The sequence below is a fragment of the Pseudomonas sp. QTF5 genome, from assembly GCF_000512695.2.
Classification (GTDB): domain Bacteria; phylum Pseudomonadota; class Gammaproteobacteria; order Pseudomonadales; family Pseudomonadaceae; genus Aquipseudomonas.
On sequence record NZ_AZRW02000009.1, the window covers coordinates 1 to 56,474 of the forward strand.

Here is a 56,474-nt window from a genome sequence, read left to right on the forward strand (position 1 = left end):
TGAAGGCTGCCCAAGGCAGCCTTCAGCTATGAAACATGTTTACCGGACACTAGTGACGCAGAGTGTGGGAACGATCAGTCATCGGTGAAGGACGTACTGTCCGGTAAACTTCACTGCATCCTCTTCACTCCCGGTATTGATGATCCTTGAATGCAGCGTCAACCGGGCCCGTCCATATCGCTCATACATTGCCAGAAACTTCTTCCAGACCGCCGCACTCGGTGCCTGGCAAATCGCCGTTGCATCCATGGTGACCGGCAGCGGGTAGCTGATCTGCCCTTCCTGAATCACGATGTGCCCGTCTTCGATGCCTTCTTCGCGCAAACGCAAATGCAACCAGCCCCAGCCGGCCAGCACCGCGCCGCAATACAGGCTGCCGCCGAACATGGTGCTCTTGTGATTGACGTTGGCTTCCAGTGGCAGATGCAGGCGCAGTTGTTGGTCGTGCCAGTCGAGCACTTTGAGGCCCATGTCCCGCGTGAGGGGAATGTCGGAATGGAGGATCGATTCCAGGTGACGACTGTCGTGGTTCATTCACGGGCCTTTTGTTTGAAGAGGATGATTTTACGGTAGCTCAATCGAGGTCGTCGGTGGGGTTGCTGGCGCCACTGTCGCCGAAGTTCAGGCCATGCTTGCGCAGTTTGTCGTGCAAGGTTTTGCGCGGAATGCCGAGCGCTTCGGCGAGGCTGCGCACGGAGCTGTGCGAGCGCGCCAGTTCGGCGGCAATCAGGCTCTTCTCGAAGTTCTCCACTTGTTCGCTCAGTCCGCCGCTGACCACTTCAATCGTGCTGCCGACACCGCCATCCGGCGTGTTGTTGTCCAGCGCCAGTTCCAGGCCCAGTGCAAAGCGTTCGGCGGCGTTCTGCAGTTCCCGCACATTACCTGGCCAGGTGTGGCGCAGTAGCAGCGCCCGGTGCCCCGGCTGCAATTCGTGGGGCGGTAAACCGTGGCGGGCGCTGGCTTCATCGGCGAAATGCTGAAACAGCACCAGCGCATCTTCGCCCCGCTCGCGCAACGGCGGAATGCGCAGCGGCGCGACGTTCAGGCGGTAATACAAGTCGGCACGGAAACGCCCCTGATCGGCGGATTGACGCAGGTCTTCCTTGGTCGCGGCGATGATGCGGATGTCCAGCGGGATCAACTGATTGCCGCCCAAGCGCTCGACGACCCGCTCTTGCAGCAAACGCAGCAGTTTCACCTGCACATCCAGACTCATGCTTTCGATTTCATCGAGGAACAACGTGCCGCCATTGGCGAATTCGAACTTGCCGATACGACGTTTCTGCGCTCCGGTAAACGCACCGGGTTCGTGACCGAACAGCTCGCTTTCCACCACCGACTCGGCCAGGGCCCCGGCGTTGATCGCCACGAACGGGCCGTTACGCCGACTCGACAGATCGTGCAGTGCGCGGGCCACCACTTCCTTACCCGCACCGGTTTCGCCGAGGATCAGCACGTCGGCCTTGGTCGCCGCCAGTGCACCGATCTGTTCGCGCAGGCGCAGCATCGACGCCGATTGCCCGACCAGTCGAGCGCTCAGTTCGTTGCGATCGCTCAGGGCCAGACGCAGACTGCGGTTGTCCAGCACCAATCGGCGCAGGTCCAGGGCACGACGCACGCTGTCGAGCAGGGCATCGCTGGCGAAAGGTTTTTCCAGAAAGTCATAGGCCCCGGCGCGCATGGCTTGTACTGCCAGCGGCACATCGCCGTGGCCGGTGATCAGCAACACCGGCAGCTCAGGGTCCTGGGCGTGGAGTTCGGTCAGCAGTTCGAGACCGTCCATGCCCGGCATGCGGATGTCGCTGACCACCACCCCCGGCCAGTCGCGTTCCAGTTGCCCGGCCAGGCCTTTGGCTTCAGCCAGCGGCAGGATCTTCAGGCCGGCCAGGTCCAGGGTCTGGCTCAGGGCCTGACGCAGGTGGGGATCGTCGTCGATCAACACGACCTGGATGCGGTTGTCGATGGTCATGCACTTCGGTCCTCGGACGGTTGCAGGCTCACGCCCGGTGCGCCTGCGCGCAGTTTCAGGGTAATCAGGGCGCCACCTTCCTTGTGGTTGGAGAACGACAGTTCACCACCGAAGGCGCGCATCAGGGTGTCGCAGATCGCCAGCCCCAACCCAAGCCCCTGAGTGCGGGTCTTGGTGGTGTAGAAGGGCTCGCCGGCACGACCCAGCGCTTCCAGGCAGAACCCGGGACCATTGTCGCGAATGTACAGATTGACGCCGTCGGCTGTGGACTCGGCACTCAACCAGAGTTTACGTGGCGGGCCTTTTTCCGTCAGGGCATCAAGGGCATTGGCCAGCAGATTACCGAGTACCTGGCGCAGACGGGTTTCACCGGCCTCGACCCACAGGGTGGCGGCCGGCAGGTCACGGATCAGCTCGACTTCCATGCTGCGTCGGCGCTTGGCCAGTAACGCCAGCGCATCGTCCAGTGCCGGTTGCAGGGCCACGCTTTCGGGGGCGTGGCGATCACGCCGGGCGAAGGCGCGCAGGTGGGCGATGATCGAGGCCATGCGCCCGGTCAATTCGCTGATCAGCTTGAGGTTGCCGCGAGCATCCTCGGTGCGCTGATGATCAAGCAGCACTTCGGCGTTTTCCGCATAGCTGCGAATCGCCGCCAGCGGTTGGTTGAGTTCATGGCTGATGCTTGCCGACATCGTCCCCAGCGCCGAGAGCTTGCCGGCCTGCACCAAGTCATCCTGCGCGCGCACCAGTTCCTGCTGGGCGTGTTCGCGCTCTAACACTTCCTGCTTCAGTCGACGGTTGAGGCCTTCGAGGTCGCTGGTCCGTTCGGCGACCCGGCCTTCCAGTTCCTGGCGGGCCTTGCCTTCGAAGGCGATCCGCTCCAGGTAATGGCGTCGGCGCTGCATCATCAGGCCGAGCAGCAGCATCAATACCAGCAGCGTTGCGCCGCCGATGGCCACGACCGTGCGTACCGGGCGGTCGATCAGGGTACGCGGTGCAAGGATACTGACGCTCCAACCGGTTTCTTCGATCTGCTGCGTTTGGGTCAGCCAGGCGTTGGCGTCGAGATTCAATGGCTTTGGATCACGGGTAGGGTAGGGTTGGATTGCGGTGATGGCCTCGCGCTCTGCGTCGCTCAATGGGCGCGTCGAGCGGAAACGCCACTCGGGCCGCGACGTGAGGATGACCACGCCATTATGGTCGGTCACCAGCAGTTGTTCAGGGGTTTTGCCCCAGAGGCTTTCGGTGTGGTCGAGGTCGACCTTGATCACCAGTACGCCGATGATTTTTTCGCGATCCCGTATCGCTGCCGCAAAGAAGTAACCGCGCTTGGCCGAGGTGGTGCCCAGGCCAAAGAAGCGCCCCAGACGCCCGGCCATGGCTTCACTGAAATAAGGACGGAAAGCGAAATTACGGCCGACGAAGCTATCGTGTTTGTCCCAATTGGAGGCCGCCAGGGTCTTGCCTGTAGTGTCCATCAGGTACATGACTTCGGCACCGGTCTGGGCGCTGATGTTTTTCAGCAGACGATTGGCATTGCCTTGAACCACGCCCTCGTCGGGTGCGGCTAATGTCATACGCAGGGCGGGCAGCTCGCCGAGAATCTGCGGCAACACTTCATACCGGTGCAGGGTGCCCAACAAGTTGGCGACGTAGAGATCGAGGGTCTGACGGTTCTGCCCGGCCAGTTCGCTGCGGTAGTAACGCTCGGCCAGATGCTCCAGCGGCCACAGCAAGGGCGCCAGGCACAGCGCTAAAAGCGCCAGGCTGCGCCAGCGGGGTCTGCGAGGGAGAGTCGGTGTCATGAGCATCAAGCGCCTGGGGATACAGACGCATTATGCCTAGGCTTGCGGGCGCAGTCTGCGCACCTGGGATCAAGTGCGCGCTGGCGGTGAAAATTCACACAGGAATTCAGGAAAAGACGTCAGCGTCCTTGAAGAACGCGGCGGCCTGATCCTTGGCCGACAGTTTCGGTGCTTCGTCCAGCTGCCAGTCAATGCCCAGGTCCGGATCGTCCCAGCGAATGCTGCGCTCGGCCGACGGCGTGTAGTAGTCGGTGGTTTTGTAGAGGAACTCGGCGAAATCACTCAACACCACAAAACCATGGGCGAAACCTTCCGGTACCCAGAGTTGGCGATGATTGTCAGCGGACAGGCGCACCGCCACCCATTTGCCGAAATGCGGTGAGCTGCGGCGAATGTCCACCGCCACGTCCAGCACTTCACCGACGGTGACGCGGACCAGTTTGCCCTGAGTGTTTTCCAGCTGGTAATGCAAACCGCGCAGTACGCCTTTTTGCGAGCGGGAATGGTTGTCCTGAACGAATTGGGTATTCAGACCGGTCGCTTCTTCGAAAGCCTTGGCGTTGAAGCTCTCATAGAAGAAGCCGCGCTCGTCACCAAATACCTTGGGTTCGATGATCAGAACACCGGGCAGGTCGGTGGTGACTACATTCATGGTGCTTCTCCAGCAATGGATAGTGATGGCCGACATTCTTGCGCAAAGTGGCGGGCGGTGCGAGTGGGGTGATGAAGAGAGTTGCGCGGGCATTTGATTCGCGCCAATCAGGAAGAGGGTTGCGTATCGCCCCAAGCAGTGGCGATATAAGCGCCTAATAAAATTTCAGGGGTCGTTGTATGCCGCTCGCCACGTTGATTCACCGCGCCAGTCTGCCCAGCCCGCAGGTGTCTGCGGCGCAAGCGCTTGAGCTGTTGAAAGGGCATTACGGGCTGAGCGGGCAGTTGCAGGCGCTTGGGAGCCAGCAGGATCTCAATTTTCGCGTCGACAGCGAGCAGGGGCGTTTTGTCCTGAAAGTCTGCCGTGGTGATTACTCGGCGCTGGAGCTGCAAGCCCAGCACGCAGGGCTCAAGCATCTGGCTGAACATTCCGGCGTGCCGGTGCCTGGAGTGATTGCTGCCAAAAACGGCGCAGACCTGCTCTCCCTTGAAGTTGGGGGCCAAGCGGTGCACGTGCGTCTGCTTGATTACATCGACGGCCAATCCCTGACGCACCTCGATCACCTAAGCCATTCAGTGGTTGCCGGTTTCGGTCGGCTCTGCGGCGAAATGGACTTGGCGCTAGCCGGTTTCGATCATCCGGGCCTTGAGCGCACCCTTCAATGGGACGCCCGCCACGCCAACGCGTTGATCGCGCATTTGCTGCCGGTGATCAAGGATGAGCGGCAACGAGCGTTGATCGCTGAAGCGGCCGAACAGGCCGAGCGCCATTTGCAGCCGTTGGTGGATAAGTTGCCGGTGCAGGCGATTCACATGGACATCACTGACGACAACGTGGTCTGGCAGCGGGATTCGCAGCGCCAATGGCAGTTGCAGGGCGTGATCGATTTCGGCGATCTGGTCCGAACCTGGCGGATCACTGATCTGTCGGTGACCTGCGCCGCGCTGCTGCATCATGCCGATGGCGATCCGTTCTACATTTTGCCGGCGGTTCGGGCTTATCACGCGGTCAATCCGTTGCAGCATGAAGAGTTGCTGGCGCTATGGCCGCTGATCGTTGCGCGCTCGGCTGTGTTGGTGCTGAGTGGCGAACAGCAGGTCAGCATCGATCCGGGCAATGAGTACAGTCGCGACAACCTGACCCATGAGTGGGAAATTTTCCGCGTTGCCACATCGGTGCCGTTGGAGTTGATGGAGGCGGCGATTCTTACCGCAGTCGGTCAAAGCCTGCCGAGCATCGGCAGTGAAAGCTTCGCGCCATTGTTGCCGAGTCTGGTTGGGCGTGAATTTGCGTTGATCGATCTGGGCGTGCTCAGTCCGCATTTCGAGGCGGGTAACTGGGAACAGCAAGGGATCGATCTGCATTTGTTGACGGAAGCCGCCGCGGCTCACGGTCTGGCGGCCAGTCGATATGGCCAGTATCGTCTGTCCCGCACTCGGCCGGACAGCGCCAGCGAACCGGATACTTTCCCGTTACACGTTGCATTGCAAGTGCCCGATGGCACGGCGGTCGAAGCACCGTTTGCCGGTGTTATCCATATCGAAGGGGAGAACCTGCTGCAACTGGACGGCCCAGAGCTCAGCGTCCGATTGTGGGGTGTGGTCCCATCGGTACGCAGTAGCGCGGCGCTGGTCAAAGGCCAAGTGCTGGGCTCAGTCAGTGGGCCGTTGATCGTGCAGTTGTGTCGAAGCGCTCAGCTCGACGCGCCGTTGTTTTGCACGCCATCGCGCGCGGCAGCCTGGCAGGCGTTGTGTCCGTCACCTGCCGTATTGTTGGGCCTGGCCTGCGATGCGGAAGAAGAACTCGACCCGCAGACATTGCTCGCCCGCCGTGACGCGAGTTTCGCTCGCTCCCAAAAACACTATTACGTCGACCCGCCGCGCATCGAGCGAGGCTGGCGCAATCACCTGATCGACATGCAGGGCCGCTCCTACCTCGACATGCTCAACAACGTCGCGGTGCTCGGTCATGGTCATCCGCGCATGGCCGCCGTCGCCAGCCGGCAGTGGTCGTTGCTCAACACCAACTCGCGTTTTCACTACGCGGCGATTGCCGAGTTTTCCGAGCGCTTGCTGAAGCTGGCACCGGACAACATGGACCGCGTATTCCTGGTCAACAGCGGCACCGAGGCCAATGACCTGGCGATTCGCCTGGCTTGGGCTTATAGCGGCGGTCGCGACATGCTCAGTGTGCTGGAGGCGTATCACGGCTGGTCGGTGGCAGCGGATGCGGTCTCGACCTCGATTGCCGACAACCCCAAAGCCTTGAGCAGCCGACCGGACTGGGTACATCCGGTGACTGCGCCGAACACCTATCGCGGTGAATTCCGCGGCATCGACAGCGCACCGGACTATGTGCGCAGCGTCGAACACAACCTGGCGAAAATTGCCGAGCAAAAGCGTCAATTGGCCGGTTTCATCTGCGAACCGGTATACGGCAATGCCGGCGGTATCTCGCTGCCGCCGGGCTATTTGCAGCAGGTCTATGCGCTGGTCCGCGCTCAAGGCGGAGTATGCATCGCCGATGAGGTGCAGGTCGGTTACGGCCGCATGGGCAAATTCTTCTGGGGTTTCGAAGAACAGGGTGTGGTGCCAGACATCATCACCATGGCCAAAGGCATGGGTAACGGCCAGCCGTTGGGCGCCGTCATTACCCGCCGGGAAATTGCTGAAGCGCTGGAGGCCGAGGGTTACTTTTTCTCGTCGGCCGGCGGCAGCCCGGTCAGTTGCCGGATCGGCATGGCAGTTCTGGATGTGATGGAAGAAGAAAAACTCTGGGAGAACGCCCAGGTCGTGGGCGGGTATTTCAATACGCGCCTTGAGGCGTTGATTGACCAGCATCCGTTGGTGGGGGCGGTGCATGGTTCCGGTTTTTATCTGGGCGTGGAGTTGATCCGCGATCGAGAAACCCTGGAGCCCGCAACCGAAGAAACCACCGCGTTGTGCGATCGCCTTCGTGAGTTGGGGATCTTCATGCAGCCGACAGGCGATTACCTGAACATCCTCAAGATCAAGCCGCCGATGGTCACCTCGCGCCAGAGCGTGGATTTCTTTGTCGACATGCTGTCGAAGGTGTTGGACGAAGGGTTGTAAATCGATCCAGCTGTAAACGCGGGCTAATGTGGGAGCGGGCTTGCTCGCGAAGAGGCCGGTACATTCAATAGATATTTGGCGACTGGCATACCGCTTTCGCGAGCAAGCCCGCTCCCACAGAAAGCTGAGGCTTAATTCGATTGTTATCGGGTTTAAGTGAGTTATTTTCGACAGAGAGAATATTTATTGCTTCAAAAGCCGATTTTTATCGGCTATAAAGTCGCCACTGCCCACGGTGTGGACGAACCACGCCCGGGGCTGCCTCTTTCTGTCATCGGTCGATGCCATCCTCGACCCTCAGCACTTGCCCAGGAGATGATTCATGAGCCGTATCGTTACCGTCGCCGCTACCCAGATGGCCTGTTCCTGGGACCTTGAAGCCAACATCGAGACCGCTGAAAAGCTGGTCCGTGAGGCTGCGGCGAAAGGCGCGCAAATCATCTTGATCCAGGAGCTGTTCGAGGCGCCGTACTTCTGCCAGAAGCCGAACCCGGACTACCTGCAACTGGCTACGACCGTTGAAGACAACGTAGCCATCAAGCACTTCCAGAAAATCGCCAAAGAACTGCAGGTCGTTCTGCCGATCAGCTTCTACGAACTGGCGGGCCGCGCACGTTTCAACAGCATCGCGATCATCGATGCCGACGGCAGCAACCTCGGGATTTATCGTAAAAGCCACATCCCGGACGGCCCTGGCTATCACGAAAAGTACTACTTCAACCCGGGCGATACCGGCTTCAAAGTCTGGAGCACCCGTTACGCGAAAATCGGCGTGGGCATCTGCTGGGATCAGTGGTTCCCCGAGTGCGCCCGCAGCATGGCGCTGCAAGGTGCGGAAATCCTCTTCTACCCGACCGCCATCGGCAGCGAGCCACACGACAAGACCATTTCGTCCCGCGACCACTGGCAGCGCGTGCAACAAGGCCATGCCGGCGCCAACCTGATGCCGCTGATCGCCAGCAACCGCATTGGCAATGAAGAGCAGGACGGCTACGACATTACCTTCTACGGCTCGTCGTTCATTGCCAACCAGTTTGGCGAGAAAGTCCAAGAGCTGAACGAAACAGAAGAAGGCATTCTGGTTCACAGTTTCGACCTCGATGAGCTGGAACATATCCGCAGCGCATGGGGCTCGTTCCGTGACCGTCGCCCGAACCTGTACGGCGCGATCAAAACCCTCGACGGTTCCCTGGAGTCCTGAACCATGACCACTTTGAACAGCACCCCTCGCACCGACGGCTTTTACATGCCAGCCGAATGGGCGCCACAGACCCAGACCTGGATGGTCTGGCCCGAGCGCCCGGACAACTGGCGCCTGGGCGGCAAACCGGCGCAAGCCGCGCATGTGGCGGTGGCCAAGGCCATCGCGCGTTTCGAACCGGTGACCGTGGCGGTTTCCGCCGGCCAGTACGAAAATGCTCGTGCCCGTCTCGATGTGCCGAATATTCGTTTGGTGGAGATGTCCAGCGATGACGCCTGGGTTCGGGATACTGGCCCGACGTTCGTCATCAACAACCGCGGCGAAGTCCGGGGTGTGGATTGGGACTTCAATGCCTGGGGCGGTTTCGACGGTGGTCTGTATTCGCCGTGGAACCGTGACTCGCAGGTGGCGGGCAAGATCCTCGAAATCGAGCGCAGCCCGCGCTATCGCACCGAAGGTTTCGTGCTCGAAGGCGGCTCGATTCATGTCGATGGCGAAGGCACCCTGATCACCACCGAAGAATGCTTGCTCAACCGCAATCGCAACCCGCACATGGACCGCGCGCAGATCGAAGCGCTGCTCAGCGCCAATCTGGCTGTGGATAAGATCATTTGGCTGCCGGACGGTTTGTTCAACGACGAAACCGACGGCCATGTGGATAACTTCTGCTGCTACGTGCGTCCGGGCGAAGTACTGCTGGCCTGGACCGACAATCCACAGGACCCGAACTACCCGCGCTGCCAGGCGGCAATGAACGTGCTGCAAAACAGCACCGATGCCAAGGGTCGCCCGTTCACAGTGCACAAGATGCCGATTCCGGGGCCGCTGTATGCGACCGAAGACGAATGCGCAGGTGTCGATCCGGTGGATGGCACTCAGGAACGCAATCCGACTGTTCGTCTGGCCGGCTCTTATGTGAACTTCCTGATCGTCAACGGCGGCATCATCGCGCCGAGCTTCGACGACCCGTTGGACGGTCCGGCCAAAGAGATTTTGCAAGCTTTGTTCCCGCAGCACGAAGTGGTCATGGTGCCAGGTCGCGAACTGTTACTGGGCGGCGGTAACATCCACTGCCTTACCCAACAACAGCCCGCACCGCACAAGGAGTGAGTGAGGACGTAACAGCTTGAGTTGATTGAAGAATCGATTGAGCAACGATTTAACCTCGTCGTTTCACAGAAAGCCCGCAGCCCATCAGGACTGCGGGCTTTTTTGTATCCACTTGTCGACACTTCGAAAATATTGGCACAGCTCTTGTATCTCCGATGGCGCAACATGGGGAGGGAGAGAACTTCGATGTTCTGTCATAAACCTTGGATAAGTTAGCCGCTCACAAACCAGGAGAGAGCGCTGAGATGAACGCCGAAATGAACGTCGTGAGCGAGCGGGCACTGCATCCCCTGGCAGTTAACAGCGAATCGCTCCAGGTCTTGGCGCAGTGGTTGAAGTCCAATGGAACGCGTCAGATCAGGGAACCTGATCCGCGCCGGATGATGATCGAGCGCTACCCCGCTGGTTTATTCAGCGAGGCGGAACTGGAAGCACTGTGGGATGTGATGGAAGGATAAGAAGAAAAACAAAGGATTGATAAAAGCGCTGCCGGAAGGCGGCGCTTTTTTATGGGCGAAGGTTTTTTATGATCACTGGAGATCAAATGTGGGAGCGGGCTTGCTCGCGAAAGCGGTATGCCAGTCAACGAAGATGTTGAACATGATGGCCCCTTCGCGAGCAAGCCCGCTCCCACAAGGTTTTGCATTGTTTAGAAGATATAGGTTCCGGTCATGTCGGCCATAACCTGGAGGAAAACGAAAGTATTCGACCGATTCATGAAACAGACTGAAAGCCATTCCAGCGTTTTTCCGAAACTGTCTGGGGATTAACCTGCTGGCATTGAGTTTTCCTACTTTGTTGCCGGAGTCTTCCCATGATCCTTCACTACATTTACGACCCTTTGTGCGGCTGGTGTTACGGCGCTAAACCATTGGTCCAGGCTGCCCAAGCCGTATTGCCAGTGATCGCCCACGGTGGCGGCATGATGACCGGTGCCAATCGCCAGACCGTCTCGCCACAACTGCGCAATTACGTGATGCCCCACGACCGACGCATCGCCGAGTACACCGGCCAGCCGTTTGGCGAGGCGTATTTTGAGGGTCTGCTGCGCGATGAGACCGCGGTGTTCGATTCCGCGCCGCCGATTGCCGCTGTGCTGGCAGCGGAGCAGATCGCAGAACGCGGTCTTGAATTGCTGGGGCGTTTGCAGACGGCTCATTACGTGGAAGGTCGACGCATTGCTGATAACACCGTGCTGCTGGAACTCGCCACACAAATAGGCCTTGAATCTGAGGCGTTCCAACAGGCATTTAATGACGCCGACACCGATCGCCATATCAAAGACAGCCGCGCACTCTTGCCCAAGGTCGGTGGTCAGGGTTTCCCGACTTTCGCACTGGAACAGGATGGCCAATTCACCTTGGTCGACATCGGCCCATGGCTCGGCAAACCGCAAGCTTTCGCCCAATGGCTGGGTCAGTCGTTTGCGGCTAAAGAGTCTTCATCCGCGTTTCAAGCCTGTGGCCTCAACGGCTGCGCCCATTGAATTCAACTGGAGTCACCATGGATAACCTGAGCCTGATCAAAAGCACCGCAATTGGCTATCGCTGACAAGTGATTTCTTAGACGATTTTCGCCTATTTACAGACGATTCCTGAAATTGACACCTTATTAAGGGCGCGGATAGGATGCGCCCAACGCCTGTGGCTAACCGCCATGACTCACAAAACAATAAAAGGCCCGCCGCGAATTTTCGTGGGCGGGCCTTTTTGTTTGGGGTGAAAAAAGAGCGCGATAGCGCCGTTTCAGTGGTTCGACACAGCGCGTATCAACCCGTAATAGGAAAATAACATGTTGAACAAGCGAATCAGCCTGATCGCACTGGGGATGTTGAGCGCCACTCAGGCCATGGCTAACGACCAGGCCGAGTCCAAGGGTTTTGTTCAAGACAGCAGCCTCAAAGTGCTGCTGCGTAACGCCTACATCAATCGTGACTATAAAGACGGCAACCCGGATAAAGCCGAATGGGGCCAAGCGGCCATCGGTACTTTCTCGTCCGGTTTCACCCAAGGCACCGTGGGTGTGGGTGTGGATGCCTTCGGTCTGTACGCACTGCGTCTGGATGGCGGCAAGGGCCGCAGCGGCGCCGGTGGTATCGACTTCTTCAAACAGGGCGACAGCGGCAGTGCAGCTAACGATCTGTCGAAGGGTGGCGCGGCAGTCAAGTTCCGCCTCTCCAGCACCACGCTGACCTATGGCGACCAGATGCCGGCCTTGCCGGTGCTTAACTACGACAACTCGCGCCTGCTGCCGGAAAGCTACACCGGCACCCTGATCACCTCCAAGGAGATCAAGGGTCTGGAGCTGAACGCAGGTCGCTTCCACCGCCGAGTCGCGCAAAAGCGCTGAAGGTCGTGACAGTGGTGGCTTGAAGTCGATCAACGTGTTGGGTGGTAGCTACCAGTTCACCGAACAGTTCAAGGCTGCGCTGTACGCATCTGACGTTGAAGACGTGCTGAAGAAGCAATACGTGAACGCCAACTACGTGTTCCCGTTCGACAAGGATCAGTCCCTGAGCCTGGACTTCAACGGCTACCGTACCAAGCTGGACGATTCCTACGTCCGCGAAAGCGGTGCTACCGGCGACGACAACAAGATCTGGAGCCTGGCAGCGACCTTCGTCACCGGCCCGCACTCGTTCACCCTCGCCCACCAACGCAGCACCGGCGACAGCAACCTGGGCTACGCCTACGGCGGCTATCAGAAAGATCAAGGTCGCGTCGGCGACGGCGGCAACACTATCTATCTGGCCAACTCCTACTGGTCCGACTTCAACGCCGAAGACGAACGCAGCTGGCAGTTGGGCTACGGTCTGGACTTCCGCGCTTTCGGCATTCCTGGCCTGAGCTACAACGTTGCCTATGTGCGCGGTGACAACATCACCACGTCCACCAGCGAAGGCGGTACCGAGCGCGAAATCTTCAACCAGTTCAAGTACGTCGTGCAAAGTGGCCCGGCCAAAGACCTGAGCGTGAAGGTACGCAGCTCGATCCTGCGTGTGTCCCAGAAATCCAGCGAGTACAACGTCAGCGGCAACGAACTGCGCGTGTTCGTGGATTATCCGATCAACATCTTCTGATGATCGGCTGAGTTGTTCGCAATACTGTTCACTTAAGTGCGGCTCTTCAGGTCATGCCTACTTTTGTGGCGAGCGAGCTTGCTCGCGTTGGGCTGCGTAGCGGCCCTAAAAATCTGACAACCATTGCCGATTTTTGTGAGTGCTACGCACTCAAGCGGGAGCAAGCTCTTATAGAACAAAATTTATCTCATTGATTTTAAAGATAAATTTATTTGCAGATTTATCGGCATGTTCTCTGCGCGACAGCGCAGCCTCATCGCAGGCTGGGCGGACTCCCTCGCCACAGGTTTTTCACTGACTCAAGACTCTCTTAAATGAAGGGTATTGCGACTGGTTCGGGTTTTTTTCGCCTCGTGACCGTAAGAAAATACGAAAAATGGCTGTTTTCGATCGTAAAAAGTCGAATTGAAGCAACTTCATACCGCGTTTCAAGCAACGCTTGATATGCCTGAAATTCTTTCTCATGGGCCGCAAATCCTGCACCTACTAGATTAAGCCGCTAAATGCAGCGGAGACCTGGTAATGATCGTTTTGAATAAAGAAGTTGGCGAATCGCTACGGCGCGACAAATATGTCAACGTCAAGGGCGCTGACTTCAATCTGTTCGGTCATTTTTCCGACTTTGTCAGATTGACCAAAAGTTGGGAAAGCATGGAGCCGGACAGTTATTACGGCCAGGCCGATGCGGGCATGCGTTTCCGTCGTTACAGCGATTTCGAATACAACCCGGTCACCCGTGACTTGACGCAGCTGGAACACCGCGCCTACGTGCAATCGAAGGCCAACAATAGCTACGTCGGCGGACTGGAGCGGCACTTCCAGGACTTCTCTAATGAAGTCATCAATTCGCCGGTGATGCGCAGCCTCATCGATGCGGATTTCGAGGTGTACAAAAACGTATTGCCGCCGGAGTTGCACGACGAAATCTGGCAATGCCAGATCCATCAGATCCGCATCGAGATCAAGCCGGGCAAGCAACTGGAAATCACCCCGGAAGGTATTCACTGCGACGGTTATCCGTTCAGCGGTGTGCATTTCTGGGGCCGCAACAACGTGGATGGGGCGGAGAGCCGTTTGTATTCGGCCCAAGAGGAACAATTGGCGGTGACGACCTATCTGGAAATCCTCGACACCACCTACTTCCTCGATCGCGACATGCGTCACTACGTGACACCGGCACGCAACACCCACGCTCACGAAATGGCCTATCGGCAGATTCTGGCCATTTCCTTCTCGCGGCCCGGGACCGCTTTCGACATTGTTCGCTGAACAGCTAGACCCCATGATGCACATCGCCGAGTGCCCTGCACCGGTGATGTTGCAGCGCGCGGCGGCAAAGGATGCCCAGCGCCTGGAGCGCTTCTTTCGGCAATTCGAAGAAGTGTCGTTCTGTGAATGGCAGGACGCCAAATGCCTGCGCGGTGTGTTGGTGCAAAAAACCACCACTGCGTTCCTCGCGCTCGATGTCTGTGGCGAAGTGGTCGGCGCAGTATTGGGCGGAATGCTCGGCAGCCGTGGCACCATCAATCACTTGGCTGTGAGCCCGCAGTACCGCGCCCAAGGCGTCGGTCAGCGCCTGGTGGAAGCGGCCTCGGCGGACATGAAACGGGTGGGCGTGCTGCGGATGTTCCTGTTTGTCGACGATGCTAACCTTGCCGGCAAACGTTTTTGGAGTGCCCAGGGCTTTTGCGAGCCACGCGGCGAAACGACTTTTGAGAGGGACCTATGAATGAGACGTCCAGCAGCCAGCCGCTGATGGTCGAGCCCCAGCCCTCGCGCACCTTCGCTGAAGCCAGCCCGGTAGTGGCGGGTTACTTCACGGTGGCGTTCGTGTTTGGTTTGATGGCCGTCAATGCCGGTTTGCCCGTGTGGCTGCCGGTCGCGATGTGCTTGTTCGTCTACGCCGGTGCCTCGCAGTTCGCTGCTCTGGCGCTGATCTCCAGCGGCGCGTCGCTGACCACCATCATCCTCACCACGTTTCTGATCAATGCACGGCACATGCTGATGTCGGTCTACATGGCCAAGGCCTTGCAGGCAATGGGGCTCAGTCGTCTCGAGCGCTGGTGTTATGCGGGCGGGCTGACCGATGAATCGTTCGCCTTCCACAGCGTCAAACTGGGCAAGGGCTTACCGGTCAATGTGCGTTACCTGATCGGCTTCAATCTGTATTGCCACACGTCGTGGGTGCTGGGCGGTTTGCTGGGAGCAATCTGCGCGCAGTACGCGGCGCACCTGATCAAGTACCAGCTCGACTATGCGCTGACCGCGATGATGCTCTACGTGCTGGTATCGCTGTGCAACACCCGCAACAAACTGATCGCCGCACTGGCCGCGGTCGCTTGCATGGGTGTCTTGAGCCTGGTCGGCAATTCACCCTTCAACGTATTCATCGCCACATTTGTGGGCTGCGGGGTTGGTGTATGCCTGACCAAACGTTCCTGATCCTGGTCGTCGTGCTAATGATGGCCGTGACGTTCCTGCCGCGCGCGTTGCCGCTGCAGGTGAGCACTGACCATTGGCCCCCCCTGGTCGCCCGCGCGCTGGAATACCTGCCGGTGGCGATCGTCGCTGCCATCAGCCTTACGCCACTGTTGATCAAGGATCAGCAGCTGCAGCTCGATCGCCCGGAATTTTATGCCGCCATTCCGACGTTGTTATGTGCGTATTTCAGCAAAAACCTCTTTCTCAGCGTAGCGGTGGGAACGGCTGCGTACATCGCGCTCGGATCGTTCATGTAGCGACAGCGCGACCACGTCGTTCAGAGCCTGGCCCGACAAATCGGGATTATTGACCGCCAGCCGCACTTCGAGGGAATCCTCGAAACCCGGGAAAATGGTCAGGCCGTTACGCAGGGCTGCCTCACGGGAAACCATGCCGAGACCGTCCATTTGCGTGATCAACGACAGGGTCAGGGTCTCGCTGCAGGAGTAGATCATCCGCTTGCCTGACTCGTAATTGCCAAGGCCGGCGTCGATAAAGCGCAAGAAGCTGTGGGAATACGGACAATCGTCGGCCGGTCGAACCTGAACCTTATTGCCCAGCAGCATCAGCGGATCGTTCTCCTGACCGCAATGAGCACCGACCACCTGCACCTGCACATCGGGCAGGGCAATGCTGGGTAGACCCGGTTGCTGCGGGCCAATCAGCACGGCGAGGTCGAAGTCCTCATTCTTCAACTTGCTGAGGTTTTCCATCGACTCTGCGTAGCTGAATTCCAGCTGATAATCAGGAAACACCTCAAAGAGGCGTCCGATCATTCGCCGGTTGAAGTCGGCCGAGAGCGTAGTGTTAAGTGCAACCTTGAGCGTGCGCTGCCCGGGCACCTTGAGCGCGGCGACTTTTTCTTCCAGTTGCCGTGTAGCGACCAACACCTTGTCCATGTAGGGCGTGAGCTCCATGCCCTGGGTTGTCAGGGTCAGCCCCTTGTTGGAGCGACGAAACAACCGAAAACCGAACTGCTCTTCGACCTTGTTCAACTGCGCGGCCAACGCCTGCACGGTCAAACAGGAGCGCTCTGCAGCCGCCGACAATGAGCCGGTCTGCACAATGCGCATGAGGTTACGTAAGGTTCTGCTATCCATTTGGGTAATGCCCTCTAAAGTGGGCTGGCTATTGTTATGTACCTTGCCGCCGGGTAGGCGTCGGTCGCGTGCTGGCTATGATCCTGCACCTGAGCATGCTTGTCCCGAGTTTAGTAGCGAAATGAGTCCGTGCCCGATGGTTGGAGGCTTGCACAGGATCGGGGATTTTGGTGGGGGGCGAGTGATCGGGTCAGAAAAATGCCTGGATGGGAAAAGTACGTTGATCGACGAAACCTTTTCCAAGGGCAAAAAAAAGCAGCCTGATCAGGCTGCTTTCATGAAAAGGTGCTTGATATTGTGCTCCCTCAAGCAGGGGAGGAGAGGTTACCCGAGCGCTGATTTTCAGGTCATCAACGGGGTTCCTAGCGTCGACTATCGCCACCTGAAGGCAGTCGGTTTCGCGCTCTCGATTAAATTTTCTGCCCGTGTGGGGCGGGTGTCAACGGGTGTATTTGACCGTGTGTCGGCCTCTGTTTGGGCGGTATTTGAAGTCAGCGTGAGCCGCATGCATTGGTAGCGGAGGCCTGCGCAAGGTTCGTTGGTCCCGTAGCGGAATGGGGAAACGAGGTGGTACACGTGTCATTTACTACAACACGCTTTCCGAAGGCTCTATCTGGTTGCTGATCGCCTACACCAAGACGAAATTCGACAATTTAGGCGTCTCTCAGAGCGCGTTCGCCAAGCTGATTGGAGTCAGTTTGCGTACGTTGCAGGACTGGGAGCAAGGGCGGCGGCAACCAACGGGAGCAGCGCAGACGCTACTTCGTGTTGCGAGCCAGCATCCTGAGGCATTGCGCGATCTACAGGCGGTTTAGGATCAGACGGGTACCCATTAGCTGGTTTCAAGCCAAGACTAATGGGTGTCCTTTATTTGGATTTCGATGATTTCTTTCCAGCGCTAACCGGCCAATCAACGCTCGCCAATCCTGCGACCCTCGTCCCTGCCGCTATCCGTCAGGGCGCTCTGATCAGCACTTTTCTGAACGTTCGGAGTGAGCGGGAATGTTCACTGACATGTCGTCGCCGATGACATATCAAGACGGGTCGCAAAAACTGCAAAATAGCGCCACGTCCGTGTAAAAGCATTAGTGGGTTAAGTATGACGTCCTACTTTGAACTCATTACACCACGTCACTAATGATGTTCCCGCCCCCACCTTTATCCCCCCAGACCAACCTCATACATTGATCTCCAACGCCTCCCCATCATTCCGATGAGAAGGTCACTGGAGATTTCTCATGCCTTTCGTCAGCGTACGCATCACCCGCGACGGTGTTACCTCAGAGCAGAAAGCTCAGGTGATCGCCGAAATCACTGAAACCCTGGAACGCGTCCTCAACAAGCGCCCGGACCTGACCCACATCGTGATCGAAGAAGTCGACACCGATAACTGGGGCTATGCCGGCATCACCACCACCCAGTACCGAAAGCAACTGGCTGAAGACGGGGGGCATTCATGACTGCGTCCGTCACCATCGATTTCGTCTCCGATGTGGTGTGGCGCCGCGGCGCTGGAGCAGGCGATTGAGAACGTGGCCGGTGAAGTCTCGGTCGAGCTGACTTACAAACCCTTCGAGCTGAACCGGTGAGCCATCGGGTATCGGTCGAGCACTACGAACAGATGTTGAGACAAATGGCGAAGGCCGTCGCCTGATTGATCACTTTTCAAACCATCATTTCTTAGTAGAGGTTCATCATGAGCAATTCGAAAAAAGTCATCGTTATTACAGGCGCCTCCCAAGGTCTCGGCGCAGGCATGGTCAAGGCATTCCGTGATCTCGATTACCAGATAGTTGCCACTTCGCGTTCGATCCAGCCGTCCACCGATCCGGACATTCTCGCCGTGGCCGGCGACATCGGCGACCCGGCGATCGCCCAGCGAGTCATCCGTGAAGCGATCGAACGTTTTGGCCGTATCGACACCCTGGTCAACAACGCCGGAATCTTCGTCGCCAAGCCGTTCACCGCCTACACCCCCGAAGACTACGCCGCGGTGCTGTCGGTCAACCTGAATGGTTTCTTCTACATCACCCAACTCGCGATCACCGAGATGGAAAAACAGGGCAGCGGCCACGTCGTCAACATCACCACCAGCCTGGTGGACCATGCCATCGACGGCGTGCCGTCCGTACTGGCCTCATTGACCAAGGGTGGCTTGAACGCTGCGACCAAGTCCCTGGCCATCGAGTACGCCAAGCGCGGGATTCGGGTGAATGCGGTTTCCCCAGGCATTATCAAAACGCCAATGCATGGTGAGGAAACTCACGAAGCGCTGGGGAATTTGCACCCGGTAGGGCACATGGGGGAGATCAGCGATATTGCTCAGGCTGTTGTTTATCTGGACAGCGCTGGTTTTGTTACTGGTGAAATCCTGCATGTTGATGGTGGGCAGAGTGCGGGTCACTGAGGCCTTTCCAAACCCCAGAAACAACAAGCCCTCGCATTTCTGCGAGGGTTTCGATTGTATGGTGCGGGCATCTGTATTTTTGTATCTTGTATTGAATAGAAACAATCGTGCTAAGCTGATTGGCGAATTATTGGAGAGCGTCTGACGAAGCTTCGATCAGTAATGGGGGGTTAGTGGTGCACTCGATATTCCATCATCATCTGGCATGACGCCTTGATGAGTCTTGAGTCGGCCCACTTCGTCCAGATGCCTCCAGAGAAATTGCGCGGCTTCTTCACGCCGATCAGACTCGATGAGGTCGAGCAAATGGATGTGTTCCTGGCATTGCGCCATAAGACGAGTGCGATCGACGTTGGCTTTGTAGCCCATGAAACGCCTGAGTTGATTTTGCTGGCGTATGGCATCGATGAAAAAAACATTTCCGGAGCACTGCACGATCAGTTCGTGAAACTGGGCGCCCACCTGGAACAGTTGGGCCCGAGACAAGGTGTGGATATCCCCATCGAGCATGGCCTGCTGTTGCTGCCTGGCTTTGGCAAACGCGGCGTGATTGATCTGATAACCGGGCTCAAGCAGGGCTGCCGGCTCGATGGCCATCCGGAAGCGGTAGCTTTGGATGTATGTCTGGGCGTTATGCACGAAATTTTTGAGGGCCCATCCTTGCCCCGGCTTGCGCTCCACCATGGCTTCGCTGGCCAGCCTGCTCAGTACCTTGAGCAATTGTCCGCGGGGCACTTCGTAACGGCGCAACAGCTGCGCTTCGAAAAAGTGGGCAGGTATTTCGCCGCCAAGAATGTCGTCGACCACGCGAAGGTAAAAGTCTTCGAAAGGATCACTGGCAAGAGGGAATGTTGCTTCCTGAATCTGCCCTGCGCCCTGTTTCAGAAAGTAACCACGATTGGGCTCCTGAATGGCCAGGTCCCACTCGGCGAGCAAGGCAAACACTCGCCGGATAGGCGAGCGCGAAACGCCAAGCGCTTGGGCGAACATCTGCTCGCGCAACGGCTCCCCAGCTTTCATCGACCGGGCGCGAACCATGTCGATGACGCGTGGGGCCAACTGCAAGGCGAGGTCTTTCTTGATCACAGGTTCTATCTCGAATGGTTAGCTTCAGTCCGTTCCCGCTGGGGCAGATGCCCCATCGGACCGGAGTTGGAAAATACCATACGAAGAGGCAGTGGATATCTGCACTAAGAACGCTACTCCCGATAGTGCAGTGCTGGAGCTGCGAAGGATGCTCCAGGCTGATGATTTCGTTTCTTCCCAGGATGGATGTTTACCCAATGCTCAAGTTCAATGCTCATCTCGGTTTCCAATTCAATGAATTGCCTTTTCTGCAACGCATCGAAGCCGCCGCCGCAGCCGGTTTTCGGGCGGTGGAGTTCCCGTCGCCCTATGAATTCGACGCAAGTCTCCTGGCCGACCATCTAGCCCAATACAGTTTGCCGTTGATTCAGTTCGCTGCGCCGGCTGGCGTTACCAAAGGCATCGCCGCCTTGCAGGGCAAAGAACAAGAGTTTCGCAACGGGTTGCTCCAGGCCGCCAGCTATGCAAAGGCGCTGGCGTGTCCGGATGTCCACATCATGTCGGGCGTTACGACGCAGGATGATGCAGAGCGTATCTTCGGGGGCAACCTGGAATATGCAGTCAAGTACTTCGAAGATCAGGGTTTGCGGCCGCTTATCGAAGTGATCAGTTCACAGGCGATGCCGGGCTACTACATGTCTGACTTCAGCAAGGCGCAACAGGTGCTGGAGACCTTCCCCAGTGTTGGGCTGATTCTCGATCTTTACCATGCCCAGCTTCTGACCGCAGATGCAGCAGATGTTCTGGCTCGGTTTTATGACAGAACCGTCCATGTACAAATTGCCGACTGCCCGGGTCGTCACGAACCGGGAACGGGGATCATCGATTTTGCTGCCTTGTTCGCGGCGCTGGAGCAGCGTGGCTACCCAGGATGGATCGGTTGTGAATATCACCCTTCCGGTTCTACCGTTGCGAGCCTTGACTGGATTAAGCAGCTAAGTGCTTAGTGCTTGCGACGAGCAAACGGGACTCGGATTTCACGTACGCCAGAAACAACAAAGCCCTCGCATTTCTGCGAGGGCTTTGTTTTGTATGGTGCCGGCACCAGACGAACGGTATGTCTCGGCGAGGCCAGATTTTCCGGGCGTCTGGATTTCGCTGGAAAATTCGGCGTGCCCCAACTGGTAACTATAAATAAATCAGCTAGTTATGGCGTTCGGTGGAATCGAACTCGGGATTTTTAGATGTCAGCACGTTGTCGGTCTGCAAGTAAAGCATTCAGAGTCGCATACGGAATGGTAAACCCCCTGAGTTCGAAAGTTGCCGATTATTCCCATGGATAATCGGCAGGAGTTGACCCAAAGCAACCAGTCAGGTGTGTCTAATCAATCAGGGCGATTCACTCAGCGGTACACCTGCCTGTCGTGCAATTTTATGGATAGCGAGTTGTAGTTCGAGCCTGCATTGATATAGATCTTTATTGCTTTCACGCCCATAGGCCTTAACACATGCGAAAGCAGTGTCTACAAAAAATATACTTGCGATTCTGGTCATCATAGTTGAGTAAGCCCAAGCTTCCTTTCCTGCTTTTATTTTGTGCTCGGGTGAGGCTTGCATAAACATAAGCCACATAAGCGTGTCCTCACCAGTTATATGGCTTGCTCCGCTGAGGCGATGATAGCTTTCATAGTAATCAGTCTCGCGCCCAAGTATTTCAAATCTTTTATAAAGCGACTTAGGCCAGTCAGTCTCCGGGTTGGATATATCTATAGAGCATTGAGTTTCGATTTCCTTAACGAATTCGTCTAATATGGTAATGACTTTTCTTCTTTCCTCTATCATGGTCGATATTTCTTCTGCGTCGGGTCCTTGTAGTATTTTCTGCTTCCATTCATTGAGTTTTCTATTGTGCTCATTCAGCCATGATTGAAAAAATTTGATCAATGTCGCTGAATCGCCTCTTTCGGCGAGGTACATAATGTTTATTGAGCCTTCTACAACAACCCTAGCTAATGCCTCCGCACTTGCTGGCGAACCTGTCGAAATAGCAACTAGCATTCCTTGGACGTGCTCGTATACACGACCAATCAGGTTTAAAAGCGAGTGAATCCGAAAGCCTTCATTGTTGTCTTTTGGCTCGTATTCTCCCAAGTAGTCATTAAGAATTTTATCTGCTTTGGCACACGACTCAATGGCTACTGCCGACTCAATAAGGTTTGCTTTTTTATCTATCTTAAAGGATTTTCTGAAGTTTGGTATGTAAGGCATTGTTGTGTGTAAATCCTGTAGGTTTAATTAATGCAGTTCTAAATGGAAGCGGTATTTAATTTTTGAGTGTAGCATTTTGTCGTCTGTCAGAAAATTTTGCACTAACTTTGAATCGTGTGCGTCTTAATTTTTAGCTAACTCAGCGTCGTTAAGATTGCTTGCACAACTTATTAGTATTGGGGGCTGAGGCTCAAGAAGAAAAAATGGGGACAGACCACGTGTTTCCTAAACAGGCATTGCCCTAGAAGGGGCAGATTTATTTTCGATCTCTCATTCAGCGAGGTCGGCGAACGCCGTAGGGGATCAAGAAAGGCCCCCTGGGGAGGCAGCGCGGCAAGCGCAATCACACCAAACCCCAGAAACAACAAAGGCCCGTATTTCTGCGAGTCTTTGTTTTGTATGGTGCGGCACCAGACGAACGGTATGTTTCGGGGAGGTTAGGTTTCCCGGGCGTCTGGATTTCGGTGAAAACTTCGCGTACGCCAACTAGTAACTATTAATAAGTCAGCTGGTTACGAAATTGAGTGGAGTCGAATTCGGCTGTATTTTGTGTCACAAGATTTTATAATCTTAATAGATTACTAAATAGAAAAATTAATATCAGCTAGGTCAAAAATTGTCTCCGAGAATCGCCAGGGAGGAAAGCGATCAAGCTCGCACGCTGTGCCGTTATTTGAGAAAATATCGCTAAGCGTAACTCGTATAGCGCGATATGGAAATTTTCTGGGGTTTAAGCTATATTTAGTTTGGCTCTGGACTTATATGTTCATATGCGTCAAGTCTATTTTTTTGTTTTTAAAATTATCTAGGCTCTGCTATAGTAGACTGATTAAAATGCTGCGTGCGCCAAAGTAAATTGAGGTGATTGTGCTGGGAGATATTCAAATTAGATCCGCCCTTTTGGCTAGGCTTGGTCGAATGTCGCACCGACCCAGTGCGCTAATTGAAGAGCTGAGAGTGCATAATGGAAGTGCGATAGCTGATGTGGTGGCTATTTACAAGGAGGCTCATTGTTATGAGATAAAAGGTGATGCCGATAAAATTGAGCGAGCAATAAGCCAAGCTGCCTATTATGATTTGGCGTTCAGGAAGATAACTTTAGTTACTACGGAGCGTCATGCGAATAAAGCTATAAGGATTATTCCAGCGCATTGGGGAGTGATGATTGCCAGGGAGGTAAGTGGTGTTGTAGTTCTGCGGGGGGCAAGATCTTCAAAAAATAGCCCTTTTTTTGATAAGAAGACTGCTCTGATGACTCTCTGGAGGACAGAACTTTCAGATGTCGCCGAAGGGCTGAATATACAGGTCGCTGCAAAGGCAAATAGGGATAATATTTCTAACTCCATTGCAGAAATTATGGGGAGAGAAGAGCTTAGCCTTGCAATTAGCGCTAAGCTCGCGCAGAGGAAGCTAGGGTTTTTGTAACATAAATGTGATGTGAGCATTTATAGTCGGATTCAGGATGCTGCTAGGCGTGACTAGGGTTCCATGTGAGTTGGCTTTATCGTTCAGATAATTGTCTCCCCAAGAGTATGGTGGTGTCCGATAGAAAGTTTTTGCCACCAGAATCTTCGCCATATCGTTATACTGCTGGTTCCCTCGCGGATGGTTTTTTAAGCCGTTACCTCTAATAACATATTGAAAGTCTTCAAAGGCATACAGGATTTTGGGCGCAGTAACGTTGCGCATGCTTTCTGGTGGAATGTCGATTTCCGAGAAATTAGGGCTTACGATAGTATAATCCCCAAGTTCAATGTCGCTTAGTTCGTGGTGGGCAATAACTTTTTTGTGTATGGCTAACTCACTTCTGGGTAAAGAGATCTCATGCCCGACTTCAAGTATTTCCTTGATTGATGCTGGTATTGAAGAACCGGTTATTATTATTTTTGAAAATGAATAATCGCGCTTTATAGCGACGATAAAGTTGATTAGCTCTCCCGCTCTTTTAGTCGTATCACATGTGCGGCAAATCCTATTGTCTAAAATAAGGATCATTGACGTGAATTGGGGAGAGCATTTTCTAACTAGTGTTTGTATTTCTAATTTGGTTGTAGCTTAGTGCTGAAAGTCTTCGGGCTGAACTCTTAGTGCTATAACATCTGATTTAATTTTGCCTGTGATTTTGGCGTTGAACACAGCATCATTTCGTTGTGGTGTTCTTTCGATGGCGATAACTGGGATGAACGTGGTGTCGGTAAATTTATCGATAATATAAATGTAGTTGTCTTGTCCCGAAATCGTTATTGCATCAGGGACATCGAAATTATCAAGGTAGAAGTTTCTATATTCTTTTAAGTGCGTTTTTATTTTTTTGTGCGTTCCGTCAATAGATTTTTTTAGGGACTGTTCATTCAGACCTTTTTTCATCGGGAAATCAAAGAAAGGAGCGATAAAAGGCTTCAGCGTAGGATGCAAAACCTTTAGGGCTCCGATCTCATTAGTTTTGGTTTTTAAGAATGGAGTATAGTTATTCATGTTTAAATATCAAATCCCTAGTGTTATATTCGGACACGATGTCGGAAAAGATTTCATATCGATTTAACTCGTGCCTAAGCATGCCTGCAATTATTGCTGGATGCAGTCCTTTTTCGTTTGCGTATTTTATTACGATCTCTCTACGTAAATCATATTTGGGTTCACAGTTTCGCCATTCGTTTCTACTGACAAAAATTGTTTTGGTAAGTCGATCGGCTTCTAATTCAATTTCTTCGGTTGATGCTTCTTCAAAGTCATCTAGTATGGGGGTCTCTAGTTGATCTATGTGCAGGTGTATATGAGATAGCTCGTGCGTTAGTGTGAACCAGAAATTATCTAGTCTACTGTGTCTTAACGTCATGCCAATAACAGGATGGCCAGACTTTAATTTGAATACAGCTCCGTCAAGCTTCATTCCTTTAAGCTGCTCGTCAAATATAAGTATTATGCCGAGGCTTAATAGCGCGCTGGAGACTAAGCGGACATTTTCAGGGGCGGGACTCATTCGAGTGATTTGATAAATTTGGTCAGTGGAAATCGGCTTGTATTCAGGTACGGCTTGCAAGTTTAAAAGTAGCTGGGCTGTATGTTTTATGCGGGAAAGCCAATAGGAAGTGGTGGCGGTATTTGCATTGTTCGATTGTCTAAAGAAAGTTTCGCCTTTGTTGTCTGTGAGTAAGTCGCGAAATAATGAGATGTTTTCACTACAAGGAGCATTTCTTTTAGTGGTTGATGATTTTACTAAGCGGATAACTTCGTCGTGGGCGTTTAGCGCGTTGATTAAAGCCTTTGGGTTTACTGTGCTTTCAGATGTTACTACAAAATCATCCTGTTCTTCATTTTTGTTGGTCATACTGCCCCCGCATATTGAGCGGCCTTGGCCTCTGCCATTTCAAAATAGTTTAGTTGATCTTTGTCTAGACTGGGGAAATGTTGCATTCCAATCCGTTCGTAATAGGTTTTTGCTTTTGGTAGTGAATGTAAGCTAAAGCCGGGTCTGAGCCTCAATGCGTTACAAGAGTAGGCTATTGCGGACTTTATTAAAATGCTGCCAATTCCGCTAAATTGTTTGTTGCTCATTGGGTTTTGCCGATTCCAGGGAGCTACGGCAAGATACTCGATGTAAAAAATATTTCCTTTGTCAAAAATACTTTGTTTGGGGTGGTAGATTAGACATGCCCCTTGAGGTTTCGAGTCAGCGGATAAGAAAAACCAATGATATTCGTCTGTCCGACATGCGATTGATTTTTTAAACCATTCCCAGTGGCTATCCTCAAGGCTTAGGTTGCTTATTTCAGTTTCTAATAGGTTCTCATCCTGACAATTGTCTCTAACGTGTCTGAGAAGTTTTATGTTGAACTCCCCCCATAATTTATCGCAAAGATTGCCGTGGGCGATGTCCCATCCATGATGGATTTTGAACTCTACTGAGCAGTTATTTAGATCAAGTAGATTACCCTTCTGTATGATCTCGCCTTCATTAGGCGGCATTGCGTCTAATAAACTTCTAATTTCATCTAGAGTCATTATAAATATCCGGCTGAGGAAGCGTAGACTTTTGATTCTGCAGGGGGGGTATAATTTTGAGGTGAATACAATTTTTCTGCTCTTCGTAAGAGGAGCATAGGTTTAGATGCAGAACGATTATGGCGGGATGTGAGTCGAATGTACTCTTTTTCGATAGCAATTAACGTATCGAAGTTTAATATTTGTTGTTGTATCGAGTTGATCATTTTTTAGCCTTTCCGTGGCAAACAATCGTTCAGGTGTTTCTGCTGTTCCTGCTGGGCGTTAGCTAGCATTCTAGGTCGAGCGTACTCCACATTTTAATTGCGTGCCATGTTTTGGCCATCATTTGATTCCGTTTTGCTGGCTAGGGAGGCATGCTTGCGTTTCTCAGAAGTGGGGGCGGATTGATTTTCTTTCGGTGTCCCGTCCTGAGTAAGATTTACACCCTCTGATCTATCGACAGGAGGACCCTTCGCTTAGAGGTTGAACTGCCAGGATTTCCCTAAGCGAAAAGCGAGCAAATGCATGGTCAGCAGATAGTAATAGCGCGTCGATTCAGCGTGCGGGCTCAAGTGGTGGTTCAGAAACCATGCGAGATGCTTTTGCTGCCATGCCCATGGATTATCTTTATGCCAGCGATCAGAGATCGCTGATTGAATGGCCTTCGCTTGACGAAGGTGACGCTGGCGCGTGGAGTGCGCCCCGGTCAGCACTCCTCTCAGAAACAGCTCCATATCGAATGGCTTGCTCATGTTCGACCACCGATATAAGCCGATACCACGTCGATACGACCGTGCCCCAGCTCGTAGCTGATCTGTGCTCGGGCCGCCTGATCAAGGTGTCGGTCAAGTTCGTAGCAACGACCACCATTGATGGGCGCGGGATGGTGGGTGATTTGCTCATAGCGTTTGCACGCATAGGCCGCCCGCAATTCGTGGAAGCCGTTGAGGCTGTGCATGTGGAGGATGTCCCGTGCAGGACGGACGATTCCCTGTTGGAAATCGAGGTAGCTTTCGTTCGGTGCAAGCAGGTTACGGCTACCGTCTGGCGAGACCTGTTCGGCAAACCTCAACGCGTCGCGAATATGATCATCTACCATAATCCAGCGAGGTGCCGACTCGCCTGAGCGCCCACCTTTGGTGCCATCCTGGATGTTGATTTTGCCGAATTGTTCGGCCTCACGTTTTAGACGCGAAAGGTCGGCCAAAATGGCCTCGCGCAATCGCATTCCGGTTGCTCGCGCCAAGTGCGCGATGGCGGCGGCGCGCGGCTGCTGGTGTTTGCAAAGCACCTCTACGATCCGCTTCACGTGTTCGCGGTTTTGGCCTTGCGGCACCGAGCGACGAACACCGGTGCGCCGTATTCTCAGCGCCTTACTCGGACTCGGCACCTTTACGTACTGATCACCGCGAAGCGCCGCCATGGTCCGGTTCACACTGGACAACCGGTTTTGCGCGGTCGCGATGGCAAGTTCGCCTTGTTCAACTTGGTAACGTAGATGTTCTGCGTAATCCAGCAAAGTCTGCCGATCAATCTCTCGAGCATCATTGAACCCCGGGCCATCCTCCGACCGACACCAGCGCACAAACGCTTGCCACCGATCACTGTGCGCCTTGACCGTCCCGTAATGCCCACTGCCAAACAGATCGCGCAACGCCTGCGCCCCGGCATAACTCAGTTGCCGGCCATAGCCAAAATTGCGCCCATTCCGCCTACCTACCAATGCCATGATCAAACTCCTCTCGAAGCTAACCCTTAAAACCTTCCCCACGTCATCCCGCCACGAATGTTGAGTGTTATCAGGGATCAAGGCCCCTGCGACCTGTGAGGGTTGTCCACTAACGCGGGATTGGCGGCTCTTTACGACCGGGAGCTTGGGCATCTCATGATCTGGCCTCCTGAGCACTTCCGAAGAAGTGGGCGGGTGGAGGCTGCGCTGGCTGACGAGACCAACGCCGCGAGATCCTGAGTCGGGTGAAGGCAGTGATGCGATGATCGGGCGTGCCTGACTGTCAGTCAGGTGCAGTCCATTCCGTGGACTGCAGCACCCATCATCTGCATCGCTGTTGCTGGTGACTACGGTGTTTGTCACGCCGATTGTCACGAGGGGGAATGCCGCAAAGCCTTGTACGAGTTGGGCTGCAGCAGCGGTAGGAGCGCCCGTCTCTTTCCTGAAGAAAGAGACGGGCGCAGGTTGGCGCAGTGAAATGGCCAAGCGGATAGGTTGCTGCAGGGCAGCTGGGTAGGGGGATGTATTTGCCGCAATGGCAATGGTCTGAAGTAGGCATCCATCACTCGGTGAGTGACCGTGCGAGCCGCCGGACGCTAATCGCACTTTGGGAGAACCACCACGGTGTGGCGTAGCCTTAAAGGTTCTGGCTACCTGGGTTGCTGTCAACGACAGCACTTGCCCGATCTTTTCTACGCCTGTGGATAATTTGGGTCAAGGCTCGAGTTTTCGGGAATTCTGCGGCTGTGGATGAAATTATCCAACGGTGGAAATCAGTGGTTTTCCACAGACAGTTGTGAGGGCTTTAGATTTTTTAAGTGAGGTCCATCCAAGCAGGGCGGCTTTGCAGCCCTGCTTGGATGGACCCGCGTGGAAGGGCGGACTGCGGTGATCTCATTGGCTTACCCACGTTTGAATGCGCCACGGCTTTTTTGCAGGGCGGTGATGTTGTCGCCAACTGGGTGAGCGAATTCGTGGGGCGTCACATGCCCATGTCGGTTGGCGTCGATGTAGTTGCTCCACCACGCCATGATCAGCCTGCGCTGTTCCAGAAATTCGGCCTTGTGGATATACGCGGCGCGCACGCGGTTGCGTTCCTTATGGCTCATTTGTCTTTCGATGGCTGCGTCGGTCCATAACCCGGACTCAAGCAGGGCGCTACAGGCCATGGTCCTGAAGCCATGGCCGCACACGTCCTTGCTGGTGTCATAGCCGACGTTGCGGAGCATGGTGTTCACCGTGTTCTCGGACATGGGCTTCCAGTACTTGTGGTCGCCCGGTAGCACCAACTCTGAAAAGCGACTGAGGCTGCGCAGGCGCTCCAGTATTTCGATGACCTGCGGCGATAGCGGAACCATTTGAATGTCGCCGTTCATCTTGGTCCCGCGGGTGGAGTTGCGTACCCCTTCGATCGGTGCGCGCGTATCGGGGATTTCCCACATGGCGCGTTGGAGGTCGAACTCACTCCATCGAGCGAAGCGCAACTCGCTGGAGCGGACGAACACATGCAGAGTCAGCAGCACGGCAAGGCGCGTCAGCTCGCGGCCGTTGTAGTTGTCGATACGGTGTAGCAGTTCGGGTAGGCGGTTGAGGGAGAGGGCCGGGCGATGGACTGTGCGCGGCGCGTGAATCGAGCCTGCCAGATCCAGTGCAGGATTCATGGTGATCTGCCGAGCCCTTTTGGCCCCGCGCATGATGGTGGATAAGTAGTTCTGTACCCGTAACGCCACATCCATGGTGCCGCGTTCCTTGATGCGCTGGGTGATCTCTAGCAGGTCGTGGGTATCGAGTTCAGCGATGGGTCGTTGGCCGATCAGCGGGAAGACGTGGGTGCGCAGTCGGCTCATCACGGTTTTTGCGTGTCCTTCGGTCCAGCGACGGGACATGTCGGCGTGCCACTCCAGAGCAACGGTTTCGAAAAGCAATGCCGCCCGTTGGGCTACGATCTTGGCCTTCTTCTTTTCTTCCATTGGGTCGAGGTTGTCGAGCAGCAACGCCTTGGCTTCGTCTCGCTTACGTCGTGCGACGGAAAGGGTAACGATGGGGTAATTGCCGATGATCAGCGTACCTTCCTTGCCGCTGGGCTTGGTGTACTTCAAGCGCCAGGTCTTCACGCCATTGGGTTTGACGAAAAGGTACATGCCGCCGCCGTCGAACAGTTTGTAGGCGCGTTCGCGGGTTTTGGCCGTGCGGCATTGCAGGTCGCTGAGGGGGATCGCTAGACGTGGCATAGGGGTACGCGCTCCTGACCGGGAAATCGCAGTACCCCTAACATACCCTCGGGGAAGGGGGATTTTGTTGGATCCCGACAGAGGGTCCTGGAACGAAAAAACCCGCCAAATGGCGGGTTTTCGGGGCTTCCAGAGCATTCGGTGGAATGCAATGGAGCCTAATGTGGTGCCGGCACCAGGAGTCGAACCCGGGACCTACTGATTACAAGTCAGTTGCTCTACCAACTGAGCTATACCGGCGTGTTGGGCGACGATTATAGCGATTGGGTTGGTTCTGTAAACCCCTGAATTCAGACTATTTTTACACAGGCTTTCGGTCAGGCACGAACCAGCACTTTCTTGAGTTTCTGAATGGCTTGCCAGGCTCGGCTGTTTTGCATCGCCCGCAGTTGCGCTTCGGCGTGTTCGGCGCGTCGCAGGGCGGCGGCGAGGTGGTTTTCGGTGACGGTGACGGGGTGGCTGAAGTTGTGGCCTTTGCAGAACTGGAAGTCGTCCAGGTTGCACGGCGGGATGTCGAAGGCAGGTTTGAGGGCCAGGTGTTCTTCGGCGAGGTAGTAGGTGTTGATGCCGTCGAACAGGATGGACTGGTAGCCGGCGCCGGTGACGAGGGTTTCCCAGGTCTGGTCGCGCTCCCATGGGGTTTCGATGAGGATGATCCACGGTCGCCATTGGGTGAAGTCCATGCCGCGCAGGACGGTTTCTTCGTGGCCTTCGACGTCGATTTTCAGGAAGTGGATCGGACGGTTCCGGGCGTATTGTTCGCAGATGGAGGCCAGGGTGCGGGATTTGACTGTTTGGCTGCGCACGTCCATGCCGGCATCTTTGTGTTGCTGGGCCAGAGCCGGGTCAAGGGTCGACAGGCCGGTGCCGGCGATGCCGTAGAAGGTCAGGTCATCGGCGCTTTCGCCGGCCACGCATTGCAGGTTGATGTCTTTGGGGCGTTGTTGGCAAAGGGCGTCGTAGTAGTTCGACATGGGTTCGACGTTAATGCCGCTCCAGCCGTGGTCGTAGAAGGCTTTGGTAACGGAGTCCTGGATGGGGTCGTTGGCCCCGATATCGATGTAAAAGCCGTTTTCAACGTTTTTGAGGGCGCGCCACAGGCGGATATCTTCGAAATTCTGTGCGTAAGAAATGAACGTCACGGTCGCATCCTGTCGGTCAGATTTTTCTTGTTCATGGCCGCACTGACGGCCCCCTTGCATGCTGGTATAGCAAGGGGTCTCGCAAGGCGCAATTTTCTGCTTTGGGATGTCCGCTATTCGGCGTTTATGTCGTTTTAATGAAATGCTTATGCACAATGGACTAAGGGCGATTGTCTGTTCATTACGATTTTGTAGACTCGTTCTCATTTGACCGCAAATGCCTGTTTTGCGGGTTTTTTATTGCTGTGAACAAAAAATGACCAGCAGTCTTTCAGGATTAAAACAGCGAGGATATTGGATCCACGATAATTCCATCAACAGAGTTATCCACAGGATGTGGTTGTTTAGGGGCGCTCTGCCAAGAGCAGAAAATTGCGCGGCGTGAGTGCGACTTCACAGAAGGTGCCAAGGCGAACGGTGTAACCCTGCTGAAGGAGGAAAAGCGCCCGATCAAGTACCAGCCACAGCTCCAGAGGCCGTCGGAAAAGGCCTCGCAGCAGCTCCAGGTTGCGCACTTCGGCCAATCGTCGCCACCCGGCGTCTTCCAGCGCGGCCCAATCTGGCGTGCTGACTGTGGATAAGTCTTTAAGTGCCGCCAGATCGCGGCAGTAATCGGCGAAAGGTTTGTCCAGCCAGACGCTGGGCAGAGAAGGGGTCGGCAGGTATTCATCGATGCCGCGCAGTTGTCGTTGCAGCAGGTCGAACGCCAGGCGCCGGGCCATGGAGGTGTCGCGCTGACGTCGGACGCGAGCACCGGCGGTGACAGTTTCGCTCATCGGCAGCGCAAGATCATCGAGGGAAAGGTGTAGGGCGGAGCGCTCAGCCGCACAGGAAAGCGGCTGATAGGTGTTCAGACTGATCCGGTTATAGCAGCACGGTGCGATGACCAGTTGTTTGCAACCGGCGGCGCTGGCGAGCTGGATCAGCCGTACATGCAGATCACCGCAGGCGTGCAGCGCGACCGGCGTGTGATCGGCATTCAACAAAGAAGCTGCGCCAGGCGCGAGTACATCCTGCTCGACATGCAGCGCATGTAACTGATGACGCTGGCTGAGTGCCTGGCCGCTGGTGACCAGCGCCGGGTCGAACTCCAGACAAGTCAGTTGTTGCCCGGTTTGCAGCAGGCGTCGCCCCAAATGGCCCTTGCCCGAACACCAATCCAGCCAATGGGTCGGTGCATGAGCAAACTGCAGGCGACCGGCGAACGCTTCAATCTGCTGCCATTTGCGTCCTGGTACATCCACATTCAAGCGATGGCCTGCCGCTTCAAGTGCACGAGTCGGCAATTCACCCACCGCGCTCAGTTCAGCAGACATCGCCGCCAATGAAGCAAACGGCTTCGGCGCATCGAGCAAGCAAGGTTGGTTATGACTGCTTTCCGCATCCTCCAGCGACCGCCCGCGTAGCCAAAACGCCAATTCCGGGTAGGACGCTTCCCAAGGAAGTTGCAGATGGGTAAACGGTCGAGGCTTCCACAGCGCCTGATGCTCGATCAGAAAAGCATCCAGCGCGGTGAAACGGGCGAGCAAGGCCTCGCCCGTCAGCACGCAGGAATCAACGCCCTTGGCAGGCATCGACGCGCAACCAGCCCTCCAGCAGCTTGAAGCCGCGAACCAGCACGTAAGCCATCAGCAGATAGAACATGCCTGCTGCGAAGAAGATCTCCACCGGCAGGTAGGTGCGGGCAATGATGGTGCGGGCCATGCCGGTCAATTCCAGCAAGGTCACGGTACTGGCCAGGGCGCTGGCTTTGAGCATCAGAATCACTTCGTTGCTGTAGGCCGGCAGGCCGATGCGCGCAGCACGGGGCAGCATGATGTAGAACAGCGCTTTGGCCCGAGACATGCCCAGCGCCCGTGCCGCTTCAATCTCGCCCGGCGGAATCGCCTGGATCGCACCACGCAGGATCTCGGCGATGTAGGCTGCGGTGTGCAGGGTCATGGTCGCGGTGGCGCACCAGAACGGATTGCGCAGGTACGGCCACATCCAGCTGTTACGTACCGCGTCGAACTGCGCCAGGCCGTAATAGACCAGGAACAGCTGAACCAGCAACGGCGTACCACGGAAAAAGAAGATGTAGCCGTAGGGGAATGCCCGCACGTACCAGAGTCGCGACGAGCGAGCGATGCCCAGCGGAATCGCGAGCAGCAACCCGGCGATCACGGCGATAGCTACCAGTTCCAGGGTCAGTGTCGCGCCCTGAGCCAGTTTCGGCAGCCACTTGATGATGACTTCCCAGTTCATTGGGTGCTCCTCGCGAAGCCGCGAGCGGCGCGTCGTTCCATAAAGTGCATGCCGGTCATGGCCAGAATGGTCAGGCCCAGATACATGAAGGCTGCCACCATATAGAAGGTGAACGGTTGCTTGGATATGGTCACGCCGATTTGTGCGTGACGCATGATTTCTTCCAGGCCGATGACGGAGACCAGCGCGGTGTCTTTCATCAGGATCATGAACAGGTTGCCCAGGCCGGGAAGGGCGATGCGCCACATCTGCGGCATGATCAGCCGGGTAAAGATGCGAAATTTCGACAGGCCCAGGGCCACGCCGGCTTCACGGTGACCTTTGGGGATCGCCAGAATCGCACCGCGAAATACTTCCGTGGCGTAGGCGCCGAAGCACAGCCCCAGCGCAATCACGCCGGCAGCGAAGGCGTTGAGTTCGAGGTCGGGGTTGCCGAAGAACTCGCCCAAGGCACGCATCAGGTTGACTGTGCCGAAGTAGATCAATAGCACCCAGAGCAATTCCGGGATGCCGCGAACCAGCGTTGAATAAGTGCCGCCAAGCCATTGCAGCGGCTTGTGCGGGGAAGTCTTGGCCAAGGCGCCGAGCAGACCGAGCACCAGCCCCAGGCACAAGGCCGAGAGTGCCAGTTTCACAGTCATCAGCGCACCAGCGGCGAGCGCCGGGCCGAATCCGTAGAGGTCGATAATCATGGATTTCTTTTCAAATCGCGGCAGGCAATGCGAAGGACCGGCGCCGTCAGCGAACGGCGCCAGCCAGGCAGGTCAGAATCAATAGATGCTGAACGGGAAGTACTTGTCGTTGATCTTCTTGTAGGTGCCGTCTTCGACGATTTCTTTCAGGGCAAGGTTCAGCCTCGCGCGCAGGGTGTCGTCTTTACGCACGGCGATACCAATCTTGTCACTTTCTTCCACTGGGTCACCCTTGAATTCATACGAGCGACCGGCGTCGCTTTTCAGCCACTCGTAGTTGACGTACTTGTCCGCCAGGATGCCGTCCAGACGTCCGGAAGTCAGATCCAGATAAGCGTTTTCCTGGGTGTCATAGAGTTTGACTTCAACGCCGGGCATGTTGTCTTCCATCCAGGTGCCGGCGAGGGTCGCGCGTTGTGCGCCGATTACTTTCCCCTGCAGGGAATCCTTGTCGGTTTTGAACTCTTTGTCTTTCGGCGCGATGAACTGCAGCTTGTTGGAGTAGTACGGGTCGGTGAAGTCCACCGCTTGTTTGCGTTCGTCGGTGATCGACATCGAGGAGATCAGGAAGTCGAATTTCTTGGCGTTCAGGGCCGGGATGATGCCGTCCCAGTCGGACGTGACCACGGTGCACTCGACTTTCATTTTGGCGCACAGGGCATCGCCGATTTCTCTGTCGAAGCCGACGACATTGCCACTGGCATCTTTGTTGTTGAACGGCGGGTAGGCCGCCTCGATGCCCATCTTCAAGGTCTCGGCGGCGGCACCGGCGCTGAAGGCCAGGGTGACAGCAGCGGCCAGGAAGATTTTTTTGTAGTTCTGCATGCGGGTAGCTCCGTTAGCGGTTGCTGGACATGAATTGTTTGCAGCGCGCCGAAAGCGGGTTTTCGAACACCTGCTGCGGCGATCCTTGTTCTTCCACCAGGCCCTGGTGGAGGAACACCACTTCGCTGGAAACCTGACGGGCGAAGCCCATTTCATGGGTCACGAGCAGCATGGTGCGGCCTTCTTCGGCCAATGCGCGGATGACATTAAGTACTTCCTGGACCATTTCCGGGTCAAGGGCGGAGGTGGGTTCGTCGAACAGGATCACCTTGGGCTGCATCGCCAGGGTACGGGCGATGGCTGCGCGTTGTTGCTGTCCGCCAGAGAGTTGCGCCGGGTAGGCGTGACGCTTGTCAGCGATGCCGACCTTGGCCAGCAAGGCTTCGGCGACTTCGATGGCTTCGGCTTTGCTTTGGCCGAGCACGCGGCGCGGGGCTTCGATGATGTTGTCGAGCACGCTCATGTGCGGCCAGAGATTAAAGTTTTGAAATACAAAACCGATCTCGCTGCGCAGGCGATTGATCTGCTTGCCATCGGCAGCGACCAGCTCGCCATTCTTGGCGGCTTTGAGCTTGAGTTCTTCGCCGGCCACCAGGATCTGGCCTTGGTGCGGGTTTTCCAGCAGGTTGATGCAACGCAGGAATGTGGACTTGCCGGAACCGGAGGAACCCAGGATCGAGATCACGTCGCCGTCGCGGGCGGTCAGCGAGATGCCTTTGAGCACCTCAAGCTGTCCGTAGCGTTTGTGCAAGTTGCGGATTTCAAGCGCGGGCGTGGCCTCAGCCATGTGCGTTCCTCATAGTGTTTTGCGCTCCTGCTATTGGCGGCCTTCCTGGCGAGGCGGCCAAGCTAGCATAGCGTTCGAATGGCAGCCAACAGCGCTACGGGCAGTAAACGGGTGGCATGTGGCAGGGTGTCGCATCGGCACAGCAGACTGTCGCGCTGCTATCAACCGAACAGCCGTTTGAACCCTGCCTTTGAATAAAGAGACGGGGCGGCTGTTCCAAAAAAAGGCGCGATGTTGCCAGCTTTGGCGGGGTGTTGGAAGCGCTAACCGGACAAACGTTCCTGATCTGCACTTTTATTGTGCGAGCCTTATTTTCTTGATGTGTTTTTGGTGCGCAGATTCGTTACTGAAATGGGTGGCAGGTAACGCTCTGGCGAAATGCAAATAATCTCAATGACTTGCGATGAATGCTCGATCGGCGCGCAGGCCCCGTATAGCGGGCGCATGAAACATTTTGGCGCAATTATTGCGTGCAGAATAAGAAACGCCCTGTTGGATTCTTTTTACGAGAAGGAATGTCAGACCGGGCCGACGTAATCGCTTTACTTGCAAAGGTAGTCTTAATGAGTAGTAGCCAAAGCTCCTCCAACGGCCTCGAGCAGGGGCTAAAACCGCGTCATGTGACCATGCTGTCGATCGCCGGGGTTATCGGCGCCGGGCTGTTTGTCGGCTCCGGTCACGCCATCGCCGCTGCAGGCCCGGCGGTGCTGTTGGCCTACGCGGCCGCCGGTGCTCTGGTGGTTCTGGTAATGCGAATGCTCGGCGAGATGGCCGTTGCATCGCCAGACACTGGTTCCTTCTCGACGTACGCCGATCGCGCGATCGGTCACTGGGCCGGTTTCACCATCGGCTGGCTCTACTGGTGGTTCTGGGTGTTGGTCATCCCGCTGGAGGCCAACGCTGCCGCAACCATTCTGCATGCCTGGTTCCCGAACGTAGCGATCTGGGCCTTCACCTTGGTTATCACCTTGCTGCTAACGGTGACCAACCTGTTCAGTGTGAAGAACTACGGAGAGTTCGAGTTCTGGTTCGCCCTGGTCAAAGTTGTAGCGATCATCGGCTTTATCGGTCTTGGCATTCTGGCGATCTTCGGCTTCCTGCCTACCAGCCAGGTCAGCGGCGTGTCGCACCTGTTTGACACTCAAGGCTTCCTGCCAAACGGCATGGGCGCGGTGCTGGGTGCCATCCTGACCACCATGTTTTCCTTCATGGGCACCGAGATCGTGACCATCGCGGCCGCGGAATCGAAGAACCCTGGCCAGCAGATTTCCAAGGCTACCAATTCGGTCATCTGGCGGATTGGCTTGTTCTACCTCGTCTCCATCTTCATCGTTGTGGCCTTGGTGCCATGGAACGACCCGATTCTGGCCAGCGTCGGTTCCTACCAGACTGTGCTGGAGCGCATGGGTATCCCGAATGCGAAGCTGATCGTCGATATCGTGGTTCTGGTTGCGGTAACCAGCTGCCTGAACTCGGCGCTCTACACCGCTTCGCGCATGATGTTCTCGTTGGGCAAACGCGGCGATGCGCCGGCCGTTTCCCAGCGCACCAACAACAGTGGCACCCCTTACTGGGCCGTGATGCTGTCGACCGCAGCTGCGTTTCTTGCAGTGTTCGCCAACTACGTGGCTCCGGCCGCTGTATTCGAATTCTTGCTGGCCAGTTCTGGCGCCATCGCGTTGCTGGTGTACCTGGTGATCGCGATTTCGCAACTGCGTATGCGCAAGCAGCGTATGGCTCGCGGTGAAAAAATTGCCTTCAGCATGTGGCTGTTCCCGGGCCTGACCTACGCGGTGATCGTATTCATCGTCGCGGCCCTGACCATCATGCTGTTCCAGGACGCCCACCGCGTGGAGATCCTCGCGACCGGCCTGTTGAGCTTATTGGTAGTGGCTGCCGGGTTGTTTGTGGCTCGCCGTCGCAAGCTGCAGAAAGTGGGCGCGGTGGTGCTGAACTGATTCGTACCGCGTAACGCAAAACGGCCGCTGTCAGTGATGACAAGCGGCCGTTTTTGTTTTGTCTGTTGTACTCGATTCAAGCGGGGTGCACCCAGTCTTCAACTCGTAAACCGGATACACGCTCGAACTCCCGAAGGTTATTCGTCACGATGGTGAATCCTCGGGAGCGCGCGTGGCCGGCAATCATATGGTCATAAGGGCCTATTGGTGTCCCCGCTTTAGCCAGTTCCGAGCGAATCATTCCGGTGTGCGCGGCTGCTTCATAGTCGAAAGGCAAGATCTCGAGACGGGCAACAAAACCCTCGATGACAGCGAGGTTTTTTTCCGGTGCGGCAGATTTTTCGGCACCGTAGATCAACTCCATCAAGGTGACAGCGCTGATGCACAGCTGGCCGTGATGACGATTGAAGGCTTCGCGTACAACCTGTGGTTTGTTCTTGATGGTGAAGATGCAGATGTTGGTATCGAGCATGAATTTGATCATTAGAACGACTCACGCTCCTGCTCGGCTGGCTGCTCACGATCAGTCATGAAGTCTGCGCTCACACCTTCGCCGTCGAACCAGCTGTCCCAGGCTTCTCCTGCCGGGGTGATGAGGCGAGCCCTGCCGATAGCGATAACATCGACTCGTTTCACATCGCTGGGCATGGCGACGGCTTTGGGCAGGCGGACGGCCTGGCTTCGATTGCTCATGAAAAGGGTGGTTTGTTCCATGGTGGCCTCCTGCGCTTTTGCTGACGCTTGAAGTCAGAAGGATAGAATTTCGGTGGGATATGTCAATGGGATATACGTGACGACTGATGAAGGGATGTGATAGTCACAACAGGTTTATGGTTACAAGAACGGCCGCTGTCAGTGATGACAAACGGCCGTTTTTACTTTCGGATTGGCCTTACTCGGCCTTTTCCTCCGGCAGGTCCAGCGACTGACGATAGCTGTCCAGCGCATCGCCAAAGTCGGTGATGAATTGCGGGTCGGTCAGCCAGGCCTGGGCGGCATCGCGGTCCATGCCATCGGCCCACATGCGGTAGTCGATCAGCATGTCGGCGGCCAGATGCGTGGCGGCCATGGCTTCGTTATCAGCGTTTTCCATGTCCAGCAGTTCTGGATGGTCGCTGATGATCCCGGCGAGATTCGACAACAGGGTCTGCAGCATGTCGTTGCGGCTGGTGGCTTCGGCGTCGCGCATTTTGCTGAACATCGCCAGGGTGTATTCCGGGATCGGCTCGCCGAGTTCGCCCAGGTCATCGTCCAGCGCGGCGGGTTTTCTGCCGTGGATATTGATTTGCTTGGCTTTGATCTTGGCGCGTTTGGCGCGTTTCTGTTGCTTGTTCAGGGAGGCCATGGGAACTCAGTTCGGTTTCTGTTGGTTTTGGGCTGCGATGACTTCGGACGCTGCCACGTAGTCAGCCTGGAAGGTCGGGGATTCGATCCACGCCAAGGCGCTGGCTTCGTCGGCTTCGGTGGACCATTGGCGATACTCGATCAGTGCAGCGATGATGAAGTCTGTCGCGGTTTCTTCGCCTTCCTGTTCCAGCACCAGCGCGAGCAGTGGGTGTTCAAGAAAGGCAGCGCACATCGCCTGTTGACTGATCTTTGCCGCATCGATCATCTCTTTGAACAGTTCGGTCAGGTCCACCGATTCGAAGTCGATGCGATCGTCATTCGGGTCCAGCTCGACCGGTGCGGCAGCCCGCTGGGTGCGGTTCTGCTTGGCCTTGGCTTTGGCGCGGGAGGCGCGTTTGTTCTGCTTGTTGGCGGAGGCCATGGGCGTCGTTCCGTAATTCATTGAGGGGGCGCATTAATCAACTGCATGGCACTCGCCGCCCGGGTGTATCGGGGGCCAGCTCGCCGGTCTGCAGCCAGGACAATGCAATGGGCCATAGTGTGGCTTGGTATGCGCTGCGAAAAAAGGCGAAATGTCCGACTTCTTCTTCGCCGATGTCTTCAGGGGTGATTCGCAGGTGGGTGTTTGTACTGTTGGTGAAGTAGCCGAGCAGGCGTTCGACGGCCGCAATCGTGCCATAAGGATCGTCGCTGAGGCTGATCGCCAGGGTTTGTGCGGTGACATTGTCAAATGGCAGCTGGCCGTTTTTGGCGTGGATGACACGACCGCTGGGGCGTTTTTCGTATCGGGCGGTGGGCATGCTCCAGTCGCGAACTACGCCAGCCGGGGTGTCTTCAAGCCATCCGAGGCGTTTGCCGGGAAAGTAGCCGTAAAGCATGGTCATCAATGGCATCACCACATGCCACTTGCCAAACATTCGCCAGCGATGGGCGGGGGCATAGTCGCGCCAATACGCGAACTGTGCACCCACTGTCACCAGGCGTCGGATCACATGCCCGGAAGTCCCCAGCCCGGCCGCGCAACCGCCGAAGCTGTGGCCGACGACATTGATGGGTTGTTGCGCAAACTCGCGTTGCGCCCTTTGCAACATCGCCTCGAAATCCAGCGCGCCCCAATCGGACCATGAGGCCTCAAGCCCCTTCAGCGAGGTGGGGCGCGACTCGCCAATGCCGCGGTAGTCATAGGTGATCACGTCGAAGCCATTGGCGAACAGGTAATCGGCGAAGCGCGAGTAGTGCCGGCAGCGGACTGATGTTGCGGCGTTGATGATCACCACCGGACGGGTTGGGTCTTGATTCGCATGCCGCCAGGTGAAGCCGCCAAGGATGAAGCCGTCGGCGGCGGGCTCCTTGAAAGATTCACCAGGTGTGCCGGTGGGTAACGGCAATTCAAGTTGCGTCGGGGCCAGTGAGGGCATGTCCTGCAAATTCATCGGCGTTGAACCTTTGCGGTTAGCCAACCACCATAGTCTTCACGTCGTTTATGAACAATCCACCCGTGCTTATCGGAGCCTTTGCTTGAGTAACCGCTCCTCAAGCACTGCCCATTCCCGATCCAGTTCTGCGCGAAGTTCCTCCTCGCTCGGTAGTACCAGTCTGTATTTACTGGCGAACAGTTGTTCGTTGCCTTGCAGCACTGAATAGCGCACCACCGATTCATCTTTTTGCGCGCAGAGAATAAGGCCGACGGTGGGGCCATCCTCCGGTCCGCGCTTGAGGTCGTCGTACATGCGCACGTACATGTCCATCTGGCCGACATCCTGGTGGGTCAGTACGCCGCGCTTGAGGTCGAAGATGACGAAGCACTTGAGCAGGTAGTTGTAGAACACCAGATCGATGTAGAAGTCTTTGCTCTCGGTACTGATGCGTTGCTGGCGAGCGATGAAGGCGAAGCCTTTGCCCAGTTCGAGCAGGAAGCCCTGGAGTTGATTGATCAATGCTTGTTCAAGTTCGCTTTCCTGGATCAAGCCCGCATTGGGCAGGCCGAGAAATTCCAGTAGCACTGGGTCCCGGATGAAATCCCGAGGGCTGGCGTTCATTTCCTGGATATTGGTGGCGGCTTCCTGTTTCACGGCAGCCCGGTCGCGGCTCGCCAGCAGGCGTTCGTAATAGAGGGTATTGATCTGGCGCTCGAGGGCGCGACTTGACCAGTTCTGCAGAGCTGATTCGTTCATGTACCAGTGGCGAGCGTTGTCGTTGTCGACTCGTAGCAGTCTGCGGTAGTGGGTCCAGCTCAATTCGGAACGCACTGCGTTCCAATTTGGAAAGGTCTGATAAAAATCCCGCATGTATCGCAGGTTGCGTTCGTCAAAACCTTTCCCGAACTCGGAAGTGAGGACTTTCGCCAGCGTCGACAGCAACTGCTTGCCATACACCGCCCGCCGAGCGCCTTCCTGCTCGAACTCCACAATATGCCGTCCGATCTGCCAACAGGTTTGGACCTGAACGATATCGACCGCTCGCAGCACTTTCTGGCGCGCTTCCTTGATCAATTCGCCAAGATTGCCGAGCAGTGAAGTGATCTGTGGATCTTGAGTGTTACCGGGTTTGAGGGAGCTCATGAGATTTTCCGCGGCTAAGGAAACAGGCGCAAGAGGATGGCAAGAGAGTGATGGTCCGCGATGCCGGGCGCGGCTGGTAAGTCGGAAGGAAAGGCGAATTCATTTTGCAGGACTACGCCGATGACAGACGCTCCTTGAGGAGTACATCACGTAGTCCGATTCGCAGTGATCCCAAGTTCGAATCAATCTAAAACTTGAACATTCAGCAACAAATCTAAAAAGAGTAACGATTGGGTTCTGCGCAACCCGGGAGTCGCCATCATGAAGTACACCCATTCATTCATGCTGCCCATCGCCGCTGTCGGCGTACTGATGTTTCCAGTCGCGCCTAACGCCGCCAGTCTTGAACCGATCGACAGCACAGGCGTGCAAGTCCAGCAGCAACAGCAAAACGGGATTACTTACCTGTCCGGGGGGATCGGAGAGGATGAGGCTCGAGCCATTCAACAAGCGCAGGGCTACAACCTGCACATGACCTTCTCCATCGGGGCGGAGGGCAAATATGTTCCGGATGTAAATCTGGTCATTCAGAAAGACCCGGGGCAGCCCGTGCTGACCCTGAGTGAGGCCGGACCGCTGGTTTACGTACAGCTGCCACCTGGCAAGTACACCGTCGTCGCGACACGCAATGGAGAGGAACGGCGTGATACGGCGGATGTAGGAAGTGGCGCTGCTCGCAATCTGGTCTTCCACTGGGGTAGTGAAAACTAGCGGAGGCAGCTTTTGCGCTTTGGCTGCATTCACGATTTGAATCAGCCATAACACCCCCACATCGGTGGCGAGCAATGCCAAGGCTCAAAAGCTGTGCCTGGAATCTCCCCAATTACGTGATCGTGGGTCTGGGCTCAGGCTTGCTGTAGTCATGTAAATGAGATTATTCCTCATCTTCAGATAGCTCTGCCGCCAGCTCGGCAACCGCTTCTTCCATGGCCCGGCAAGGTGCTGAGCATTCCGAGCCACGCGCTATTGCTTGGCTTTTACCTTGGCGCGTTTGGCTCGCTTTTGTTGCTTGGTCGGGGATGCCATAGGGTTCTGTCCTTTCAGAAAAGAAATCCTGAGCATTAAAGCGCAAACGTGCCAAGGACCGCGACGCGCAGTGGATTGCTTTCTACGCTCAGCAGCTTGATGGCCAAGGCGCAACAAACCACGATCAACATGGGTTTAATCAACCGTGGACCGACGCGAACAGCGGCTCGTGCACCCAATTGAGCGCCGATGAAGGCCGCCAAAGCCATGGCTATGGCAATCGGCCAAATAATCACACCTTTGGTAATGAAGACCGACAAAGAACCCAGGTTGCATGAGGCGTTGGCAAGTTTGGTAAAACTCATGGCCCGCATCATGCCCAAGCCGCAGAGAAGTACAAACCCGACAATAAAGAAAGAGCCCACCCCGGGGCCAAATATACCGTCATAAAAGCCCAGGATCGGCGCGAGGGTAAAGGAAAAAAGCAGAATACCGATTCTCTTGCGTCGATCTTCATTGGCCAGCTTGGGAGAGAAAGCAAAATAGATAGCCACCAGAATCAGCATGATAGGCACGCAAACTTCCAGATAGCGCTTATCAATAGAGCTGACCAGCAAGGCACCACTGGCGCCGCCAATAAATCCGCAGATCACCAGGAAGCGGCCTTCGCGCCACTCGATCATTCCTTTGCGAGCAAAGGTTATAGTGGCCGAAACAGTTGCCGAAGCGGCCTGAAACTTGTTCGTTGCAATTGCACTGATCGGATCTACACCGGCGAGAAACAATGCAGGTAAGGTGATCAAGCCTCCACCACCGGCAATCGCATCAAAAAAACCGGCGAAAAAAGCGACCAGCGCCAACATGCCTATTAAATCCCAAGACATTGCATTCCCTCTTCCTAGTTATTGGCCAGTAATCACATGATTGGTCCTTGCGCAGCTTGAACGCTTAAAAAATCAGCCCTGCAGCAGTAACGGGTCCTCTGAAATAACGACAGGGGAAGAAAATTTTGAAAGCCCGAAAATACGGACCAGGACTCGTCTGTTGTCTTTAATGACATCGCGACAGTGCAGAGAGCGGACGTTATTGATGACCATGGCTGACGCTTGCGTCAGTGTGTACTCGACTGGAATTGCTTCGCTTACCCCCTGGCAAAGGGCGGCATAGGCCGTTTTGACAAAATTCGAGGCGTTGTCATTGACCGAAAAGCGATACGAGTTGAAGCGGGCTGCGAACCCGACCTTGTCGTCAAACTCCAGAATCGAAACGTTGCGACCATCTTCCCCTTTGCCACTGACAAAGGAGTCGCTACGAGTGAATTGGAAGTTGCCCGTGGTCAGTGCGAGGCAGTGGGTAACGCCAATTTTTTCCAGTAGGGGAGGCAGCGGAATTACCCGCGTAGGTTCCAGGCTCGGGTTCCACAAGGCGGAAAGTATGAGCGACGACGGAGAGGGCGAGTGCCCGTCTTTCGCGTTCACGGCGCACCAGTAAGGCGCCTCGGTATGCGGGCCAAGCGCGAGGCCGGAATGGGAGCTCAGTTCTTTGATGTCCGGCTCGGCATTGATTTTGACGAGTCCGCCACCCTTGAAGTTGGCTACCAATCGAACCAGCTTTCCTTCGTTGTCCATGTCATAGGCAAAGGAACTGTTATCCACCAGTTTCAACAAGATCTGATTACGGGCGGCCAGGCAAAGGACGTCGTATCGATTTTCCAGGGATGTCAGGTCTGGTAGTTCATTTGGAGGGCTGCCATCGGTGATTTTTTGCAGCCCTTCAAAGATCAACACGCAAACAAGGCCATTGGAGTAGGCCGCCAGCAATTCGCATTGGTCTTTCGAAAACGAGGACTTTAATTCTGTGGCTGCCAGAGAGGCTTTGGACTTGGCTCCTGGTGCCTGCGGCCCGCCGATGGCGGCCAGTTCTTCGGCGAACGTATGAAGCCATGTTGATTGCCGAGTATCAAAGCTGAAAACTCTGATGTCCTGTTCAGTAAAAAACTCAGCTTTTTCGACATCCCGTTTGATGGCGTCAGTCATTACCTACATCCCTGTTGTGTATCTGCTCCCGGTTATGCGGCAGCTTCTCCCACGATTCTGCCCAATCCGATGATCAGCGTATGTCATCCATTTCCGTTAAAGCATACGGAGCGTTCCGACAAACCCGAGAGACCGCGAGAAGGGCCGTTCACCAATGCTTGACGCTACTCGGGACTCAGTTTCGGAAGGCGTTGCAGGCGCTTGCTGGCGTAGCGCGAGGAGGTGGGAGTTGATGCTTCGTTCGGCGCTTCGAGGATGACTGGAACAGTGCCTCATCAAATCGCACGCATAAAAAAACCCTGAATCTTGCGATTCAGGGTTTTCGGTATTTGGTGCCCAGAGACGGAATCGAACCGCCGACACGGGGATTTTCAATCCCCTGCTCTACCGACTGAGCTATCTGGGCAACGGGGCGCATTAAACTGGTTTTTCAGGGGGGCGTCAAGCAAGTTTTCAAAAAAAATTTAATTATTACCGTCGCTTACGATCCGCCCCCCGAAAATACGGGATTATTCAGCGGGCGGAACGTAGCCTTCGGCCTTGGCGTATTCCTCGCCGGAAAAGAACTTGTCCATCTCGCCCTGAAGGTATTTGCGGTCTTCGGCGTTCATCATGTTCAGGCGTTTTTCGTTGATCAGCAGGGTCTGGTGTTTCTGCCAGTCGGCCCAGGCCTTGGCCGAGACGTGGTCAAAAATGTCCTGACCTTTTGCACCCGGAAATGGAGCGCGCTCCAGGGCGGGTAATTCTTCTTTGTACTTGCGGCACATGATGGTGCGGGTCATGACGACTCTCCTGCGTTCAATACGGCGGCCGCGCGTTCGAGCAAGGTTTTGACCGGGGCGGCAAGGCCCAGGCGCGGCGGGGTGGCGAGGTTATACCAGAGCCAGTCGGCCTCGGCCACGTGATGGCCGGCCTCCTGGACCTGAACCAGCCAGGGTTCGATGGATAACTGAAAGTGGCTGAAGGTGTGTACCAGGCTCGGCAGTGCCTGTTGGCTGCCCAGCTCCAGCGAATGCTGCGAAGCCAGATGTTGCAGGTCGTCGAGGTCATCGAGTTCCGGCAGGCTCCAGAGACCGCCCCACAAGCCTGTGGAAGGGCGTCGGTAAAGCAGAATCGCACCTTCGCCGTTGGCGAGCATCGGCATCAGCGTACGCTTCTGTGGCACGGCTTTGCGCGGTTTGGGGATCGGGTAGCGGGTTTCCAGGCCAAGCATGTGCGCCTCGCAGCCCTTTTCCAGCGGGCAGAGCAGGCAGCTCGGTTTGCTGCGAGTGCAGAGCGTGGCGCCCAGGTCCATCATCGCCTGGGTGTAGGCGTTGACCCGATCATGTGGCGTAAAGCGCTCAGCGTTGGCCCACAGCTGTTTGGCAACCTTGGGCTCGCCCGGATAACCCTCTTGCGCGGTAAAGCGCGCCAGCACGCGTTTGACGTTGCCATCGAGGATCGGCGCCCGCAGGCCCATGCTCAGGCTGGCAATCGCGCCAGCGGTGGACAGCCCGATACCCGGCAGATCGGTGAGCTTTTCCACGTCACGGGGAAACTCGCCGCCATATTCGGCAACGACAATCTTCGCGGTCTTCTGCAAGTTGCGCGCGCGGGTGTAATAACCGAGGCCAGTCCACAGGTGCAGCACTTCGTCTTCCGGCGCGGCGGCCAGGGCTTCGACCGTCGGCAGCGAGGCCATGAAACGGTCGAAGTAGTTCAGCACAGTGCTGACCTGGGTTTGCTGCAACATGATTTCCGAGACCCACACCCGGTAAGGGGTGATGCCCTGCTGCCAAGGCAAATCGTGGCGGCCGTGGCGGTCGTACCAATCCAGTACCGCCGTTGAAAACTGCTCGGCTCTCATCGCTTGAACAGCCCCTTGAGCGCGTTTTTCAGTTCCGGGCTGACTTTATCGCCAAGCTTCTCGTCGATTTTTTCGCTGATCCGCTCGCCAGCCAGTTTGCTCGCGACTTGTCCCATGCGTTCGTTGTCGACGCGGCAAGCCTTGGCACCCAGTTCCAGCGGACCACGGCAGCGCAGTGGCCACTCGATGCCGACGAAGCGCTCGCTGACCTGGCAGGCCGGGTCCGGCATGTCGCTCTTGTCGCCTTCGACGATCACGCCGACACGGTAATCCATGCCCAGCACCCGCAGGTCGATGTCGCCATTACCGTTGACGGTCATGCCCGGGATACGCACTTTCAGGTCGGGGTTGCTGGCCACGCCGTTGCGCAAGGTCAGGTTGCCCTTGAGCTCTTCGAACGGTGTGTCCTTGCCCCGTGGCTCGCCGGTGAGGGTTTTGCGATTCAGGGTGGCGATGCCTTTGCACAGTTGCTGCTCAAGGTTGGCGTTGAGCAGCACGCCGTTGTTGATGACGAAACTGGCGTTGCCGTTGAGGTTGTCGATCAGCGCGCTCTGGCTATTGCCGCTGCTGGTCAGCGCGCTGTTGAGCGTAACCAGGCCTTGGACTGGCGGGTTTTTCCCCTGGCTTTCGAGGATTTTTTCCACGGGCACTTTGCTGATGCGCGTCTGCATGTTCAGCGCCGGCACTTGCTGGCGCACGTCCAGGGTACCTTTGGCTTCGAAGTTGCCGTCGTACAGGTCGCCGCGCAGATTCTCCAGTGTCAGCAGGCCGCCTTGGCCAGAGGCCTTGAGTGCAGCATTCTGAATCGGCAATTTGTCGAGGGTCAGCTGGCCAAAGGTCAGGTCGGCGTCCACGTCGAGTTTGCTCAGGCGTTCCACCGGCAACAGACGCTCGGTGCTCCACGGGCCTTTGGTCGGTGAGGGTGGTAGCGGTGAACTGCCCGCGCCAGCCATGGCCTCGGTCTCGGTGCTGGCCACTTCGGCCTGACGCACCTGCTTCGCGCTGTTGGCTTCGGCGGATTTTGGTGGCAGGGAACGGTCGACGTTGAAGGTGTCAGCCTTGAGGTTCAATCGCAGCGATTGCCTGGCGAAGTCCTCGACAGCGATGCGACCGCTGAAATTGCTGTCGTCGAGTTTCAGGTTGAGGCTGTCGAGGGACAAACTGGTCGGCGTGGCGGCAACCTGGCTCACCAGTTCGACTTTGCTCAAACTGCCTTCAGCCATTGCAGGGAGTTTCTGTCCGATGCTGTCGATGAATTTCGCCAGATCGAATTGGGCAATCGACAGGCCACCGCTGATTTTCGGGGTCTTGTCGAGGTCGTTGGCCTTCAGTTCACCCAAGGCGCGCAACTGGTTGGCGGAGATTTTGATGCCGGTCCATTCGGCGACGTTGGCAGCCCTGTCCAGCAGCAGCTGACCTTGAGCGGCGAAGGTCATGGTCTTGCCTTGCAGTGGATCGCCAGCGACTTCACCGGAGAGTTTCATGTCTTCGAATTTGTAACGCTGCAGCGCACGCTCGAAACGCAACTCGCCGGCCAGCTCGGTTCGCACCCGCAGAACAGGTTGGTTGGTACCGAGGAACGCGGTGAGTTTGACCGGGATATTGGTCGAATCATGCACCGGGCCAGTGCTCAGCTGGATGCTTTCGGCACTGAACTGCCTGCCGGTTCTCTCGTCGCTGTATTCAACGCGGGCGTTGTTGACAGTCAGGCTGTCGATGTCCAGGCGGATCGGCTGAGCCGGTTTTTCTGCCTGGGTGGTGGTCGTTGGTGTCGGTTCGCCAGCGGTGGCGGGCGGCGTGGTCGTGCCGCTCGGGGTGGCAGGTGCCGGGACCTTGCCGATGTCTTCCCAGTTGCCATGGCCGTCCTTGTCGCGGTTCAGGCGCAGGTTCAGGCCTTCAACGCGCACATCGCTCATCTGCACTTCGCGGCGCAGCAGCGGAATCACGCGGACCGACAGGCCGAGCATCTGCAAGTCTGCGAACGGTTCGGCAGGCTTGGCCAGGGTCGCCACACTGGCTTCATGCAACTCCAGGCCTAGCCAGGGAAACAGGCTCCAGCCGATATCGCCATTGAGCGTCAGCTCGATGTGGGCCTTGTCGCGGGCAATCTGGCGAATCTCGTCTTTATAGTCGTTGGGATCGAAGAGGTGGGTCAGGGCAAAGCCCAGCGCCACAATGATCAGCAACAGCCCGAGAATTACCAGACCCAGGATTTTGCCGAACGCTTTCATGGGCGAGTCCTTGTATTAGTCGAATTCGAAATTTAGCCAGGGAGTATAGCGCTCCGACGTAGCTGACCGGTCAGCGATCACGTGGGCAGCACATCCAGCGGTACCTTCAGCTTGGCTGCCAGTGCCTGAGCTTCGAGGTGCCCGGCAGGTGCCAACAACCGCAATGTCGCGCCCGATTGCGACGCCATTTTCTGCGCTTCGTTCACTAGACGCTCGGCAACGCCACGACGACGGGTGATTTTTCGTACGCATAAATGGGACAAGTGCCAGACATCGGGGTGCCGTTGCAGACGTGCCGCACCCAACAGCCGATCGTTGAAGCGTCCGGCGATCAGCGAACCGTCCCGCAGGCAGTCTTCAATCAGCTGCAGGTCCCCTGTAAATGGCGCAAACAGCCAGTCCGGGGCGTCGCGATAGATTTTCTGAAGATCTTGCTGATCCTGATAAGTGGCGTGGTTCAGCAGCTCGACAATGATCGGCATGGTGTCTCCCTTGAAAGCTAATCCGGTCCCGTAGATACCGTCTTGACGTATTCCCGGTGTAGGAGCTGGCTTGCCAGCGAAGGCGGTCTCACGGCATGCAGCGCTCTTGAAAACGCCTTCGCCGGCAAGCCGGCCGGGTTCGGTGTTGTTCACAACGTGAACCAAATCGGATGACATACAAAAGGTAATGTCACTTTGATTTCCCTGTCACGTGCAAATGGTAACCTCTGCCCGTTCGTCCGTCCTTCTGCGGCGTGATGTTGCACCAAAATGGAGCTTCACCTAAAAAACGGTCATGTCTGCGTGCATAAAGGCTGGGGTGAAGAACGGCTGGCGAACAATACTAATAATTGGGGGAAACACCATGACCACGAGCATCACGGCGGACGGCCTCAAAGCCGATCAGCCCGCGTTCCTGTCCAAGGAACGCATCATCGCCAAGCCCGGTTTCAACCGTTGGCTGGTACCACCGGCCGCTCTGGCCATCCACCTGTGCATCGGCATGGCCTACGGCTTTTCGGTGTTCTGGTTGCCATTGTCCAAAGCCCTGGGCGTCACCAAGGCCGTGACTTGCGCGCCGGACATGAGCTTCATCGCTCAGGTCTTTTCGTCTCAATGCGATTGGCCGATCTCGATGCTCGGCTGGATCTACACCCTGTTCTTCATCTTCCTTGGCTGCTCGGCAGCAATCTGGGGCGGCTGGCTGGAACACGCAGGTCCCCGCAAGGCCGGTGTGGTGTCGGCACTGTGCTGGTGTGGCGGTCTGCTGATTTCGGCGCTGGGGGTCTATACCCACCAGATCTGGCTGATGTGGATCGGCTCCGGGGTCATCGGCGGTATCGGCCTGGGCCTGGGTTACATCTCGCCGGTCTCGACCCTGATCAAGTGGTTCCCGGACAAGCGCGGCATGGCGACCGGTATGGCGATCATGGGCTTCGGTGGTGGCGCGATGGTTGGTGCTCCACTGGCCGCAGCGCTGATGGGCCACTTCGCTTCGCCAACCAGCGTCGGCGTATGGCAGAGCTTCCTGGTGATGGCCGCGATCTACTTCGTGTTCATGATCGGTGGCGCGCTGTCCTACCGCGTTCCGCCAACCGGCTGGAAGCCTGAAGGCTGGACTGCTCCGGCGAAAAAAGCCTCGAATGCAATGATCACTCACCGTCATGTCCATGTGAATGTGGCGTGGAAGACTCCGCAATTCCGTCTGGTGTGGTTGGTGCTGTGCCTGAACGTTTCGGCGGGTATCGGCATTCTCGGCATGGCTTCGCCACTGTTGCAGGAAGTCTTTGCCGGTAAATTGCTGGGCACCGACCAGACATTTGGTCAGCTGGATGCCGGGCAACTGGCCTCGATCGCCGCGATTGCTGCCGGCTTCACCGGGTTGTTGAGCCTGTTCAACATTGGTGGCCGGTTCTTCTGGGCTTCGTTCTCGGACTACCTGGGCCGCAAAAACACCTATTTCGTATTCTTCGCCCTGGGTTTTGCCCTGTACGCGTTGATTCCTAATCTCGGTCACCTGGGTAGCGTTGCGCTGTTCGTGGCGGCGTTCTGCGTCATCCTGTCGATGTACGGCGGTGGTTTTGCGACGGTGCCGGCTTACCTGGCGGACCTGTTCGGTACGCAAATGGTCGGCGCGATCCACGGTCGTCTGCTGACGGCGTGGGCGGCGGCGGGCGTGTTGGGGCCGGTGTTGGTGAACTACCTGCGCGAATATCAGCTGAGCATCGGCGTTGAACGCGCCGCGGCGTATGACATCACCCTGTACATACTCGCGGGCCTGTTGGTGCTGGGCTTTCTGTGCAACCTGATGGTTCGCCCGGTGGCCGACAAGTACTTCATGACCGACGCTGAACTGGCCGCCGAACAGGCGCTGGGCCACGACAAAGGAGCTGACGCCAGCACCGTGCTGGAGTGGAAAGCGGATGCAGGCACCAAGCCGTTGGCGGTGGCTGCGTGGCTGGTGGTGGGCATTCCGTTGGCATGGGGTGTTTGGGTGACGCTGCAGAAAACTGCGGTTCTCTTCCACTAACGCAAAACCCCTGTGGGAGCGGGCTTGCTCGCGAAGAGGGAGTGTCAGTCGACATCAATGTTGCCTGGCACACCGCTTTCGCGAGCAAGCCCGCTCCCACATTTGTTCTCCGTGGGCACAGATTTTGTGTTTGCCGGCTTGTACTGACATGTCTATCCCCGACAGCGGGGGATTCACTCCGTCAGTGATATCACCTCCCGTGTTTCTGTTTCCCGCCCGCGACCCTATAATGGCTGCCTTTTTCGCCCCAATGATTTTTGCGGAGCTGGTGATGGCCGAACGTATGGCGTCAGTCGAGCGCGACACTCTGGAAACCCAGATCAAAGCCTCGATCAACCTGGATGGCACCGGAAAGGCCCGATTTGATATCGGTGTACCTTTTCTTGAGCACATGCTGGACCAGATCGCCCGTCACGGGCTGATCGACCTGGATATTGTCAGCAAGGGCGACCTGCATATCGACGACCACCACACGGTGGAAGACGTCGGTATCACGTTGGGTCAGGCGTTCACCAAAGCCATCGGCGACAAGAAAGGCATCCGTCGCTACGGCCACGCCTACGTGCCGCTCGATGAAGCGCTGTCGCGCGTGGTGATCGACTTCTCCGGCCGTCCTGGCCTGCAGATGCATGTTCCTTATACCCGCGCGACCGTCGGCGGCTTCGACGTTGACCTGTTCCAGGAATTTTTTCAGGGCTTCGTCAACCACGCCAACGTCACCCTGCACATCGACAATCTGCGTGGGCACAACACCCACCACCAGATCGAAACCGTGTTCAAGGCTTTCGGCCGCGCCCTGCGCATGGCCGTGGAGCTGGATGACCGCATGGCCGGGCAAATGCCGTCGACCAAAGGCGTTCTGTAATGCAGACGGTCGCGGTTATCGATTACGGCATGGGCAACCTGCATTCGGTGGCCAAGGCCCTCGAGCACGTCGGTGCCGGCAAGGTGCTGATCACCAGCGATGCCGATGTGATTCGTGAAGCCGACCGGGTGGTATTCCCCGGCGTCGGCGCGATTCGCGATTGCATGGCGGAGATCCGTCGTCTGGGCTTCGATTCACTGGTGCGTGAAGTCAGCCAGGACCGTCCGTTCCTTGGCATCTGCGTCGGCATGCAAGCCTTGCTCGACAGCAGTGAAGAGAACAATGGCGTGGACTGCATCGGCCTGTTTCCGGGCCAGGTGAAGTTCTTCGGCAAGGATTTGCACGAAGACGGCGAACACTTGAAAGTCCCGCACATGGGCTGGAACGAAGTGAAGCAGAAGGTGAGTCACCCACTGTGGCACGACATCCCTGATCTGGCGCGTTTCTACTTCGTGCACAGCTATTACATCGCTGCCGGCAATGCGCGGCAGGTGGTGGGTAGCGGTCATTACGGCGTCGATTTTGCCGCCGCGTTGGCCGAGGGCTCGCGTTTCGCCGTGCAGTTTCACCCGGAGAAGAGCCACACCCATGGCCTGCAATTGCTGCAGAACTTCGCTGCGTGGGACGGTCGCTGGTAAATGGCTGCCAAAAAGAAGCCGCCGATCCTGACCCTCACTCCCGAGCAGGAGAACGAGGCCAATCACAAGATCAAACGCTTCATGGAGGATCGCTTCGAGCTGAACCTGGGTTCGTTCGAAGCGGCTGAAATCCTTGAGCTGTTTACCCGCGAAATTGCTCCGCACTATTACAACAGGGCGATTTTCGATGTGCAGACGCACCTCAAAGAGAGGTTCGAAAGCATCGAAAGCGACCTGTGGGCGCTCGAGAAAAACTGATTTCCGAGCGAAGCTGAATACTCGAATTTGAAGGTTTGCCAGATGCTGATTATTCCCGCTATCGATCTCAAAGACGGTGCCTGTGTTCGTCTGCGCCAGGGCCGCATGGAAGATTCCACGGTGTTCTCCGATGACCCGGTGAGCATGGCTGCCAAGTGGGTGGAAGGCGGTTGCCGCCGTCTGCATCTGGTCGACTTGAACGGTGCCTTCGAAGGCCAGCCGGTCAACGGCGAAGTGGTCACCGCCATCGCCAAGCGCTACCCGAACCTGCCGATTCAGATCGGCGGCGGTATCCGCTCGCTGGAAACCATCGAACACTATGTGAAAGCGGGCGTGAGCTACGTGATCATCGGTACCAAAGCCGTGAAAGATCCGGCTTTCGTTGCCGAGGCCTGCCGCGCGTTCCCGGGCAAAGTGATCGTCGGTCTGGATGCCAAAGACGGTTTTGTCGCCACTGACGGCTGGGCTGAAATCAGCACCATTCAGGTGATTGACCTGGCCAAGCAATTCGAAGCCGACGGCGTGTCCGCGATCGTTTATACCGACATCGCCAAAGACGGCATGATGCAGGGCTGCAACGTTTCGTACACCGCCGCTTTGGCCGCTGCGACGAAGATTCCGGTGATCGCTTCCGGCGGTATCCACAATCTGGGTGACATCAAGTCGCTGCTCGACGCCAAGGCGCCAGGCATCATCGGCGCCATCACCGGCCGGGCGATTTACGAAGGCACCCTCGATGTCGCTGAAGCGCAAACTTTCTGCGATTCGTACAAAGGCTGAGGACTCACCATGGCGCTGGCCAAACGCATCATCCCTTGCCTGGACGTGGATAACGGCCGGGTGGTCAAGGGCGTCAAGTTCGAGAATATTCGCGACGCAGGCGACCCGGTGGAAATCGCCCGTCGCTACGACGAGCAAGGTGCCGACGAGATTACCTTTCTCGACATCACCGCCAGCGTCGACGGTCGCGACACCACGCTGCATACCGTCGAACGCATGGCCAGCCAGGTGTTCATCCCGCTGACCGTGGGTGGCGGCGTGCGTACCGTGCAGGACATTCGCAACTTGCTCAATGCCGGTGCGGACAAGGTCTCGATCAACACCGCTGCGGTGTTCAACCCGGAATTCGTCGGCGAAGCGGCTCAGCATTTCGGCTCGCAATGCATTGTCGTCGCCATTGACGCGAAGAAAGTTTCCGGTCCGGGCGAAACCCCGCGCTGGGAAATCTTCACTCATGGCGGTCGCAAGCCAACCGGCCTCGACGCCGTTGAGTGGGCGAAGAAGATGGAAAGCCTCGGTGCCGGTGAAATCCTGCTGACCAGCATGGACCAGGACGGCATGAAAAACGGCTTCGACCTGGGCGTTACCCGCGCCATCAGTGATGCACTGGGGATTCCGGTGATCGCGTCCGGCGGTGTCGGCAACTTGCAGCACTTGGCCGACGGCATTCTCGAAGGCCATGCCAGCGCGGTGCTGGCGGCGAGTATTTTCCACTTCGGCGAATACACCGTGCAGGAAGCCAAGGCCTACATGGCTCATCGCGGCATCGTGATGCGTTAAACACTACAGGCCAGTGGACAGTATGGCGTGCTCAAGGCACTCTTGAGCACGCCATGGATTCCGGTAGCCCGACATGCTTAAACGTCTTCTTCTTGTCCTCGCCAGCGCTTCTCTGTTGCTCATCAACGGAGCCCGCGCCGAAGAAAATCCCGCCACCGACCTGGTGCTGCTGACGGAAAACTTCCCGCCGTACAACATGGCGAAGAACGGCAAAAATTTTGCTCAGGACGAGAACATCAACGGCATCGCCGTGGACATCGTTCGCGAGATGTTCAAGCGCGCCGACATCACTTACAGCCTGACGCTGCGTTTCCCTTGGGAGCGAATCTACAAACTCGCCCTGGAGAAGCCCGGTTATGGCGTATTCGTGATGGCGCGGTTGCCGGACCGCGAGAAACTCTTCAAGTGGGTCGGCCCTATCGGCCCGGACGACTGGATCATGCTGGCCAAGGCCGATAGCAAGATCACCCTCGAGTCGCTGGAGCAGGCGCGCAAATACAAGATTGGTGCCTACAAGGGCGACGCGATTGCCGAGACATTGGCCAAGCAAGGATTGAAACCGATTGTTGTGCTGCGCGATCAAGACAACGCAAAAAAACTGGTCAACGGCCAGATAGATCTGTGGGCCACCGGTGACCCGGCAGGCCGCTATCTGGCGCGCCAGGAAGGCGTGAGCGGGCTCAAGACCGTGCTGCGCTTCAACAGCGCCGAGTTGTATCTGGCGCTGAATAAAGACGTTTCGGATGAAACCGTCGCCAAGCTGCAAGCCGCGCTGGATCAGCTGCGCAAGGAAGGCGTCGTTGACGACATCATGGGTCGCTATTTGTAGCAACTACCTCGATGTTGTCTGAAGCGCAGCGTCCGGCATCGCGCTCAAATACACAGCACTTGTAAACACGTTATTCAATGTTGCCCTTGTCAGGCGCTGATGCGTGGAGTCGACGCCGATAATGCAGAGTGCATGCGCACCGTTTTGTGGCCCTATCTCAACATCGATGTAAGCGTCTTCAGCGCTAATGGCGGCGCTGTAATTGCCGGGAGCCTTGCAGTCTCTGGCGTTACGCACCGCTTTGTAGCGATAGAAAGGTGCCTCGAGGGAGAACCTGAAGTCCCAGGCAGGCAATACGATCTGCCCATCCGCACTTTGCGTTCTACGAACGTATGACTTGAGATTCCAGGGCTCCGTGACGGTCAGCTCGACAGATGCCAGGGAGCAGTTCGGCCCATTACGGGTGAAGACGCCATCGATAAAGCAGTCATGCAGAAAGTTGGCGGAATAGTTGTAGTTGAAACGCGCGGCGTGGCACGACGAGGAGTGTTCGCAGCCAACTGGAGCAGGCGTATTGCGGTAGGCTCCGACTTGACTGACGATGCCGGTGATTTCGTTGGTGCGGCGGTTCAGCATCGGGCTGCCGGAACTGCCGGCGTGAAGGTCGCAACGGTTTTTCATGGCCAAAGGGAACACCCCTGGGTGATCGATAAACGTTCCGGCGGTTTGTTCGGCGCAAACGCTCAATCGAAGCCCGTGTTCGGTGAAGCCGCTCGGCGCGCCAACGTTAAGCACATCGTGGCTCTCGTTGGTTTGATGGGACGCCAGCTTGAGCGGATTGATCCCGGCCTGTATCAGCGATGCCAATGTGGCGTCGACCTCAAGTACTGCCAGATCAGTCCCTACCAGACTGCTCCACCGGGCGGTACGGATAGCGTATTGGCGATGACGTTGGGGCGTGTCATAAAAGTAATGGAAGGTGACTTTGGCCTCTATAGGCAGATTGGTCCGCGCCGAACCGAATTGAAAGAACACACAATGACCACTGGTGAGTAGATAGGCAGGGCCAGTCGGGCGGCGTTGCCTGTCTCGCGTGTCCAGAAG

55 protein-coding genes, 2 tRNA genes and 3 pseudogenes (1 of these 60 running past the window's edge) are annotated in these 56,474 nt (G+C 56.3%); 26 read left to right on the forward strand and 34 right to left on the reverse strand.

From position 1 onward, the window contains the following. Positions 1-78: 78 nt before the first annotated feature. The 4 genes from IC37_RS09375 to rfbC form a co-directional block, all read right to left on the reverse strand. A complete protein-coding gene (locus IC37_RS09375; protein WP_030129333.1) occupies positions 79-534 on the reverse strand; it encodes a thioesterase domain-containing protein in 456 nt (151 codons plus the stop codon). Positions 535-574: 40 nt separating this feature from the next. Then, the gene (locus tag IC37_RS09380) at positions 575-1,969 is read right to left on the reverse strand and encodes a sigma-54 dependent transcriptional regulator (protein WP_030129332.1); all 1,395 of its coding nucleotides are present in this window, start codon (positions 1,967-1,969) and stop codon (positions 575-577) included. Beyond that, entirely contained in the window at positions 1,966-3,774 is a 1,809-nt protein-coding gene (locus IC37_RS09385) for an ATP-binding protein (protein WP_030129331.1), read from the reverse strand. The genes IC37_RS09380 and IC37_RS09385 overlap by 4 nt, the downstream gene beginning before the upstream one ends. 106 nt (positions 3,775-3,880) lie before the next feature. Next, the gene (gene rfbC, locus IC37_RS09390) at positions 3,881-4,426 is read right to left on the reverse strand and encodes a dTDP-4-dehydrorhamnose 3,5-epimerase (protein ID WP_030129330.1); all 546 of its coding nucleotides are present in this window, start codon (positions 4,424-4,426) and stop codon (positions 3,881-3,883) included. A 179-nt stretch (positions 4,427-4,605) separates the two neighbouring features. On the opposite strand from rfbC, the gene IC37_RS09395 reads away from it, so the two are divergent. The 10 genes and pseudogenes from IC37_RS09395 to IC37_RS09440 all read left to right on the forward strand — a co-directional run bounded on the left by IC37_RS09395 (position 4,606) and on the right by IC37_RS09440 (position 15,646). Continuing rightward, entirely contained in the window at positions 4,606-7,518 is a 2,913-nt protein-coding gene (locus IC37_RS09395; protein ID WP_030129329.1) for an aminotransferase, read from the forward strand. A gap of 322 nt (positions 7,519-7,840) precedes the next feature. Beyond that, complete coding sequence (gene aguB / locus IC37_RS09400; RefSeq protein WP_030129328.1) at positions 7,841-8,719, forward strand: N-carbamoylputrescine amidase; 879 nt, start codon at positions 7,841-7,843, stop codon at positions 8,717-8,719. Positions 8,720-8,722: 3 nt separating this feature from the next. After that, positions 8,723-9,829 (forward strand): agmatine deiminase, encoded by a 1,107-nt coding sequence (gene aguA / locus IC37_RS09405; RefSeq protein ID WP_030129327.1) that lies wholly within the window; start codon positions 8,723-8,725, stop codon positions 9,827-9,829. Between the two features lie 245 nt (positions 9,830-10,074). Next, positions 10,075-10,287, forward strand: coding sequence for a hypothetical protein (locus IC37_RS09410; protein ID WP_030129326.1), 213 nt, complete (start codon positions 10,075-10,077; stop codon positions 10,285-10,287). Between the two features lie 356 nt (positions 10,288-10,643). Further along, a complete protein-coding gene (locus IC37_RS09415) occupies positions 10,644-11,315 on the forward strand; it encodes a DsbA family protein (RefSeq protein ID WP_030129325.1) in 672 nt (223 codons plus the stop codon). A 305-nt stretch (positions 11,316-11,620) separates the two neighbouring features. Next, positions 11,621-12,908, forward strand: a pseudogene (locus tag IC37_RS09420) (OprD family porin). A 522-nt stretch (positions 12,909-13,430) separates the two neighbouring features. Next, complete coding sequence (locus tag IC37_RS09425; RefSeq protein WP_030129324.1) at positions 13,431-14,177, forward strand: 2OG-Fe dioxygenase family protein; 747 nt, start codon at positions 13,431-13,433, stop codon at positions 14,175-14,177. Between the two features lie 46 nt (positions 14,178-14,223). Then, positions 14,224-14,637: a GNAT family N-acetyltransferase gene (locus IC37_RS09430; RefSeq protein WP_177409386.1), complete on the forward strand. Its 414-nt coding sequence runs from the start codon at positions 14,224-14,226 to the stop codon at positions 14,635-14,637. After that, on the forward strand, positions 14,634-15,350 hold the full coding sequence (locus IC37_RS09435; RefSeq protein ID WP_030129322.1) for an AzlC family ABC transporter permease: 717 nt from the start codon (positions 14,634-14,636) through the stop codon (positions 15,348-15,350). The genes IC37_RS09430 and IC37_RS09435 overlap by 4 nt, the downstream gene beginning before the upstream one ends. Beyond that, positions 15,329-15,646, forward strand: a complete 318-nt coding sequence (locus IC37_RS09440; RefSeq protein WP_081729308.1) for an AzlD domain-containing protein — start codon at positions 15,329-15,331, stop codon at positions 15,644-15,646. The genes IC37_RS09435 and IC37_RS09440 overlap by 22 nt, the downstream gene beginning before the upstream one ends. Here IC37_RS09440 and IC37_RS09445 read toward each other — a convergent pair. Continuing rightward, complete coding sequence (locus IC37_RS09445; RefSeq protein WP_030129321.1) at positions 15,563-16,489, reverse strand: LysR family transcriptional regulator; 927 nt, start codon at positions 16,487-16,489, stop codon at positions 15,563-15,565. The genes IC37_RS09440 and IC37_RS09445 overlap by 84 nt on opposite strands. A gap of 220 nt (positions 16,490-16,709) precedes the next feature. On the opposite strand from IC37_RS09445, the gene IC37_RS09450 reads away from it, so the two are divergent. The 5 genes and pseudogenes from IC37_RS09450 to IC37_RS09470 all read left to right on the forward strand — a co-directional run bounded on the left by IC37_RS09450 (position 16,710) and on the right by IC37_RS09470 (position 18,896). Then, positions 16,710-17,006 carry a hypothetical protein gene (locus IC37_RS09450; RefSeq protein WP_143519169.1) on the forward strand — a complete coding sequence of 99 codons (297 nt, stop codon included), beginning with the start codon at positions 16,710-16,712 and terminating at the stop codon, positions 17,004-17,006. After that, entirely contained in the window at positions 16,999-17,304 is a 306-nt protein-coding gene (locus tag IC37_RS30925) for a helix-turn-helix domain-containing protein (RefSeq protein WP_081729307.1), read from the forward strand. Before IC37_RS09450 ends, IC37_RS30925 begins: the two co-directional genes overlap by 8 nt. A gap of 423 nt (positions 17,305-17,727) precedes the next feature. Then, positions 17,728-17,949 carry a 4-oxalocrotonate tautomerase family protein gene (locus IC37_RS09460; protein ID WP_030129318.1) on the forward strand — a complete coding sequence of 74 codons (222 nt, stop codon included), beginning with the start codon at positions 17,728-17,730 and terminating at the stop codon, positions 17,947-17,949. After that, positions 17,946-18,072 (forward strand): annotated as a pseudogene (locus IC37_RS09465) (DsbA family oxidoreductase); the annotation flags it as partial. The gene IC37_RS09460 and the pseudogene IC37_RS09465, both read left to right, overlap by 4 nt. A gap of 113 nt (positions 18,073-18,185) precedes the next feature. After that, positions 18,186-18,896, forward strand: coding sequence for an SDR family NAD(P)-dependent oxidoreductase (locus tag IC37_RS09470; protein ID WP_030129317.1), 711 nt, complete (start codon positions 18,186-18,188; stop codon positions 18,894-18,896). A 156-nt stretch (positions 18,897-19,052) separates the two neighbouring features. Here IC37_RS09470 and IC37_RS09475 read toward each other — a convergent pair whose 3' ends face one another. After that, positions 19,053-19,982 carry a GntR family transcriptional regulator gene (locus IC37_RS09475; protein WP_030129316.1) on the reverse strand — a complete coding sequence of 310 codons (930 nt, stop codon included), beginning with the start codon at positions 19,980-19,982 and terminating at the stop codon, positions 19,053-19,055. 197 nt (positions 19,983-20,179) lie between these two features. Here IC37_RS09475 and IC37_RS09485 point away from each other — a divergent pair, with 197 nt between their 5' ends. Then, on the forward strand, positions 20,180-20,929 hold the full coding sequence (locus IC37_RS09485; RefSeq protein WP_030129315.1) for a hydroxypyruvate isomerase family protein: 750 nt from the start codon (positions 20,180-20,182) through the stop codon (positions 20,927-20,929). A gap of 382 nt (positions 20,930-21,311) precedes the next feature. Here the strand turns inward: IC37_RS09485 and IC37_RS09490 are convergent, their stop codons facing one another. Further along, positions 21,312-22,190 carry a DUF5677 domain-containing protein gene (locus IC37_RS09490; RefSeq protein ID WP_030129314.1) on the reverse strand — a complete coding sequence of 293 codons (879 nt, stop codon included), beginning with the start codon at positions 22,188-22,190 and terminating at the stop codon, positions 21,312-21,314. An 867-nt stretch (positions 22,191-23,057) separates the two neighbouring features. On the opposite strand from IC37_RS09490, the gene IC37_RS09495 reads away from it, so the two are divergent. Next, on the forward strand, positions 23,058-23,615 hold the full coding sequence (locus tag IC37_RS09495; RefSeq protein WP_030129313.1) for a sce7726 family protein: 558 nt from the start codon (positions 23,058-23,060) through the stop codon (positions 23,613-23,615). Here the strand turns inward: IC37_RS09495 and IC37_RS30445 are convergent. The 13 genes and pseudogenes from IC37_RS30445 to IC37_RS09565 form a co-directional block, all read right to left on the reverse strand. Further along, positions 23,601-24,665: pseudogene (locus tag IC37_RS30445) on the reverse strand (hypothetical protein). The gene IC37_RS09495 and the pseudogene IC37_RS30445 sit on opposite strands and share 15 nt — an antisense overlap. Next, on the reverse strand, positions 24,658-25,518 hold the full coding sequence (locus IC37_RS09510) for an ImmA/IrrE family metallo-endopeptidase (protein ID WP_051414813.1): 861 nt from the start codon (positions 25,516-25,518) through the stop codon (positions 24,658-24,660). The pseudogene IC37_RS30445 and the gene IC37_RS09510 overlap by 8 nt, the downstream one beginning before the upstream one ends. Next, positions 25,515-26,192: an N-acetyltransferase gene (locus IC37_RS09515; protein ID WP_030129310.1), complete on the reverse strand. Its 678-nt coding sequence runs from the start codon at positions 26,190-26,192 to the stop codon at positions 25,515-25,517. The genes IC37_RS09510 and IC37_RS09515 overlap by 4 nt, the downstream gene beginning before the upstream one ends. A gap of 458 nt (positions 26,193-26,650) precedes the next feature. Continuing rightward, positions 26,651-26,926, reverse strand: a complete 276-nt coding sequence (locus IC37_RS09520; RefSeq protein WP_030129309.1) for a hypothetical protein — start codon at positions 26,924-26,926, stop codon at positions 26,651-26,653. Next, the gene (locus IC37_RS09525) at positions 26,923-27,903 is read right to left on the reverse strand and encodes an integrase domain-containing protein (RefSeq protein ID WP_030129308.1); all 981 of its coding nucleotides are present in this window, start codon (positions 27,901-27,903) and stop codon (positions 26,923-26,925) included. Before IC37_RS09525 ends, IC37_RS09520 begins: the two co-directional genes overlap by 4 nt. Before the next feature lie 902 nt (positions 27,904-28,805). Further along, on the reverse strand, positions 28,806-30,134 hold the full coding sequence (locus tag IC37_RS09530) for an integrase arm-type DNA-binding domain-containing protein (RefSeq protein ID WP_030129307.1): 1,329 nt from the start codon (positions 30,132-30,134) through the stop codon (positions 28,806-28,808). A gap of 164 nt (positions 30,135-30,298) precedes the next feature. Continuing rightward, positions 30,299-30,374: transfer RNA gene (locus IC37_RS09535), tRNA-Thr, on the reverse strand. 77 nt (positions 30,375-30,451) lie between these two features. Continuing rightward, positions 30,452-31,276 carry an FkbM family methyltransferase gene (locus IC37_RS09540; RefSeq protein WP_030129306.1) on the reverse strand — a complete coding sequence of 275 codons (825 nt, stop codon included), beginning with the start codon at positions 31,274-31,276 and terminating at the stop codon, positions 30,452-30,454. A 344-nt stretch (positions 31,277-31,620) separates the two neighbouring features. Next, positions 31,621-32,850, reverse strand: a complete 1,230-nt coding sequence (locus tag IC37_RS09545) for a methyltransferase (protein ID WP_030129305.1) — start codon at positions 32,848-32,850, stop codon at positions 31,621-31,623. Next, positions 32,831-33,520, reverse strand: a complete 690-nt coding sequence (locus tag IC37_RS09550) for an ABC transporter permease (protein WP_030129304.1) — start codon at positions 33,518-33,520, stop codon at positions 32,831-32,833. Before IC37_RS09550 ends, IC37_RS09545 begins: the two co-directional genes overlap by 20 nt. Then, positions 33,517-34,212 (reverse strand): ABC transporter permease, encoded by a 696-nt coding sequence (locus IC37_RS09555; RefSeq protein ID WP_030129303.1) that lies wholly within the window; start codon positions 34,210-34,212, stop codon positions 33,517-33,519. Before IC37_RS09555 ends, IC37_RS09550 begins: the two co-directional genes overlap by 4 nt. A 78-nt stretch (positions 34,213-34,290) precedes the next feature. After that, positions 34,291-35,037 carry an ABC transporter substrate-binding protein gene (locus IC37_RS09560; RefSeq protein ID WP_030129302.1) on the reverse strand — a complete coding sequence of 249 codons (747 nt, stop codon included), beginning with the start codon at positions 35,035-35,037 and terminating at the stop codon, positions 34,291-34,293. 13 nt (positions 35,038-35,050) lie between these two features. After that, entirely contained in the window at positions 35,051-35,824 is a 774-nt protein-coding gene (locus IC37_RS09565) for an ABC transporter ATP-binding protein (RefSeq protein ID WP_007897462.1), read from the reverse strand. Between the two features lie 563 nt (positions 35,825-36,387). Here IC37_RS09565 and gabP point away from each other — a divergent pair. Then, on the forward strand, positions 36,388-37,782 hold the full coding sequence (gene gabP, locus IC37_RS09570) for a GABA permease (protein ID WP_030129301.1): 1,395 nt from the start codon (positions 36,388-36,390) through the stop codon (positions 37,780-37,782). 76 nt (positions 37,783-37,858) lie between these two features. Here gabP and vapC read toward each other — a convergent pair whose 3' ends face one another. The 6 genes from vapC to IC37_RS09600 form a co-directional block, all read right to left on the reverse strand. After that, complete coding sequence (gene vapC / locus IC37_RS09575) at positions 37,859-38,266, reverse strand: tRNA(fMet)-specific endonuclease VapC (RefSeq protein ID WP_030129300.1); 408 nt, start codon at positions 38,264-38,266, stop codon at positions 37,859-37,861. Next, positions 38,266-38,496 (reverse strand): type II toxin-antitoxin system VapB family antitoxin, encoded by a 231-nt coding sequence (gene vapB, locus IC37_RS09580; RefSeq protein WP_030129299.1) that lies wholly within the window; start codon positions 38,494-38,496, stop codon positions 38,266-38,268. Before vapB ends, vapC begins: the two co-directional genes overlap by 1 nt. A gap of 178 nt (positions 38,497-38,674) precedes the next feature. After that, positions 38,675-39,127, reverse strand: coding sequence for a hypothetical protein (locus tag IC37_RS09585; protein ID WP_030129298.1), 453 nt, complete (start codon positions 39,125-39,127; stop codon positions 38,675-38,677). Between the two features lie 6 nt (positions 39,128-39,133). Then, a complete protein-coding gene (locus IC37_RS09590) occupies positions 39,134-39,550 on the reverse strand; it encodes a hypothetical protein (protein ID WP_030129297.1) in 417 nt (138 codons plus the stop codon). Between the two features lie 37 nt (positions 39,551-39,587). Further along, positions 39,588-40,562: an alpha/beta fold hydrolase gene (locus tag IC37_RS09595; RefSeq protein WP_030129296.1), complete on the reverse strand. Its 975-nt coding sequence runs from the start codon at positions 40,560-40,562 to the stop codon at positions 39,588-39,590. A 69-nt stretch (positions 40,563-40,631) separates the two neighbouring features. Next, positions 40,632-41,690: a YhcG family protein gene (locus IC37_RS09600; protein WP_030129295.1), complete on the reverse strand. Its 1,059-nt coding sequence runs from the start codon at positions 41,688-41,690 to the stop codon at positions 40,632-40,634. A gap of 261 nt (positions 41,691-41,951) precedes the next feature. Between IC37_RS09600 and IC37_RS09605 the strand changes: the two genes are divergently transcribed. Continuing rightward, positions 41,952-42,401: a hypothetical protein gene (locus IC37_RS09605; RefSeq protein ID WP_030129294.1), complete on the forward strand. Its 450-nt coding sequence runs from the start codon at positions 41,952-41,954 to the stop codon at positions 42,399-42,401. 350 nt (positions 42,402-42,751) lie between these two features. On the opposite strand, the gene IC37_RS09610 is transcribed toward IC37_RS09605, so the two are convergent. The 7 genes from IC37_RS09610 to IC37_RS09640 all read right to left on the reverse strand — a co-directional run bounded on the left by IC37_RS09610 (position 42,752) and on the right by IC37_RS09640 (position 49,251). Then, a complete protein-coding gene (locus IC37_RS09610; protein ID WP_030129293.1) occupies positions 42,752-43,540 on the reverse strand; it encodes a TSUP family transporter in 789 nt (262 codons plus the stop codon). Positions 43,541-43,612: 72 nt separating this feature from the next. Beyond that, complete coding sequence (locus IC37_RS09615) at positions 43,613-44,692, reverse strand: hypothetical protein (protein ID WP_030129292.1); 1,080 nt, start codon at positions 44,690-44,692, stop codon at positions 43,613-43,615. Between the two features lie 330 nt (positions 44,693-45,022). Further along, positions 45,023-45,098 (reverse strand) — tRNA-Phe (locus IC37_RS09620). 103 nt (positions 45,099-45,201) lie between these two features. Then, entirely contained in the window at positions 45,202-45,474 is a 273-nt protein-coding gene (locus IC37_RS09625; protein WP_007897448.1) for an oxidative damage protection protein, read from the reverse strand. Beyond that, entirely contained in the window at positions 45,471-46,538 is a 1,068-nt protein-coding gene (gene mutY, locus IC37_RS09630) for an A/G-specific adenine glycosylase (protein WP_030129291.1), read from the reverse strand. The genes IC37_RS09625 and mutY overlap by 4 nt, the downstream gene beginning before the upstream one ends. After that, positions 46,535-48,769 (reverse strand): AsmA family protein, encoded by a 2,235-nt coding sequence (locus IC37_RS09635; RefSeq protein ID WP_095920349.1) that lies wholly within the window; start codon positions 48,767-48,769, stop codon positions 46,535-46,537. The genes mutY and IC37_RS09635 overlap by 4 nt, the downstream gene beginning before the upstream one ends. A gap of 77 nt (positions 48,770-48,846) precedes the next feature. After that, entirely contained in the window at positions 48,847-49,251 is a 405-nt protein-coding gene (locus tag IC37_RS09640) for an acetyl-CoA sensor PanZ family protein (protein ID WP_030129289.1), read from the reverse strand. 364 nt (positions 49,252-49,615) lie between these two features. On the opposite strand from IC37_RS09640, the gene IC37_RS09645 reads away from it, so the two are divergent. From IC37_RS09645 to IC37_RS09675, 7 genes are all read left to right on the forward strand, one after another. Next, positions 49,616-51,280 carry an OFA family MFS transporter gene (locus IC37_RS09645; protein WP_030129288.1) on the forward strand — a complete coding sequence of 555 codons (1,665 nt, stop codon included), beginning with the start codon at positions 49,616-49,618 and terminating at the stop codon, positions 51,278-51,280. 271 nt (positions 51,281-51,551) lie between these two features. Then, positions 51,552-52,145, forward strand: coding sequence for an imidazoleglycerol-phosphate dehydratase HisB (gene hisB / locus IC37_RS09650; RefSeq protein WP_007939452.1), 594 nt, complete (start codon positions 51,552-51,554; stop codon positions 52,143-52,145). After that, positions 52,145-52,783, forward strand: coding sequence for an imidazole glycerol phosphate synthase subunit HisH (gene hisH / locus IC37_RS09655; RefSeq protein ID WP_030129287.1), 639 nt, complete (start codon positions 52,145-52,147; stop codon positions 52,781-52,783). The genes hisB and hisH overlap by 1 nt, the downstream gene beginning before the upstream one ends. After that, positions 52,784-53,041, forward strand: a complete 258-nt coding sequence (locus tag IC37_RS09660) for a DUF2164 domain-containing protein (protein ID WP_030129286.1) — start codon at positions 52,784-52,786, stop codon at positions 53,039-53,041. Between the two features lie 42 nt (positions 53,042-53,083). After that, positions 53,084-53,821 carry a 1-(5-phosphoribosyl)-5-[(5-phosphoribosylamino)methylideneamino]imidazole-4-carboxamide isomerase gene (hisA, locus tag IC37_RS09665; protein WP_030129285.1) on the forward strand — a complete coding sequence of 246 codons (738 nt, stop codon included), beginning with the start codon at positions 53,084-53,086 and terminating at the stop codon, positions 53,819-53,821. Between the two features lie 9 nt (positions 53,822-53,830). Further along, entirely contained in the window at positions 53,831-54,601 is a 771-nt protein-coding gene (hisF, locus tag IC37_RS09670) for an imidazole glycerol phosphate synthase subunit HisF (protein WP_030129284.1), read from the forward strand. A gap of 73 nt (positions 54,602-54,674) precedes the next feature. Beyond that, on the forward strand, positions 54,675-55,430 hold the full coding sequence (locus IC37_RS09675) for an ABC transporter substrate-binding protein (RefSeq protein WP_030129283.1): 756 nt from the start codon (positions 54,675-54,677) through the stop codon (positions 55,428-55,430). Between the two features lie 3 nt (positions 55,431-55,433). Here IC37_RS09675 and IC37_RS09680 read toward each other — a convergent pair whose 3' ends face one another. Further along, positions 55,434-56,474: the 3' portion of a serine protease gene (locus tag IC37_RS09680; protein WP_030129282.1), read on the reverse strand. 198 nt of this gene lie beyond the right edge of the window; the window shows 1,041 of its 1,239 coding nt (coding positions 199-1,239); its start codon lies beyond the right edge, outside the window; the stop codon is at positions 55,434-55,436.

Coding starts and splice junctions, on each gene's coding strand:
- IC37_RS09560 (WP_030129302.1), bottom strand. CDS start 35,037: ATGCAGAACTACAAAAAAATCTTCCTGGCCGCTGCTGTCACCCTGGCC.
- IC37_RS09615 (WP_030129292.1), bottom strand. CDS start 44,692: ATGACTGACGCCATCAAACGGGATGTCGAAAAAGCTGAGTTTTTTACT.
- mutY (WP_030129291.1), bottom strand. CDS start 46,538: ATGAGAGCCGAGCAGTTTTCAACGGCGGTACTGGATTGGTACGACCGC.
- IC37_RS09565 (WP_007897462.1), bottom strand. CDS start 35,824: ATGGCTGAGGCCACGCCCGCGCTTGAAATCCGCAACTTGCACAAACGC.
- IC37_RS09525 (WP_030129308.1), bottom strand. CDS start 27,903: ATGGCATTGGTAGGTAGGCGGAATGGGCGCAATTTTGGCTATGGCCGG.
- IC37_RS09435 (WP_030129322.1), top strand. CDS start 14,634: ATGAATGAGACGTCCAGCAGCCAGCCGCTGATGGTCGAGCCCCAGCCC.
- IC37_RS09595 (WP_030129296.1), bottom strand. CDS start 40,562: ATGAATTTGCAGGACATGCCCTCACTGGCCCCGACGCAACTTGAATTG.
- IC37_RS09530 (WP_030129307.1), bottom strand. CDS start 30,134: ATGCCACGTCTAGCGATCCCCCTCAGCGACCTGCAATGCCGCACGGCC.
- IC37_RS09610 (WP_030129293.1), bottom strand. CDS start 43,540: ATGTCTTGGGATTTAATAGGCATGTTGGCGCTGGTCGCTTTTTTCGCC.
- IC37_RS09385 (WP_030129331.1), bottom strand. CDS start 3,774: ATGACACCGACTCTCCCTCGCAGACCCCGCTGGCGCAGCCTGGCGCTT.
- IC37_RS09375 (WP_030129333.1), bottom strand. CDS start 534: ATGAACCACGACAGTCGTCACCTGGAATCGATCCTCCATTCCGACATT.
- hisA (WP_030129285.1), top strand. CDS start 53,084: ATGCTGATTATTCCCGCTATCGATCTCAAAGACGGTGCCTGTGTTCGT.
- IC37_RS09645 (WP_030129288.1), top strand. CDS start 49,616: ATGACCACGAGCATCACGGCGGACGGCCTCAAAGCCGATCAGCCCGCG.
- rfbC (WP_030129330.1), bottom strand. CDS start 4,426: ATGAATGTAGTCACCACCGACCTGCCCGGTGTTCTGATCATCGAACCC.
- IC37_RS09395 (WP_030129329.1), top strand. CDS start 4,606: ATGCCGCTCGCCACGTTGATTCACCGCGCCAGTCTGCCCAGCCCGCAG.
- hisH (WP_030129287.1), top strand. CDS start 52,145: ATGCAGACGGTCGCGGTTATCGATTACGGCATGGGCAACCTGCATTCG.
- IC37_RS09440 (WP_081729308.1), top strand. CDS start 15,329: ATGCCTGACCAAACGTTCCTGATCCTGGTCGTCGTGCTAATGATGGCC.
- IC37_RS09660 (WP_030129286.1), top strand. CDS start 52,784: ATGGCTGCCAAAAAGAAGCCGCCGATCCTGACCCTCACTCCCGAGCAG.
- IC37_RS09460 (WP_030129318.1), top strand. CDS start 17,728: ATGCCTTTCGTCAGCGTACGCATCACCCGCGACGGTGTTACCTCAGAG.
- IC37_RS09415 (WP_030129325.1), top strand. CDS start 10,644: ATGATCCTTCACTACATTTACGACCCTTTGTGCGGCTGGTGTTACGGC.
- aguA (WP_030129327.1), top strand. CDS start 8,723: ATGACCACTTTGAACAGCACCCCTCGCACCGACGGCTTTTACATGCCA.
- IC37_RS09485 (WP_030129315.1), top strand. CDS start 20,180: ATGCTCAAGTTCAATGCTCATCTCGGTTTCCAATTCAATGAATTGCCT.
- gabP (WP_030129301.1), top strand. CDS start 36,388: ATGAGTAGTAGCCAAAGCTCCTCCAACGGCCTCGAGCAGGGGCTAAAA.
- aguB (WP_030129328.1), top strand. CDS start 7,841: ATGAGCCGTATCGTTACCGTCGCCGCTACCCAGATGGCCTGTTCCTGG.
- IC37_RS09625 (WP_007897448.1), bottom strand. CDS start 45,474: ATGACCCGCACCATCATGTGCCGCAAGTACAAAGAAGAATTACCCGCC.
- IC37_RS09520 (WP_030129309.1), bottom strand. CDS start 26,926: ATGAGCAAGCCATTCGATATGGAGCTGTTTCTGAGAGGAGTGCTGACC.
- IC37_RS09550 (WP_030129304.1), bottom strand. CDS start 33,520: ATGAACTGGGAAGTCATCATCAAGTGGCTGCCGAAACTGGCTCAGGGC.
- IC37_RS09545 (WP_030129305.1), bottom strand. CDS start 32,850: ATGCCTGCCAAGGGCGTTGATTCCTGCGTGCTGACGGGCGAGGCCTTG.
- hisF (WP_030129284.1), top strand. CDS start 53,831: ATGGCGCTGGCCAAACGCATCATCCCTTGCCTGGACGTGGATAACGGC.
- IC37_RS09380 (WP_030129332.1), bottom strand. CDS start 1,969: ATGACCATCGACAACCGCATCCAGGTCGTGTTGATCGACGACGATCCC.
- vapB (WP_030129299.1), bottom strand. CDS start 38,496: ATGGAACAAACCACCCTTTTCATGAGCAATCGAAGCCAGGCCGTCCGC.
- IC37_RS09585 (WP_030129298.1), bottom strand. CDS start 39,127: ATGGCCTCCCTGAACAAGCAACAGAAACGCGCCAAACGCGCCAAGATC.
- IC37_RS09410 (WP_030129326.1), top strand. CDS start 10,075: ATGAACGCCGAAATGAACGTCGTGAGCGAGCGGGCACTGCATCCCCTG.
- IC37_RS09555 (WP_030129303.1), bottom strand. CDS start 34,212: ATGATTATCGACCTCTACGGATTCGGCCCGGCGCTCGCCGCTGGTGCG.
- IC37_RS09590 (WP_030129297.1), bottom strand. CDS start 39,550: ATGGCCTCCGCCAACAAGCAGAACAAACGCGCCTCCCGCGCCAAAGCC.
- IC37_RS09515 (WP_030129310.1), bottom strand. CDS start 26,192: ATGACTCTAGATGAAATTAGAAGTTTATTAGACGCAATGCCGCCTAAT.
- IC37_RS09605 (WP_030129294.1), top strand. CDS start 41,952: ATGAAGTACACCCATTCATTCATGCTGCCCATCGCCGCTGTCGGCGTA.
- vapC (WP_030129300.1), bottom strand. CDS start 38,266: ATGATCAAATTCATGCTCGATACCAACATCTGCATCTTCACCATCAAG.
- IC37_RS09510 (WP_051414813.1), bottom strand. CDS start 25,518: ATGACCAACAAAAATGAAGAACAGGATGATTTTGTAGTAACATCTGAA.
- IC37_RS09490 (WP_030129314.1), bottom strand. CDS start 22,190: ATGCCTTACATACCAAACTTCAGAAAATCCTTTAAGATAGATAAAAAA.
- IC37_RS09445 (WP_030129321.1), bottom strand. CDS start 16,489: ATGGATAGCAGAACCTTACGTAACCTCATGCGCATTGTGCAGACCGGC.
- IC37_RS09600 (WP_030129295.1), bottom strand. CDS start 41,690: ATGAGCTCCCTCAAACCCGGTAACACTCAAGATCCACAGATCACTTCA.
- IC37_RS09425 (WP_030129324.1), top strand. CDS start 13,431: ATGATCGTTTTGAATAAAGAAGTTGGCGAATCGCTACGGCGCGACAAA.
- IC37_RS09635 (WP_095920349.1), bottom strand. CDS start 48,769: ATGAAAGCGTTCGGCAAAATCCTGGGTCTGGTAATTCTCGGGCTGTTG.
- IC37_RS09470 (WP_030129317.1), top strand. CDS start 18,186: ATGAGCAATTCGAAAAAAGTCATCGTTATTACAGGCGCCTCCCAAGGT.
- hisB (WP_007939452.1), top strand. CDS start 51,552: ATGGCCGAACGTATGGCGTCAGTCGAGCGCGACACTCTGGAAACCCAG.
- IC37_RS09430 (WP_177409386.1), top strand. CDS start 14,224: ATGTTGCAGCGCGCGGCGGCAAAGGATGCCCAGCGCCTGGAGCGCTTC.
- IC37_RS09640 (WP_030129289.1), bottom strand. CDS start 49,251: ATGCCGATCATTGTCGAGCTGCTGAACCACGCCACTTATCAGGATCAG.
- IC37_RS09675 (WP_030129283.1), top strand. CDS start 54,675: ATGCTTAAACGTCTTCTTCTTGTCCTCGCCAGCGCTTCTCTGTTGCTC.